This window comes from Enterobacter cloacae complex sp. IR53041 (assembly GCF_049238285.1).
Taxonomy (GTDB): domain Bacteria; phylum Pseudomonadota; class Gammaproteobacteria; order Enterobacterales; family Enterobacteriaceae; genus Enterobacter; species Enterobacter roggenkampii.
This window is the reverse complement of the sequence record NZ_JBMKHB010000028.1, coordinates 1-57,671: the sequence shown is the minus strand read 5'-3', so window position 1 is coordinate 57,671 and position 57,671 is coordinate 1. Positions and strand designations below refer to the sequence as shown.

Annotated in this window: 45 protein-coding genes (1 of these 45 running past the window's edge); 12 read left to right on the top strand and 33 right to left on the bottom strand. The window is 56.0% G+C overall.

The features are described 5' to 3' along the window. The 4 genes in view from mukB to cmoM are tightly spaced (at most 3 nt apart) and all read right to left on the bottom strand, a layout consistent with a single transcriptional unit that may run on beyond the window. Positions 1-2,622: the 5' portion of a chromosome partition protein MukB gene (mukB, locus tag ACOTXF_RS18290; protein WP_421635290.1), read on the bottom strand. Its footprint begins 1,830 nt before the window's first position; the window shows 2,622 of its 4,452 coding nt (coding positions 1-2,622); its start codon is at positions 2,620-2,622; its stop codon lies beyond the left edge, outside the window. Next, positions 2,622-3,326: a chromosome partition protein MukE gene (gene mukE / locus ACOTXF_RS18285; protein WP_021240871.1), complete on the bottom strand. Its 705-nt coding sequence runs from the start codon at positions 3,324-3,326 to the stop codon at positions 2,622-2,624. Before mukE ends, mukB begins: the two co-directional genes overlap by 1 nt. Further along, entirely contained in the window at positions 3,307-4,629 is a 1,323-nt protein-coding gene (gene mukF, locus ACOTXF_RS18280) for a chromosome partition protein MukF (RefSeq protein WP_008499955.1), read from the bottom strand. Before mukF ends, mukE begins: the two co-directional genes overlap by 20 nt. Positions 4,630-4,632: 3 nt before the next feature. Continuing rightward, on the bottom strand, positions 4,633-5,412 hold the full coding sequence (gene cmoM / locus ACOTXF_RS18275) for a tRNA uridine 5-oxyacetic acid(34) methyltransferase CmoM (protein WP_023292877.1): 780 nt from the start codon (positions 5,410-5,412) through the stop codon (positions 4,633-4,635). A 124-nt stretch (positions 5,413-5,536) separates the two neighbouring features. Here cmoM and elyC point away from each other — a divergent pair, with 124 nt between their 5' ends. After that, entirely contained in the window at positions 5,537-6,316 is a 780-nt protein-coding gene (gene elyC / locus ACOTXF_RS18270; RefSeq protein ID WP_023292878.1) for an envelope biogenesis factor ElyC, read from the top strand. On the opposite strand, the gene ACOTXF_RS18265 is transcribed toward elyC, so the two are convergent. From ACOTXF_RS18265 to ACOTXF_RS18205, 13 genes are all read right to left on the bottom strand, one after another. Next, positions 6,293-7,186, bottom strand: coding sequence for a YcbJ family phosphotransferase (locus ACOTXF_RS18265; RefSeq protein ID WP_008499958.1), 894 nt, complete (start codon positions 7,184-7,186; stop codon positions 6,293-6,295). The genes elyC and ACOTXF_RS18265 overlap by 24 nt on opposite strands. A gap of 142 nt (positions 7,187-7,328) precedes the next feature. Then, complete coding sequence (gene kdsB, locus ACOTXF_RS18260) at positions 7,329-8,075, bottom strand: 3-deoxy-manno-octulosonate cytidylyltransferase (RefSeq protein ID WP_232926482.1); 747 nt, start codon at positions 8,073-8,075, stop codon at positions 7,329-7,331. After that, positions 8,072-8,254, bottom strand: a complete 183-nt coding sequence (ycaR, locus tag ACOTXF_RS18255; protein ID WP_006174474.1) for a protein YcaR — start codon at positions 8,252-8,254, stop codon at positions 8,072-8,074. Before ycaR ends, kdsB begins: the two co-directional genes overlap by 4 nt. 45 nt (positions 8,255-8,299) lie before the next feature. Further along, positions 8,300-9,529, bottom strand: coding sequence for a winged helix-turn-helix domain-containing protein (locus ACOTXF_RS18250; RefSeq protein WP_232926480.1), 1,230 nt, complete (start codon positions 9,527-9,529; stop codon positions 8,300-8,302). Positions 9,530-9,573: 44 nt separating this feature from the next. Continuing rightward, positions 9,574-10,551: a tetraacyldisaccharide 4'-kinase gene (lpxK, locus tag ACOTXF_RS18245; protein ID WP_008499962.1), complete on the bottom strand. Its 978-nt coding sequence runs from the start codon at positions 10,549-10,551 to the stop codon at positions 9,574-9,576. Further along, a complete protein-coding gene (gene msbA / locus ACOTXF_RS18240; RefSeq protein WP_008499963.1) occupies positions 10,548-12,296 on the bottom strand; it encodes a lipid A ABC transporter ATP-binding protein/permease MsbA in 1,749 nt (582 codons plus the stop codon). The genes lpxK and msbA overlap by 4 nt, the downstream gene beginning before the upstream one ends. 35 nt (positions 12,297-12,331) lie before the next feature. Next, entirely contained in the window at positions 12,332-14,596 is a 2,265-nt protein-coding gene (locus ACOTXF_RS18235) for a ComEC family protein (protein WP_232926478.1), read from the bottom strand. A 213-nt stretch (positions 14,597-14,809) separates the two neighbouring features. After that, complete coding sequence (ihfB, locus tag ACOTXF_RS18230) at positions 14,810-15,097, bottom strand: integration host factor subunit beta (RefSeq protein WP_008499965.1); 288 nt, start codon at positions 15,095-15,097, stop codon at positions 14,810-14,812. Between the two features lie 170 nt (positions 15,098-15,267). After that, a complete protein-coding gene (gene rpsA / locus ACOTXF_RS18225) occupies positions 15,268-16,941 on the bottom strand; it encodes a 30S ribosomal protein S1 (RefSeq protein WP_008499966.1) in 1,674 nt (557 codons plus the stop codon). Between the two features lie 111 nt (positions 16,942-17,052). Continuing rightward, a complete protein-coding gene (gene cmk, locus ACOTXF_RS18220; protein WP_008499967.1) occupies positions 17,053-17,736 on the bottom strand; it encodes a (d)CMP kinase in 684 nt (227 codons plus the stop codon). A gap of 184 nt (positions 17,737-17,920) precedes the next feature. Beyond that, on the bottom strand, positions 17,921-19,204 hold the full coding sequence (gene aroA, locus ACOTXF_RS18215; RefSeq protein WP_046091830.1) for a 3-phosphoshikimate 1-carboxyvinyltransferase: 1,284 nt from the start codon (positions 19,202-19,204) through the stop codon (positions 17,921-17,923). 69 nt (positions 19,205-19,273) lie between these two features. Further along, on the bottom strand, positions 19,274-20,362 hold the full coding sequence (gene serC, locus ACOTXF_RS18210; protein ID WP_021240877.1) for a 3-phosphoserine/phosphohydroxythreonine transaminase: 1,089 nt from the start codon (positions 20,360-20,362) through the stop codon (positions 19,274-19,276). A gap of 162 nt (positions 20,363-20,524) precedes the next feature. Beyond that, positions 20,525-21,217, bottom strand: coding sequence for a DUF421 domain-containing protein (locus ACOTXF_RS18205; RefSeq protein ID WP_039025198.1), 693 nt, complete (start codon positions 21,215-21,217; stop codon positions 20,525-20,527). Between the two features lie 127 nt (positions 21,218-21,344). Between ACOTXF_RS18205 and ycaO the strand changes: the two genes are divergently transcribed. From ycaO to pflA, 4 genes are all read left to right on the top strand, one after another. Further along, positions 21,345-23,105, top strand: coding sequence for a 30S ribosomal protein S12 methylthiotransferase accessory factor YcaO (ycaO, locus tag ACOTXF_RS18200; protein WP_232926476.1), 1,761 nt, complete (start codon positions 21,345-21,347; stop codon positions 23,103-23,105). A gap of 407 nt (positions 23,106-23,512) precedes the next feature. Beyond that, positions 23,513-24,370, top strand: a complete 858-nt coding sequence (focA, locus tag ACOTXF_RS18195) for a formate transporter FocA (protein WP_232926475.1) — start codon at positions 23,513-23,515, stop codon at positions 24,368-24,370. Positions 24,371-24,421: 51 nt separating this feature from the next. Beyond that, on the top strand, positions 24,422-26,704 hold the full coding sequence (gene pflB, locus ACOTXF_RS18190; RefSeq protein WP_008499975.1) for a formate C-acetyltransferase: 2,283 nt from the start codon (positions 24,422-24,424) through the stop codon (positions 26,702-26,704). 203 nt (positions 26,705-26,907) lie between these two features. Beyond that, on the top strand, positions 26,908-27,648 hold the full coding sequence (pflA, locus tag ACOTXF_RS18185; RefSeq protein WP_008499976.1) for a pyruvate formate lyase 1-activating protein: 741 nt from the start codon (positions 26,908-26,910) through the stop codon (positions 27,646-27,648). Between the two features lie 35 nt (positions 27,649-27,683). Here the strand turns inward: pflA and ACOTXF_RS18180 are convergent, their stop codons facing one another. The 10 genes from ACOTXF_RS18180 to lrp all read right to left on the bottom strand — a co-directional run bounded on the left by ACOTXF_RS18180 (position 27,684) and on the right by lrp (position 41,687). Next, complete coding sequence (locus tag ACOTXF_RS18180; protein ID WP_024907800.1) at positions 27,684-28,214, bottom strand: anti-virulence regulator CigR family protein; 531 nt, start codon at positions 28,212-28,214, stop codon at positions 27,684-27,686. Between the two features lie 123 nt (positions 28,215-28,337). Then, positions 28,338-29,486 (bottom strand): MFS transporter, encoded by a 1,149-nt coding sequence (locus tag ACOTXF_RS18175; protein ID WP_048961911.1) that lies wholly within the window; start codon positions 29,484-29,486, stop codon positions 28,338-28,340. 275 nt (positions 29,487-29,761) lie between these two features. Further along, entirely contained in the window at positions 29,762-30,625 is an 864-nt protein-coding gene (locus tag ACOTXF_RS18170; RefSeq protein ID WP_021240881.1) for a dimethyl sulfoxide reductase anchor subunit family protein, read from the bottom strand. 1 nt (position 30,626) lies between these two features. Next, complete coding sequence (locus ACOTXF_RS18165) at positions 30,627-31,244, bottom strand: DMSO/selenate family reductase complex B subunit (protein ID WP_021240882.1); 618 nt, start codon at positions 31,242-31,244, stop codon at positions 30,627-30,629. Positions 31,245-31,254: 10 nt separating this feature from the next. Beyond that, positions 31,255-33,699 carry a dimethylsulfoxide reductase subunit A gene (gene dmsA, locus ACOTXF_RS18160; protein ID WP_316937072.1) on the bottom strand — a complete coding sequence of 815 codons (2,445 nt, stop codon included), beginning with the start codon at positions 33,697-33,699 and terminating at the stop codon, positions 31,255-31,257. A gap of 211 nt (positions 33,700-33,910) precedes the next feature. Next, positions 33,911-35,203 (bottom strand): serine--tRNA ligase, encoded by a 1,293-nt coding sequence (gene serS / locus ACOTXF_RS18155; protein ID WP_008499983.1) that lies wholly within the window; start codon positions 35,201-35,203, stop codon positions 33,911-33,913. A gap of 92 nt (positions 35,204-35,295) precedes the next feature. Next, positions 35,296-36,639 (bottom strand): replication-associated recombination protein RarA, encoded by a 1,344-nt coding sequence (rarA, locus tag ACOTXF_RS18150; protein WP_008499984.1) that lies wholly within the window; start codon positions 36,637-36,639, stop codon positions 35,296-35,298. 9 nt (positions 36,640-36,648) lie between these two features. After that, the gene (lolA, locus tag ACOTXF_RS18145) at positions 36,649-37,263 is read right to left on the bottom strand and encodes an outer membrane lipoprotein chaperone LolA (RefSeq protein ID WP_021240884.1); all 615 of its coding nucleotides are present in this window, start codon (positions 37,261-37,263) and stop codon (positions 36,649-36,651) included. Between the two features lie 128 nt (positions 37,264-37,391). Then, positions 37,392-41,057 (bottom strand): DNA translocase FtsK 4TM domain-containing protein, encoded by a 3,666-nt coding sequence (locus tag ACOTXF_RS18140; protein WP_047747106.1) that lies wholly within the window; start codon positions 41,055-41,057, stop codon positions 37,392-37,394. Between the two features lie 135 nt (positions 41,058-41,192). Continuing rightward, positions 41,193-41,687, bottom strand: coding sequence for a leucine-responsive transcriptional regulator Lrp (gene lrp, locus ACOTXF_RS18135; protein ID WP_000228469.1), 495 nt, complete (start codon positions 41,685-41,687; stop codon positions 41,193-41,195). 544 nt (positions 41,688-42,231) lie between these two features. Between lrp and trxB the strand changes: the two genes are divergently transcribed. The 5 genes from trxB (at position 42,232) to infA (ending at position 48,055) form a co-directional block, all read left to right on the top strand. Next, positions 42,232-43,200: a thioredoxin-disulfide reductase gene (gene trxB, locus ACOTXF_RS18130; protein ID WP_021240886.1), complete on the top strand. Its 969-nt coding sequence runs from the start codon at positions 42,232-42,234 to the stop codon at positions 43,198-43,200. Between the two features lie 114 nt (positions 43,201-43,314). Then, positions 43,315-45,081 (top strand): heme ABC transporter permease/ATP-binding protein CydD, encoded by a 1,767-nt coding sequence (gene cydD, locus ACOTXF_RS18125; RefSeq protein WP_047747108.1) that lies wholly within the window; start codon positions 43,315-43,317, stop codon positions 45,079-45,081. Further along, positions 45,081-46,802 (top strand): heme ABC transporter ATP-binding protein/permease CydC, encoded by a 1,722-nt coding sequence (gene cydC, locus ACOTXF_RS18120; protein ID WP_048961912.1) that lies wholly within the window; start codon positions 45,081-45,083, stop codon positions 46,800-46,802. Before cydD ends, cydC begins: the two co-directional genes overlap by 1 nt. Positions 46,803-46,847: 45 nt before the next feature. Beyond that, positions 46,848-47,552: a leucyl/phenylalanyl-tRNA--protein transferase gene (aat, locus tag ACOTXF_RS18115; protein WP_008499991.1), complete on the top strand. Its 705-nt coding sequence runs from the start codon at positions 46,848-46,850 to the stop codon at positions 47,550-47,552. 284 nt (positions 47,553-47,836) lie between these two features. Next, entirely contained in the window at positions 47,837-48,055 is a 219-nt protein-coding gene (gene infA, locus ACOTXF_RS18110; RefSeq protein ID WP_002211347.1) for a translation initiation factor IF-1, read from the top strand. A 207-nt stretch (positions 48,056-48,262) separates the two neighbouring features. Here the strand turns inward: infA and clpA are convergent, their stop codons facing one another. Then, positions 48,263-50,542, bottom strand: coding sequence for an ATP-dependent Clp protease ATP-binding subunit ClpA (clpA, locus tag ACOTXF_RS18105; RefSeq protein ID WP_014831269.1), 2,280 nt, complete (start codon positions 50,540-50,542; stop codon positions 48,263-48,265). A 27-nt stretch (positions 50,543-50,569) separates the two neighbouring features. After that, positions 50,570-50,890, bottom strand: coding sequence for an ATP-dependent Clp protease adapter ClpS (gene clpS, locus ACOTXF_RS18100; protein WP_006174393.1), 321 nt, complete (start codon positions 50,888-50,890; stop codon positions 50,570-50,572). A gap of 267 nt (positions 50,891-51,157) precedes the next feature. Between clpS and cspD the strand changes: the two genes are divergently transcribed. Next, complete coding sequence (cspD, locus tag ACOTXF_RS18095) at positions 51,158-51,379, top strand: cold shock-like protein CspD (protein ID WP_008499993.1); 222 nt, start codon at positions 51,158-51,160, stop codon at positions 51,377-51,379. A 70-nt stretch (positions 51,380-51,449) separates the two neighbouring features. Here cspD and macB read toward each other — a convergent pair whose 3' ends face one another. Both macB and macA read right to left on the bottom strand, forming a co-directional pair. Then, positions 51,450-53,390 carry a macrolide ABC transporter ATP-binding protein/permease MacB gene (gene macB, locus ACOTXF_RS18090; protein WP_008499994.1) on the bottom strand — a complete coding sequence of 647 codons (1,941 nt, stop codon included), beginning with the start codon at positions 53,388-53,390 and terminating at the stop codon, positions 51,450-51,452. Then, entirely contained in the window at positions 53,387-54,502 is a 1,116-nt protein-coding gene (gene macA, locus ACOTXF_RS18085; RefSeq protein WP_023292895.1) for a macrolide transporter subunit MacA, read from the bottom strand. The genes macB and macA overlap by 4 nt, the downstream gene beginning before the upstream one ends. Positions 54,503-54,661: 159 nt before the next feature. Here macA and ACOTXF_RS18080 point away from each other — a divergent pair, with 159 nt between their 5' ends. Continuing rightward, positions 54,662-55,618 (top strand): VirK/YbjX family protein, encoded by a 957-nt coding sequence (locus tag ACOTXF_RS18080; RefSeq protein ID WP_048961914.1) that lies wholly within the window; start codon positions 54,662-54,664, stop codon positions 55,616-55,618. On the opposite strand, the gene ACOTXF_RS18075 is transcribed toward ACOTXF_RS18080, so the two are convergent. Then, positions 55,615-57,273 (bottom strand): ATP-dependent endonuclease, encoded by a 1,659-nt coding sequence (locus ACOTXF_RS18075; protein ID WP_232926473.1) that lies wholly within the window; start codon positions 57,271-57,273, stop codon positions 55,615-55,617. The genes ACOTXF_RS18080 and ACOTXF_RS18075 overlap by 4 nt on opposite strands. Positions 57,274-57,595: 322 nt before the next feature. After that, positions 57,596-57,671 (bottom strand): IS1 family transposase (locus ACOTXF_RS18070; protein WP_033802282.1); only part of this gene is annotated, 76 nt, incomplete at its 5' end.

Genomic DNA, 57,671 nt, shown 5'->3' with positions numbered 1-57,671 from the left:
CGCAACGCCCTCTTTCGCCTGCTCGAACTGGACGCGACTCTGCTGGTTGTCGCTTTCATGACTGGCAATCGCCCGTTCCAGTTCGCCACGGCGGGTATTGAGTTTGCGAATTTCCGCTTCCGGGTCGGCTTCGAAGGCCACGGCCAGATGGCTGCCGATAAAGCGGCTAAACGCATGATGCAGACGCTGGGTTTTCTGCACGTCAAACGACAGCGTCGCAAAGCGTTCAGACAGCGTTTCACGCTCGGCGTGCAGGCTTTCGATGCGGCTTTCGCGCGCGGCGCGGCCAAACAGCGGCAGTTCCGGGAAGCGGGAGTAGCGCCACTGACGGTCGGCGATTTTGACCACCACCGCTTTTTCCAGCTCGTCGACGCTGAATACGCTGTCATCGAACGACTGCGGATCCCCTTCGATCAGGTAGAGATCTTCCGGGCAATCTTCCAGACCGGCAAGCTGCTCCGAAATCAGCGACAGATCCGGCACCACGATCGCGTTACGCGACGGGCCATACAGTGCCGAGAAGTATGGCGCATCGTCCAGGCCGACATCGTCGTAAATCTCAGACAGCAGTACGCCGCCAAAACGCTCTGCCAGGGCATTGAGGCGCGGGTCTTCCGCACCGCCCGGCTGGCTTAAGCGCTCAATTTCTTCGTCGACGTCACGCTTGCGCGCGCCCACTTCATCACGCTCAACAATCGCCTCGCGCTCGCGCTCCAGCAGCTGCTGCAGGTATTCGGTCACTTCCTGGCTGGATTCGAACTGCTCGCCGCACTGCTCACTGAGCTGGTTAAGGTTGCTCTGGGCCGCCAGCCAGACCGGGGCACGCTGCAGAAGCGCTTGCGAACGGGACTGAAGCTGTTCCAGCTCCTGACGCAGGGTCATACGCTGTTCGCTGGCGCTGGAGACCGTGTCTGAAAGCGCAGCGATACGCGCCTCGAGTTCCTGATGCAGGGCCTCAAGCTCGTCAAAATCGTAATGTTTGCCCTGACGCTTGCAGAATTCGGCCAGCAGACGCTCGGCCTCCTGCTGCTCGCGCAGGCGCTGTTCCAGCTCGTTCAGACGCATACGCAGCGGCTGAACCTGCTCAGCCAGATGGCGCTGGTTCACGCCGTCACGCAGCAGCTCGCGGGCAACGTCCCAGGCTTCGTTACGTGCCAGCGGGCCGTTAATCGCCACAACCAGCTGATAGGCCTGCTCAAACTGGCTGTGCGCCGTTTGGGCGACGCTCATTTTCTGTTCGAGGGAGAGCAGTTTCTCAGTGGCTTCCTGCTCTTTGGCCTGGAAGGTATCCAGCCACTCGTCGGCGCTTTCCGGCGTCAGGTCTGGCAGATGGCACAGCTCTTTCGCGCGCTGTAAGGCCTGCAGTGCCTGGGTGTACTGGATCGCGCGCGTCTGCTGCACGTCCAGCGCCTGCTGATAATCGGCAAGCTGGCTTTTCAGCTCATCCACTTCCAGCTCGGCCGCTTCGGCGCGGGCTTCGTTCTCTTCCTGCATCTCGGCGGCTTCGGCCACCACTTCATTTTGCTCTTCAAGACGAATTTGCAGCTCGTCGAGGTCCGCTTCATAGCGCTCGATTTTCTCCTGCTGACGAAGCGCGGTCTGCACCAGGTTCAGGTGATCGCTGGCGGCCTGGTAATCGGCTTCCAGGTCACCTTCAGCACCGTTGTGCTCACCGAGCTCGCGCGCCATTTCGACGTGCTTGTACTGCTCGGCCACCAGCTGTTTGCGGGAGGTAAACAGCTCGCGGCGGTATTCTAATGCCTGATCGAGGTGGACGCGGCGCTCGTTGGCGTGGCGCATGTAGTCCGCCGCCACGTAGTTAGTGGCTTCGCTGATCAGGTGTTTAAACAGATCGCGGTCAGACTGGGTCACGCGAATCGCTTCCAGCGTCATGCGGTTTTCACGCAGCGCCGCCTCCATGTCCTGGAAGGCCTTACGCACGCCGCTGTTTTCCGGCAGCAGGTAGTCGCGCAGGGAGCGGGTAATGGCGCTGGAGATACCGCCGTACAGGGACGCTTCGATCAGGCGGTAGTATTTGCTACGGTCTGATGCGGTACGCAGACGACGCGCCACCACGCCGAGATCGAACATCAGCGAGTGGTAGTCTGTAATCGAGTTGAACTGTTTGAACTGCACGCCTTCGATCGCTTCGAGCTTATCTTTCAGCTCCTGCAGCGTCAGCACGCGCGCCTGGCGCTCGTTCAGGGTTTCCGTCAGCAGCGCCGTCGGCTGCACAGACGTTGGCAGCCCCTGGATGGCGAACGGTTTAATGTCGACTTTACGGTCGCGACCGGCAACCTGCTGCAGGCGCACGCCCACCACCACGCGCTGATGGCGGGAGTTAATGACGTCCAGAACCGAATAACAGACGCCCGCTTTCAACTTACCGTGCAGACCTTTATCACGGGAACCGCTTGTGGCCCCCGCTTCGGTGGTGTTACGGAAGTGAAGCAGCGTCAGATCAGGGATCAGCGCTGTGACAAACGCCGCCATGGTGGTGGATTTACCCGCCCCGTTACCGCCGGAGAGCGTCGTCACCAGCTCATCCAGATCGAACGTTCGGGCAAAGAAGCCGTTCCAGTTAATCAGCGTCAGTGAGCGAAATTTACCGCGTTCAATCATTACTCTTCCTCCCCGCTATCCGGCAGATTCTCTTCATGCTCATCATTGAGCTGCAAATGGTTTTCCACCGGCATCGCTTCACCGTCGCGGATCATGCGAAGCTGCGCTTCACGCGCGTCATCGCCCGCACGCACGTCGGCGCCGAAGCGGAAGACAGATTCCGTAATGCGGAATTTGCTGCTGTCGTGACCCATAAACCAGACCATCCCCAGACGACGCAGACGGTTCAGGGAAGAGCGGACTTTTTCCTGTAGTTTCTGACGGTCGAGATCCGACCCCGTGGAGCGGTTGTTCACCAGCTTAAGCAGCTTGCCCTCATCTGCCAGCGTCAACAGCTCGTCGTAAAGTTCCTGCTGGGTGAAGATCCCTTCATTCGCCAGACGTTCCGGGCTGAGGTAGAGGTAGCAGAGAATTTTGCCGACCATCATGTCCAGCTCGGAGAGCACGGAACGCGGAATCAGCGTCGTGGAGCGCGGGCGCAGGTAGAAAAACCCTTCCGGCGCGCGGATAAGCTCCACGTTGTAGCGGGCGTAAAACTCTTCCAGGTACTCCTGGAAGTCCATCAAAAAGGCGTGATTATCCAGCTCGTCTAAGCCAATGTGACGACCGGCACGTAGCTGGCTGTCCAGCGCCGGAAATAACGGATTCGCCAGCGCCTGTGCCAGCTTAACCGGCATCACTTGTTCAATATTTGTCAATGACATGCGCCTGTACCTTGGCTCCGTAATCGTTAATTGGCTGCCACTTCGGCGGCAGTCCGGTGAAATCGGCTTGCGCGATACCCAGGCGAACAGCCTGGTCTACCACAATGCGGGCAACGTCGAAGTGGCGCGCGCGAGGATATTGCGCCAGATAGTCGCGCACCACGAGCCCCAGATCCAGCGGAGCTTGTCTGGTTTTGTAGACCGCGAGCTGTTCTTCGATCATCGCCGCAAGCTGCTCGCGAATTTCGTTAAATTCTTCGTATTCCAGATCCGGCGGCAGTTCACCGGTTACCTCTTCATCACGCAATGCCATCTCTTCGTCGCGCATATCCAGCAGACGATCGGCATTGGCGTAGGTCAGCGCCCACGGCGCATCGAAATAGGTCTGCACCGACTGGCGCAGACGCTGGGCAAAGACGCGGTTTTTATCCATATCGATCGCGGTACGGATAAATTTATGCACGTGTCGGTCGTAGCCGATCCACAGGTCGATCGACTGCTGGCCCCAGCTGATGATGCGGTCCAGTTTGCTCTGCAGGTCGAACACTAAACGATCGATAAAGTGCAGATCGTCGTGCGCCAGCGTCGCGTCCTGGATGCGCAGCAGGTTCGCCTGCAGCTTATCCCCTGCGGCTTCCAGCGTATCCTGCAGCTCACGCAGCGTACCGGAGGTTTCTGACAGCAGAAGTTCACAGCTGGAGATGGCTGCACGCCAGTCTTTATTCAGCAGCTGTGCGATATCGTCTTTGACCTGCTGCTGCTGTTCGTCCATCAGGCGCTGGGTCAGATCGATACTGTCGAAGATTTCCGCCACCGAGTATTTCAGCGGTGCATAGACGTTTCGGTGCCAGTGGAATTCGTCACCGTCTTCATCTGCCGCATCGGCGGCGCGCTTAAGCTCACCGGCCACGATCGACAGCTGCATGGACAGACGCAGCGTGGAAAATTCGCGCTGGCGTATGTAGTAATCGGTGATGCCGATGCCCAGTGGCGTCAGGCGATAGATGGCGTTTCCTTCCGCCTGCTCGCTGGTAAAGCGGTTCAGCAGACGTTGACGCACCATATCGTTAATTGCGTTGTTGGCACGCACGCTAATGGTTTCGCTGGTTTGCTCAAACGCATCACTGACATGGCGGAACGCATCCACCAGTTCACCCTCGCTCATTTCCCCATCCAGCCGCTCGCCGTTCAGCGTGGCGACCGCCAGCAGGAAAGAGAGTCTGTCTACCGGCAGCGAGATGGAGAAATCGTTTTTCCTGGCCCAGGCAACCAGTTCGGGGACTGTCTGGGAAAATTCACTCATAGGTTATCCTTGCATCTGCGGCTTGTGCGCGGTGACGTGAATATAGCGGCCAAGGCTGACAAAAGGCTCCTGACGGCAATACCGCGTTTCCAATTCTGTTAAGGTGTCAAAACAGTCACGCTGTTTGTGTTTTTCACGCAGATAATCATGAAACACCCTGACGCCCGTCTTCCCGACAATCTGCCAGCCAATCGCCTCCAGCCAGCCATAGACCTGCTGTGGATCGCGCGGATAGTCCGGGGAAAGCGTGCGCTTTTTCTTTTTGGGCATCCCGACCTGAACATAGTCGAAGTTTCCCGCAACCATGTTGTGCATCAGGAAGCCGTTAGCATTGTAGAACATCAGCGACAGCGTGCCGCCCGGGCGCAACATCGACCACAGGCTTTGTAACACGCTTAGCGGATCGGCAACCCACTCCAGCACCGCATGAAACAATATCAGATCAACCTGGGTTTCCAAATGCTGTGCGATGTCCTGAGCGGCGCATTGTATAAAATGCATGTTGTCGCTCACACCTTTCTCTTCTGCCGCACGCGTCGCGCGGGCGACCATTTCAGCAGAAAGATCGCAAAGCGTGACGTGATGACCGCGTTCCGCCATTTTTATGGCCGTCTGCCCTTCACCGCCTCCGGCATCCAGCACGCGCAACGTTTGACCACCAAAGGTAGCCAGAATGGTGTCCAGATCCTGCCAGAGGATCGTCTGACGGAGCTGCCCTTTCGTGGTGCCATAAATGTTGCGCGAAAACTTTTCCGCGATGTCATCAAAATTGCGATCCCGCATTGGGAGAGTTCCACTCGCTAACTGCAAAACCGCTATTTTGTCACACCCGCGCGGAGAATGAACCTCTCTGGTGTAATATCACCGTCAATCACCTGCTATATGGTCAAAAAAGGAACCAAAAAGGATGCTTTTTACCCTTAAGAAATACATTGGAGGGATGATGCTTCCCCTTCCGCTGCTGCTCATCATCATCGCGCTGGGGCTGGCGCTGGTGTGGTTCAGTCGCTTTCAGAAGAGTGGCAAAACGCTGATCACGTTCGGCTGGTTGATCCTGCTGCTGCTGAGCCTGCAGCCGGTGGCTGATGGTCTGTTACGCCCCATCGAAAACAGGTACCCGACATGGCAGGGAAATCAGAAAGCGGCGTACATCGTGGTGCTGGGCGGCGGATATACCTGGGATCCTGACTGGGCCCCCAGCTCAAACCTGATCAACAACAGCCTGCCGCGGCTAAACGAAGGCATTCGCCTCTGGCTGGCGAATCCGGGATCAAAAATGATCTTCACCGGCGCGGCGGCCAAAACGAACCCGGTGAGTACGGCGGAAGCGGGCGCCCGGGTCGCGGAATCACTCGGCGTACCGCGCTCCTCAATCATCACGCTGGACAGCCCGAAAGATACTGAAGAAGAAGCTGCCGCAGTGAAGCAGGCGATTGGCGATGCCCCGTTCTTACTGGTGACCTCCGCCTCGCACCTGCCGCGCGCGATGATTTTCTTTGAAAAACAGGGCCTGCACCCGCTTCCCGCACCGGCTAACCAGATGGCCATCGACGCGCCGCTTAATCCGTGGGAGCGGGTAATCCCGTCCCCTATGTGGCTGATGCATAGCGATCGCGTCGGTTATGAGACGCTCGGACGCCTCTGGCAGTGGCTGAAAGGTTCCTCAGGCGAGCCAGGGCAAGAGTGATTTAGTCGCCAGATCGAAGTTTGCGCGATTAAAGCGTCCGGTGTTAACCAGCTGCGCAACTTCGTCCCAGAGCAGGTAGAGCCAGCGCCGCCAGAGAAACGCTTCCGCAACGGGGGCGCGTTGAAGGTAATGCCACAGCAAACCTTCCGCCGCCCCGCTGTCGCTGAGCCTGAACAGCTCATATTCACGCGGAGCCCAGAGCATGATCCCCGGCCCCACCATCGCCAGGAGCTGATCGCTGCGGGGGTCTTTCAGCATACTGCGCAGGGTGAAGTTACCGTGGATCAGCACGCAGTTATCGTTAAAACCTTCGAACAGCGCCGGTAAACACTCCCGGGTGCGAAAGAGAATACGTTTGTCCTGCATGGTTAAACCGGTATTGTTGAACTGGTTAAGCGTTCCCCACAGCACTTCAACCCGCTGGCGATACCACAGCGGCCAGAGATTTTCCTGAGTGCTGTCGACCGGCCCGACAAGTCCGCGGCTATCCTGACGGTGCCACGCCAGCAGCGCCTCGACAATCTGGTCTTTTAGCTGTTCCCAGCGTTCCGGCGTTCGCGCGGGCGCTTCAACGGGTACACCACGTAAACGTTCAATCAGCAGTACGTCCGGGCCGGGGTGTTCCTCATGGGTCATCACGCCGTACACCGTTGGCATACGCACGGTTCCCTCCCGCGCCAGCATCGACATTTTCCATGCAAGCTGCCTGGCAACGCCGGGTGACGTGAAACTCCGTGCCATCAGCGGCATTGGGTTACCCTCACTGTCGTACAACGACCAGAGCGCGGTATCGGCTTTTTCACTCACGCATTCGACCCGGCTTAACTTTTCACCCAGCAGATGGCTAAGTTCGGCACGCAGCTGTTCCATATGAGATTACCCCCATTAAGACTACTGCTTTTATAATGAGCGTCCTTAATGAAGATGTCACCCGGAAGAGATCAATCAGGAAAAAGAAAGTGAAAAATAAACCGGAGAGTGCATCTCTCCCAACGGAGAGATGCCGGTAAGATTAACGCAATTCAGCGCGAACGCGCTCAAGATCTTCAGGGGTGTCTACGCCCGTGCCGGGGACTTCCTCAGCAACGGCAACGTGAATTTTCCCGCCGTACCAGAGCACGCGGAGCTGCTCCAGCATTTCGATATGCTCCAGCGGACTCGGGGCCCAGGCCACATAGCGGCGAATAAAGCCGGCGCGATAGCCGTAGATCCCAATATGACGCAGGAAGGTATCACCGATGGTCTCTTTAGAAAGCGCAAAGCGATCGCGATCCCACGGGATCGTGGCGCGGGAGAAATAGAGCGCATAGCCTTCCGCATCCATGACGACCTTCACCGCATTCGGGTTGAAAGCTTCTTCTGCATGATGAATGGGTACCGCCAGCGTGGCCATTCCGACCTGACGCTGCGCCAGGTTTTCGGCCACCTGACGGATAATGACAGCGGGGATCATCGGCTCGTCACCCTGCACGTTTACGATAACCGTATCATCACTGAAACCGCATTTCTCAACCACTTCCGCCAGACGCTCGGTGCCGGACTGGTGATCGGCGCGGGTCATGCATACCTCACCGCCTGCCGCCTCAACCGCACGAGCGACATCCGGATGATCGGTGGCAACAATCACGCGGTCAGCACCGGATTCACGCGCACGCTCAAGGACATGCACAATCATCGGCTTGCCGTTGATATCCACCAGCGGCTTACCCGGCAGACGCGTTGAGGCATAACGCGCAGGAATTATGACAACAAAACTCATGGTTTGCTCTCTTCTGCCACCAGGGAACGGGCTTCGTTTTCCAGCAATACAGGAATACCGTCGCGCAGCGGGAAAGCCAGGCTGTCCAGCTTGCAAATGAGCTCTTGTTTGTCCTGGCTGTAGTAGAGTTTGCCGTTGCATACCGGGCAGGCAATAATTTCAAGTAAACGGTGATCCATAGTTCCTCCGTATGGGTAATCGCTAAAGCTTAACACATTCCTTTTTCAGGGCGTGCCTGTTTCCCAGCCACTTCGACAGGATGTAAACAATCCGTCAGGTACCCGGCCCAGCGTCACGTCGTCGGCCCCCTGCCAGCGCGCGAATTCGCTAATGGCGGACGTTAACCCTTTTTCCAGGCTGGCCGTCACCCTGACGCCCTCTTGCAAATAAAGCGCCATGATTTCAAGCGTGCCGGTCTTGCGGTGCATTTTGGCATCCATGCGCCCGACCAGTTGCCCCTTATGCAGGAGCGGTAAAACAAAGTAGCCATACTGGCGCTTTGGGGCCGGTGTATAACATTCCAGCCGGTAGCTGAAATCAAAGAGCTGCTCGGCGCGTTTTCTGTCCCAGACGACCGGGTCGAAAGGCGACAATACCGCGCTGTGGGTCGCCTGCAGTTTCCCCTCCAGGGCCTGAGGCAATAGCGGGAGGAGATCCGCATGTAGCCACATTTCGCCCAGCGTTTCCACGGTAACGGGAATGACGCGCTGTTCGCGTTGCCACATGTCCAGCAGCGGTTTCAGCGCGGGCTGGCGCAGGCGATAATAATCTGCCAGCCATTGCGAGCGAAAAATCCCCAGACTACGGGCGCTGTTTTCTAACATAATGGCCTCGGCCGCCTCCTGGGTAAGCAGGTCGCGCTCGTCGTCCCAGTGGGGCATCACGCGATGCGTGAGGTCGTAGACGCGCTGAAAATTACGCCGCTCAATCACCATGACTTTGCCTGAGGTAAACAGGCCTTCGAGATGACGCTTGTGCGGCTTCCACTCCCACCAGCCGCTTGTACCTTTGCGCGGGTGTTCAAAATCGGCGGAGCGTACAGGACCGTTTTCCTGAATATGCGCGATGAGCTGCTCTATTTCAGCCGCATGTTCCTGCATCCACGCCTGCCGGTATTTCCAGCCCATCTTTTCCGGCGCAAGCATACGGTTACGCACAAGGGCAAAATCGCTGCGGGGAAGGAAGCAGGCTTCGTGCGCCCAGTACTCCATCAACTCCCTCTTGCTGAGCGCCTCATCCAGCCACTGAGAAGGATAGCTCCCCAGGCGGCTGAACAGCACCAGGTAAGGGCTACGTGCCACAATATTAATGGTGTCGATCTGGAGTAGCGACATGCGCTGTACGGTAGAGAGAATATCGGCAGGCTGCGCGCGACGGCGGGGCTTTTTGAGCAGCCCCTGCGCGGCAAGGTGGAGATTACGTGCGGCTGAGAGCGAGAGTTGCGGTAAAGACATGCGTTTTCCTGTCAGTCAAAGCGCCACCAGAACCGCGTAAGCCTTTAGTGCACCAACGCAATCAGTTCCTTGAGCAAATGTTCCGGCTGCTCACCGCTGAGTTCGGCGTCAACCGGCAGATACCACCAGTTATCTTTCGCAAAGGCACGGCATTTCACCGCATCTTTTTCGGTCATGATCAGCGACTGCCCGGGTACGGTCAGGGCAGCGACCTGCCCTTCCACCAGCGCCTGATGGTCGGCCAGCGGAACGCGTTTTTCCAGCCGGGCACCACACTGTTCCAGCGTCGCGAAGAAGCGCGGCGGATGACCAATGCCCGCCATCGCTACCAGTGAAGGAAGCTCTGAAACCGACCGGCGTTCACCCGTCACCAGGTTGATTGCCAGACCCGGCTGCAGGTGCATCGGGATTTCACCCGTTTTCGCCTCACCACCGTTCACGATCACCGCATCAACGGACGTCAGACGCGAAGCGCGTTCGCGCATGGGTCCGGCAGGTAACCACCAGCCGTTCCCAAAACGGCGAACCCCGTCGATGACCACAATCTCTTTATCTCGCGCCAGGGCATAATGCTGCAGACCATCGTCAGTGATAATGATCTGTACCGCATGTTCGGCAAGCAGGGCCCGGACGGCATCGCTGCGCACCGGGGAGACCGCAACAGGGGCGCCAGTACGCTGGAAAATCAATACCGGTTCATCACCCGCTTCAGCCGTCGTGGTTTCCGCCGTCAGCAACAGCGGGTAATGCGCCGCTTTACCACCATATCCCCGCGATACCACGCCCGGGCGTATACCGCGCTTTTGCAACTGCTCCACCAGCCAGATCACCACCGGCGTTTTGCCGTTGCCGCCCGCCGTAAGATTACCGACAACCACAACGGGCACCGGCGCGCGCCAGGCCCGCTTCACCCCAAGACGATAAAGCAGACGGATAATGCCGCTCACCAGGCCGTAGAGCCAGGAGAGCGGCAAAAGCAGCAGCCACAGCGGGGATTCACCGGACCAGATGCGTGCAATCATTCGCCGAACTGCATCTTATGAAGCTGAGCGTAAACGCCGCGGTGTTCCAGCAGATCAGCATGGCTTCCGCGTTCAACAATGACCCCATCCTCAACCACGACGATTTCATCAGCCTGCTCGATAGTCGACAGACGGTGCGCAATCACCAGCGAGGTGCGGTTCTTTTGCAGCTCATCCAGCGCCGACTGAATCGCGCGTTCAGATTCCGTATCCAGCGCAGAGGTTGCTTCGTCCAGGATCAGTATCGGGCTGTCGCGCAGCAGCGCTCGGGCAATGGCGATACGCTGACGCTGCCCACCGGAGAGCAGTACACCGTTCTCGCCGATGATGGTATCCAGACCGTTATCCATCTTGTTGATAAAGTCCATCGCGTAGGCCATACGTGCGGCGTTCTCAATCTGCTCGCGGCTGTACTCTTCAGTGCGTGCATAAGCAATATTGTTTGCCACGGTATCGTTGAACAGGTGCACGTTCTGGGAGACCAGCGCCACCTGGTTACGGAGCGACTGCAGGGTATACTCCCGCAGATCGTGACCGTCTAACAGAATTTCACCTTCGTCAATGTCGTAGAAACGGGTGATCAGGCTGGCAATGGTCGATTTACCCGAGCCGGAACGGCCTACCAGCGCAACGGTTTTCCCCGCCGGAATGGTCAGGTTGATATTGCGCAGAGCCGGTGTTTCGCGGCCAGGATAGGTAAAGGTCACATTGCGGAACTCAACGTCGCCGTTCGCGCGCTCAATGACGCGTTTGCCTTCATCTTTTTCCTGCTCGGAATCCAGAATGCTGAACAGGGTCTGACAGGCCGCCATCCCACGCTGGAACTGGGCGTTGACGTTTGTCAGTGATTTCAGCGGACGCATCAGGGCGATCATTGAGGAGAAGACCACGGTGATGGTACCCGCCGTCAGCGTCTCCATGACGCTCGGGAAGCTTGCCGCATACAGAACGAACGCCAGCGCCAGTGAGGCAATCAGCTGAATAATCGGGTCGGAGATAGAAGAGGCCGAGACCATTTTCATCCCCTGCAGACGCATTTTGTTGCTCACTTTATCAAAGCGTTTGGTTTCAACGTCCTGACCACCAAAAATCAGCACTTCTTTATGCCCTTTCAGCATCTGCTCTGCGCTGGTAGTCACCTGCCCCATCGTATTCTGCATATTCTTGCTGATATTACGGAAGCGTTTTGAGACGACGCGGATAGCAATAGAAACCACCGGTGCCAGAACGATAAGGATGAGCGACAGCTGCCAGCTGTAGTAGAACATCATCACGAACAGGCCGATAATCGACGCGCCCTCGCGCACAACGGTAATCAGCGCGCTGGAAGAGGAAGAGGCAACCTGCTCTGAGTCGTAGGTGATCCGCGACAGCAGCGTCCCGGTTGACTGCTTGTCAAAGAACGCAACCGGCATGCCCATCATGTGACTGAACAGGCGACGGCGCATGGTCATCACCACTTTCCCGGATACCCAGGAAATGCAGTAGCTGGAGATATAGCTGGTGATACCGCGTAAGATCATCAGTCCGATAACCACCAGAGGCATCCATAGCAACACTGAGCGATCCGTTTTACCAAAACCGTCGTCCAGTAACGGTTTGAGAAGCGATAGCATAAAGGTATCGCTGGCTGCGTTGAGGATTAACGCTACACCCGCCACGATCAAGCCTGCTTTAAAAGGGGCAATCATCGGCCAGAGTCGGCGGAACGTTTGCCACGTGGAGAGATCTTTGTCGTTATGCATTCAAAAAACCAGCATTGTTGAAATAGCCGCATATTCTACCCGTTATCGACGGGCGCGCCAAACCACTGATGATACCAACGTGGTAAAATTTGCTCTCGCAAGCGCCGGATTTGCCAGTGATGTTGCGAGAATGTCACCGATATTTGTCCTGAATGAGGGGTATCGTGCCAGATATATCCCTCTTTTCGATAACGTCGAACGACTTTTGCCGACGGGAAGTGCCATGCGTTATAGCGGGCCGCAGAATCCAGGGCGATCTGTCCTTCCACCCGCTGTACCAGCGGCAATGAAGACGAGGTATTGCTGCCATGATGGGGGACCTGTATGAGCGTGGCCCTCAGATGACGCCAGTAATGGCTAAGCATAGCCTGTTCCGCCTGCACTTCAATGTCCCCTGTTAGCAGAACGCTTTGCTCCCCGTCGTCCACCTTTACCACACAGGAATGGTTATTCCCCTGGGCCGGGTAATTTTCAGGAGGCCAGTGGACGGTGAAGGTTAATCCCTGCCATTCCCATTTCTGCCCACGAAAACAAGGGCGGTGCCCCGTCCTGCGTAACGGGCTTCTTACCCATATATCCGGCCATGCTTTTTGCAACGACGCGAGGCCTCCTGCATGGTCGAGGTGTTCATGACTGAGAATCACTCCTTCTGGCCGTAGGTGATGCCAGCGAAGCCAGGGAATAATTAACCGCTGTGCGCTATCCCCGCCCGGCCAGGCGAGCCCGGTATCAAAGAGAATGGCTTTCCCCTGCCTTTCAATGACCATGGACAGCCCCTGCCCCACGTCCAGCATATGCAGCGTCCAGCTCTCGCTTTTTTCCGCTCGCCAGAGGGGAAATGTCAGTAAGACGCTGCCTGCAAGACAAACGGCAGGAACGGTTTTCCAGGCACGAAAACGCCAGGCAATAATACTCAACCACGGCAGTAATGCCATGATTTGCCAGCGCTGATCGACATTCTGCCAGCCATCTGGCAGGCGCATCAGTAGCCAGAAGAGTCCCACAAGCGACTTATCGGCGGCAAACCAGATGGCACTTTCTACCGCAGCCAGCGGCAGCAGATGGAGTAGCATACCGAGCAGGATCAGCGGGACGGAGACAAACGTTACCAGGGGCACGGCAAAGAGATTCGCGACCAGGGAGGAGAAGCTGAAACCATGGAAAATCAGAACCTGTAACGGCATGAGCAGCAGCAACATCCCGACCTGCAGATAAATCAGGTTCAGTAGCGACCGCATCCGTCGTGTCCAATTCCAGTCGGGAAGAGGCAGCCACTGAAACCAGAAAATCAGCGCGGCGACGGCAAAGGCTGACAGAGCCAGACTCTGCGAAAGTACGGCCAGGGGATCGTTAATCAGTATCGCCGCGATGCAGCAGCTCCAAACCTGCCAGGGAGACCACTGACGGCCAGTAATCCGCAACAGAGCAAGCACCGCAAGGGCGATGATCGTCCTCAGCGCAGGCGGTTGCAGGCCCGTAAGCCAGGCGTAGAAAGCAGCAAAGAACAACCCGGCAAGGAGAGGCATTTGCCAGTGGACGCGGTGGCTGGGTAATAAGAACTGGAGTCCACGTGCAAGTAACCAGACGAGAGAGGCTGCCAGCGCGATATGCAGACCCGAAATCGCCATCAGATGCAGCGTGCCGGTTTCCCGCATCAGGTCTTTTATTTCCCGGGGCACATCCAGACGTTCACCCATTCCCAGTCCCAGGATAACCGCCCCCCAGCGGTAAGCCGACAGTCGGTTTTGCAGCGACATCAGATATTGCGCTCGCAGGCTGCAGCGCCCGTCGACGCTCTCCGCACGGGTGAAGCGCCCACTCTGCGTTTGATGTCGGGCAAAAGCGCTGCGCTGAGAATCATAACCGCCGTCGTTGAGTTCGCCGTGTGCAGGCCTGAGCCTGAGCGTCACGCTCCAGCGCTGCCCTGCACACGCCTTTTGCGGCAGATAATTGCCATACAGCGTTACGCCGGTAGAGGCCCACCAGCGCTTGCCATTGACGCTTAGAATGCTTCCCTGATGTTGAGTGGCGCCGTCGGTCGCGGTGAGCTCTATCTCAGCCTGCACGGCCCCCGTTGTTAAATGCTGCATCGGCCAGACGCTCTCCTGCGCGGCCAAAATGCCCCAGGCACAAAATAACAGCGTCATACCCGCATACTTCAGTCGACTGTTTTGCCATGCAGCAAGCGCTAGCCCGCCAGCCATCATTACCCAAACGGTGTTGGGGGAAGGCAGTTCAGGTAACCAGAGTAACGGAACTATCGCCAGAATGGCGCAGATGCTAAGCGCGGGAATTCCCATTGCTACCTCCCTGTTTCAGGGTGGCAGTATGCAAGCAGGCTGAGGGGTCGTCAGGCGTGAAGAATACGATTTACGGCAAGCGCAGCAAGGTATTTAACGGGTTGCAGAAAACGAAACGGAAAATGCGGGGCACCTTCAGAAAGAAAGCGACAGCGACAAAAAAAGCACCCGCAGGTGCTTTCTTTCGAACCCAGTTTAACCGGCTGGCTAAACTCAGTTGCCGTAAATATTGGCGCGATCGCGCAGTTCTTTACCCGGCTTAAAGTGTGGAACGTACTTACCTTCCAGCTCGACTTTATCGCCAGTTTTCGGGTTACGCCCGGTACGTGGAGCACGATAGTGCAGAGAAAAACTACCGAAACCGCGGATTTCAATGCGCTCGCCCTGGGCAAGAGTGGAGGCCATATGCTCCAGCATCTCTTTTACGGCATCTTCCACTGCCTTGGCAGGGATATGCGGTTGCTGACTGGCAAGTCTTTCAATCAATTCTGACTTGGTCATGATTCCTCCGGTTCCTTTCAAACCAATTAGCTGAACAGCTCATTAAACAAGGGCGGCCGTAGCCGCCCTTTGTTATTGATTACAGGACGAATCCTGTAATCTGTCAAGTTTGCTCCTCATCCTTCGCGCTGTAAATGCGTTACAGCGCAAATGATGCTGAGAACCTGATATTACTCGCCTTTAGCTGCTTTGAAAGCTTCAGCCATTGCGTTGTTAGAGAAGTTTGCATCTTCCTGTTTGTTAACAGTTGCGATTGCATCTTTCTCATCAGCTTCGTCTTTAGCACGAACAGACAGGCTGATTGCACGGTTCTTACGGTCAACACCGGTGAACTTAGCTTCAACGTCGTCGCCTACGTTCAGAACCAGAGTGGCATCTTCAACGCGGTCACGGGAAGCTTCAGAAGCGCGCAGGTAACCTTCAACGCCGTCAGCCAGTTCTACGGTTGCGCCTTTCGCGTCAACTGCAGTGACTTTACCGTTTACGATTGCGCCTTTCTTGTTCAGTGCAACCCAGTTGTTGAACGGATCTTCTGCGAGTTGTTTAACGCCCAGGGAGATACGCTCACGCTCTGCGTCAACCTGCAGAACAACTGCAGCGATTTCGTCGCCTTTTTTGTATTCACGAACTGCTTCTTCGCCTGCAACGTTCCAGGAGATGTCAGACAGGTGAACCAGGCCATCGATGCCGCCGTCCAGGCCGATGAAGATACCGAAGTCAGTGATAGACTTGATTTTACCTTCAACACGGTCGCCCTTGTTGTGGGTTTCCGCGAACTGCTGCCATGGGTTGTTTTTGCACTGCTTCAGGCCCAGGGAGATACGACGACGTTCTTCGTCGATATCCAGAACCATCACTTCCACTACATCACCAACGTTAACAACTTTGGATGGGTGGATGTTTTTGTTGGTCCAGTCCATTTCGGAAACGTGCACCAGACCTTCAACGCCTTCTTCGATTTCAACGAAGCAGCCGTAGTCAGTCAGGTTGGTTACGCGACCAGTCAGTTTAGTCCCTTCTGGGTAACGCTTAGCGATAGCTACCCATGGATCTTCGCCCAGCTGTTTCAGGCCGAGGGATACACGAGTACGCTCGCGGTCGAACTTCAGCACTTTAACAGTGATTTCGTCGCCCACGTTCACGATTTCGCTTGGGTGCTTAACGCGTTTCCACGCCATGTCGGTGATGTGCAGCAGGCCATCAACGCCGCCCAGGTCAACGAATGCGCCGTAGTCAGTGAGGTTCTTAACGATACCTTTGACTTCCATGCCTTCCTGCAGGTTTTCCAGCAGCTGATCGCGTTCTGCGCTGTTTTCGGATTCGATAACGGCACGACGGGAAACAACAACGTTGTTACGCTTCTGGTCCAGCTTGATTACTTTGAACTCAAGCTCTTTGCCTTCCAGGTGCAGGGTGTCACGAACTGGACGAACGTCTACCAGAGAACCTGGCAGGAACGCACGAATACCATTCAGCTCAACAGTGAAGCCACCTTTAACTTTGCCGTTGATAACACCGACCACAGTTTCAGCTTCTTCGTAAGCTTTTTCCAGCGTGATCCATGCTTCGTGACGTTTCGCTTTCTCACGAGAAAGCAGGGTTTCACCGAAGCCGTCTTCTACTGCGTCCAGAGCAACGTCAACTTCGTCGCCAACCTGGATTTCCAGCTCGCCCTGGGCGTTTTTGAACTGCTCTGCCGGAATGGCGGACTCAGATTTCAGACCGGCGTCAACCAGTACTACGTCTTTGTCGATAGCAACAACAACACCGCGAACGATGGAACCCGGGCGGGTTTCGATTTCTTTTAAGGATTCTTCAAACAGTTGAGCAAAAGATTCAGTCATGTTTAATCTTCAGGTTAATATTAACGTCCACCTGGCTCCGTGCCGGATGGGGTTGTTTCACATACCCGCCGTCAATCCATTGCAGCGGGGGTACTGCTAAATCGGTCGCGATTACGCGAGTGCCAGTTTTTGGCGCGCATATTGTAGCGCTTTTTCAATCACTTGCTCAATAGTTAAACTGGTTGAATCCAGAACTAATGCATCTTCTGCTGGAACAAGTGGGGCGACGGCGCGGTTACGATCGCGGTCATCGCGCTCTTTTATCTCGGATAAAAGGCGATCAAAGTTAACACTAAACCCCTTTTCCTGCAACTGAAGCATGCGGCGTTGAGCGCGTTCTTCCGAAGAGGCGTCAAGGAAAATTTTCACAGGTGCATCAGGGAATACCACGGTTCCCATATCGCGTCCGTCCGCGATCAAACCCGGTGCTTCACGGAACGCGCGCTGACGACGTAACAGCGCCTCACGAACGCGCGGGAAGGCCGCTACCTGAGAGGCCGCATTCGCCACTTCCTGAGTACGGATTTCCCCGCTCACGTCTTCCCCTTCAAGGATGACTTCCAGGTTGCCATTGGTCGACACGAAACGCACATCAAGATGCGCAGCCAGCGGAACCAGCGCTTCTTCTGACGCCACGTCCACATGGTGATGCAGCGCAGCCAGAGCCAGCACGCGATAGATTGCTCCCGAATCTAAAAGATGCCATTGCAATGCTTCCGCCATCGCTTTGCACAGAGTCCCTTTCCCTGCGCCACTCGGCCCATCAATGGTGATTACCGGGGCAATTGCCGTCATCTTTTTCTCCTTAAATAAGGCATACCGTTTACATGAACGCCGCGCATTATACGCGTCAACGTGCGCAACTGTTACCTTTGCGTGCAAATTACGGATTGATTGAAGCAGAGTGTAGAAGAAATGAACGGAAGTGTTCGTCAGGAAGCGTAAGGAAATGCCGCATCAGGTGATGCGGCAAGCGTCATCAGGCCAGCGTGCTAATGCGTGCCAGCTGTTCAAAGTAGTCCGGGAACGTTTTCGCCGTACATTTCGGATCGAGAATGGTCACAGGCGTGTCGGACAGTGCCACCAGCGAGAAGCACATCGCCATACGGTGATCGTTGTAGGTGCCGATCTCGGCAACCTGCAGTTTTGCAGGAGGCGTGACGCGAATGTAGTCTTCGCCCTCTTCCACCTCAGCACCGACCTTACGCAGTTCGGTCGCCATCGCAAACAGACGGTCAGTCTCTTTTACGCGCCAGTTGTAGATGTTACGCAGCGTGGTGGTGCCTTTTGCAAACAGCGCCGCCGTGGCAATGGTCATCGCCGCATCCGGAATATGGTTCATGTCCATGTCGATGGCCTTCAGCTCGCCGTGGGTACAGGAGATGAAGTCATCACCCCAGGTCACAATCGCGCCCATTTTTTCCAGCACGTCCGCAAAACGAATGTCACCCTGCACGCTGTTGCGACCAATACCGGTCACCTTCACGGTACCGCCTTTGATCGCGCCTGCAGCCAGGAAGTAAGATGCCGACGAGGCGTCGCCTTCAACAAGATAGCTGCCCGGAGACTGGTACTGCTGCGCCCCACGCACGACAAAACGCTGATAAGACTGGTTTTCCACCTCAACGCCGAAGGTTTTCATCAGGTGCAGCGTGATATCAATATACGGTTTGGAGACCAGCTCACCTTTAATCGTGATAACCGTATCCTGCGGCGCCAGCGGCGCGGTCATCAGCAGTGCGGTCAGGAACTGGCTGGAGACGCTGCCGTCAACCTCAACGTGACCGCCGGTAAAGCCCCCGCGCAGACGCAGTGGCGGATAATTTTCCTGCTCCAGATACTCGACCTGCGCGCCGCCCTGACGCAGGGCATCCACCAGATGGCCAATCGGACGCTCTTTCATGCGCGGCTCGCCGGTCAGCACAATGTTGTTGCGCCCCAGACACAGGGCCGCCGCCAGCGGACGCATCGCGGTACCCGCGTTGCCCAGAAACAGCTCAAGCTCTTCACCCGTCTGCAGCGCGCCGCCGTTGCCGGTCACTTCGCAGCGGGTACGATCGTCGGAGAGAGTGTAATGAACGCCCAACGCTTTCAGCGCATTGAGCATATGGCGCACGTCATCGCTGTCCAGCAGGTTTGTAAGGACGGTGGTGCCGTTTGCCAGTGCTGCCAGCAGCAGAGCGCGGTTCGAGACACTTTTTGAACCAGGCAGATTAATGGTGCCATCTACCCGCGCGATAGGTTGTAACGTCAGGGATTCCATGAAAACTTAACTCTCAACTCAACATAATAAAAACCCCGCAGCAGGGCTACGGGGGTGAAAACAGCGCAATTAACCGTGGCGACGTTCGAAGTCGATCATGAAATCGGTCAGCGCTTTAACGCCTTCCAGCGGCATCGCGTTATAGATGGAGGCACGCATGCCGCCCACGACACGGTGACCTTTCAGCGCGTGCAGGCCGGCCGCGAAGGACTCTTCCAGGAACACTTTATCCAGGTTGCTGTCCGCCAGCTGGAACGGCACGTTCATGCGGGAACGGTTAGCTTTCGCCACGTCGTTGCGGTAGAAATCGCTCTTGTCGATCACGCCATACAGCAGTTCGGCTTTCTGTTGATTCACTTTGTCCATCTGCGCCACGCCGCCGTTTTGCTTCAGCCATTTGAAGACCAGGCCGGAGAGGTACCAGGCAAACGTCGGTGGGGTGTTGAACATAGAATCGTTGTCGTTCAGCACGGTGTAATCAAGAATCGACGGGCACGATGTATGCGCTTTACCCAGCAGGTCTTCACGCACGATAACAATCGTCAGGCCTGCAGGGCCGATATTTTTCTGCGCGCCCGCGTAGATTACGCCATAACGGCTGACGTCAATTGGTGCAGAAAGAATGGTGGAGGAGAAGTCAGCGGCAACCACGACGTCTTTACCAAAGTTCGGCGTCTCGTCGATGGCAATCCCGTCAATGGTTTCGTTCGGGCAGTAGTGCAAATACGCTGCGTTATCAGAAAGCTGCCATTCGCTCATTGGCTTCACGGCGCGCAGGCCGTCAACGGTCACTTTGGCGTCAATCACATTCGGCGTGCAGTATTTGTGCGCTTCTTTCACCGCACTGGCCGCCCAGTAGCCTGCGTCAACGTAGTCTGCCGTCGTTTTATCGCCCAGGATGTTTAGCGGTACGCCTGCAAACTGGCCGCGCCCGCCGCCGTGACAGAACAATACTTTGTAGTTCGAGGGAATATTCAGCAGATCGCGAAAATCCTTTTCTGCCTCTTCCGCCACCTGAATAAACTCTTTACCCCGGTGGCTGATTTCCATCACCGACGTTCCCAGACCGTTCCAGTCACAAAGTTCCTGTTGAGCCTGTTTAAGCACGTCTGCCGGTAACATTGCCGGACCTGAACTGAAATTAAAGACTTGAGCCATTTCCCCTCACCACGCTAAAAGCCATAAGTTATAACTGTGGATATCGGTTTTATCATTCAGTGACACGCGCCGCAATGTCTAAAACTTATGACCCGTGAAATGTGCCCCGCGTCACACAAAACAATCTGCCGCCTCGCCAGGACAAAACCGACAAAATGGCTGTCAGGTGATGCGTTTAGCCCGGCTAACCTTCGTCCATTCCGGATTTGCACAGCGGGGGCATAATCGACGATCCCCCGGCTGCATCGCGACGACATGGCTACATCTCACGCAGGCATACTCGCCTGACTCAGGTACGGTTCTGAAACGCTCGATCAGCATATCCGGCAGGATGCACAGTCCCGGCCTCACCTCATCGTCAGAATAGTAATAGACGCTGATCTGCCCGTTGGTCTCCATGATCGCCAGACGCACCTGCCCGAGCTGTTCCACGCTGTTGAGGCGAAGCTCCATAAAGAACTCAAACTCGGTCATATTGGCGCTCTGAACGTTTTCCCAGGCCAGCTGACCGTCCTCGACGATAACGACCGGCTTCCCTTCAAGCAGATCTTCCAGCTTTTCACTTTTCGACATCAGCCACATGACAAGGCGGTAAAGCAGCGCCAGTGTGACAAAAACGATAAATACCGGCACCATCGGCACATCATCATAGAAGGCGACATCCCCCGCCGCGGAACCCAGCGTCAGGATGATCAACACTTCAAAAAGCGACATCTGCCGCACGCCGCGACGACCGGTGATTTTAAGAAACAGGAAGACCAGAACGAAGGTATACAGACTACGCAGCGCCACTTCGCCTAAAAATTCAGGAGGGACTTTATCAAACGCCATCCGCTGGAGATCGAATGCTTTCATTTTTCTATGCCTTAACAGTGAGTTACTGACAATAAGCATAGCCCAGTCTTTTATTTTCGCCGGAGATAGCACCCGTCACGCAAAACCCGTATCATTGCGCGCTTTACGTACGATAAAAGTGAACGCCATGACTCAAACGTTTATCCCCGGCAAAGACGCCGCTCTGGAAGATTCCATCGCTCGCTTCCAGCAGAAACTGACCGACCTGGGTTTTCACATCGAAGAAGCCTCCTGGCTCAATCCGGTGCCTCATGTCTGGTCTGTGCATATTCGCGATAAAGACTGTGCCCTGTGCTTTACCAACGGTAAAGGCGCGACAAAAAAAGCGGCACTGGCCTCCGCGCTGGGTGAGTATTTTGAGCGTCTGTCCACCAACTATTTCTTCGCTGACTTCTGGCTGGGCGAAACCATCGCCAACGCCCCGTTCGTTCACTATCCGAACGAAAAATGGTTCCCGCTGACCGAAGACGATGAACTGCCGGAAGGAATTCTCGACGCGCGCCTGCGTGCCTTCTACGATCCGGAAAACGAACTGACCGCCAGCATGCTGATCGATCTGCAGTCCGGCAACGACGATCGCGGTATTTGCGCCCTGCCGTTTACCCGTCAATCTGACGAGCAGACCGTCTATATTCCGATGAACATTGTCGGCAACCTGTATGTGTCTAACGGCATGTCCGCCGGTAACACCCGCAATGAAGCGCGCGTGCAGGGGCTGTCTGAAGTCTTCGAGCGTCATATCAAAAACCGCATTATTGCCGAATCCATCAGCCTGCCTGAAATTCCGGCAGAGGTGCTGGCACGCTACCCGGGCGTGGTGGAATCCATCGCCAAGCTGGAAGCAGAAGGTTTCCCAATCTTTGCGTATGACGGCTCGCTGGGCGGCAAGTATCCAGTGATCTGCGTCGTGCTGTTTAACCCGACCAACGGCACCTGCTTCGCCTCCTTCGGCGCGCACCCGGACTTCGGCGTGGCGCTGGAGCGTACCGTTACCGAGCTGCTTCAGGGCCGTAGCCTGAAAGATCTCGACGTGTTTACGCCGCCAACGTTTGACGATGAAGAAGTGGCCGAGCATACCAACCTCGAAACCCACTTCATCGATTCCAGCGGCTTAATTTCCTGGGATATGTTCAAGCAGGACGCGGACTATCCGTTCGTGGACTGGAGCTTTGCCGGTACCACGGAAGAAGAGTTCGCGACGCTGATGGCGATCTTCAACGCGGAAGACCAGGAAGTGTACATTGCCGATTACGAGCACTTGGGCGTTTACGCGTGCCGCATCATCGTGCCTGGCATGTCTGATATCTATCCGGCGGAAGATCTGTGGCTGGCGAACAACAGCATGGGCGCGAATCTGCGTGAAACGCTGCTGGCTCTGCCGGGCAGCGAATGGGAGAAAGAAGATTATCTGAACCTGATCGCCCAGCTGGACGAAGAAGGCCACGATGATTTCACCCGCGTACGCGAACTCCTGGGCCTGGCGACCGGTAAAGACAACGGCTGGTACACCCTGCGCATCGGTGAGTTGAAAGCGATGCTGGCCCTGGCGGGCGGCGATCTGGATCAGGCCCTGGCCTGGACCGAGTGGACCATGGAGTTCAACCAGTCGGTCTTCTCTGCCGAGCGCACCAACTATTACCGCTGCCTGCAAACCCTGCTGCTGCTTGCACAGGAAGAGGATCGCGAACCGCTGCAATATCTGAATGCTTTCGTGCGAATGTACGGCGCTGAGGCCGTTGAAGCAGCCAGCGCAGCCCTGAGCGGCGAAGCGCCGTTCTATGGCCTGCAGGCTGTTGATAGCGATCTGAAAGCCTTCCCGGCGCATCAGTCACTGCTGAAGGCCTACGAAAAGCTGCAGAAAGCAAAAGCCGCTTACTGGTCAAAATAAGCGCACATAACATTACCAGCAGTAGGCGTATTCAATCGTCTGGGCTATATTACGGGGCAATTTCATTGCCCCGTTTTTTATTTTCTTCGGCAATGATTGTTGATTGTAATAATAAAGTTAAACACGGGTAAATATAATAATATTGATCTGGGCTTTACTGTTACTTTTTATGGTTAATACTCCATATTAATTAACTGATAAAGAGGTGGCTGAACGAAAAAAATTCAACTCTTTTCATAACTTTTAAAATTTATTTTTATACGGATAATCAAATACTTACTCCGCATTTGCTGTAAATCCATACACACTGCGGGCCTATAAGCCAGGCGAGATATGATCTATATCAATTTCTCTTCTATAATGCTTTGTTAGTATCTCGTCGCCGACTTAATAAAGAGAGAGTTAGTGTGAAAGCTGACAACCCTTTTGATCTTTTACTCCCTGCTGCGATGGCCAAAGTTGCCGAAGAAGCAGGTGTCTATAAAGCAACGAAACACCCGATGAAGACGTTCTATCTGGCGATCACGGCTGGTGTGTTCATCTCTATCGCTTTCGTATTCTACATCACCGCCACCACCGGTACTGCCGGAATACCTTTCGGCATGGCCAAACTGATTGGCGGCATTTGTTTCTCACTGGGTCTGATTCTTTGCGTTATTTGCGGCGCCGACCTCTTCACCTCAACGGTGCTGATTGTCGTGGCAAAGGCGAGCGGAAGAATTACCTGGGGTCAGCTGGCACGTAACTGGCTTAATGTTTACGTGGGTAACCTGGTTGGCTGTCTGCTCTTTGTTTTGTTGATGTGGCTTTCTGGCGAGTACATGACCGCCAACGGTGGCTGGGGCCTTAACGTCCTGCAAACTGCCGACCACAAAATGCACCATACATTTATCGAAGCCGTTGCTCTCGGCATCCTCGCGAACCTGATGGTCTGCCTGGCTGTATGGATGAGCTACTCGGGTCGTAGCCTGATGGACAAAGCCTTAATTATGGTTCTGCCGGTTGCGATGTTCGTTGCCAGCGGCTTTGAGCACAGTATCGCGAATATGTTCATGATCCCAATGGGCATTGTTATCCGCGACTTTGCGAGCCCGGAGTTCTGGACCGCAGTTGGTTCATCCCCGGAAAGTTTCTCTCACCTGACTATTATGAATTTCATTACTGATAACCTGATCCCTGTCACTATCGGGAACATTATCGGTGGGGGTCTGTTAGTTGGGTTGACATACTGGGTCATTTACCTGCGTGGCGACGATCATCATTGATGGTTTTCTCAGGCAGTAAATAAAAAATCCACTTAAGAAGGTAGGTGTTACATGTCCGAGCTTAATGAAAAGTTAGCCACAGCCTGGGAAGGTTTTGCGAAAGGTGACTGGCAGAATGAAGTAAACGTACGTGACTTCATTCAGAAAAACTATACCCCGTATGAAGGTGACGAATCCTTCCTGGCTGGCGCAACTGACGCGACCACCAAGCTGTGGGACAGCGTAATGGAAGGCGTTAAACTGGAAAACCGCACTCACGCGCCAGTTGATTTTGACACCTCCGTTGCTTCCACCATCACTTCTCACGATGCTGGCTATATCAACAAAGCCCTTGAGAAAATCGTTGGTCTGCAGACTGAAGCACCACTGAAACGCGCAATCATCCCGTTCGGTGGTATTAAAATGGTTGAAGGTTCCTGCAAAGCGTATAACCGCGAGCTGGACCCAATGCTGAAAAAAATCTTCACCGAATACCGCAAAACCCACAACCAGGGCGTATTCGATGTTTACACTAAAGACATTCTGAACTGCCGTAAATCTGGCGTTCTGACTGGTCTGCCAGATGCATATGGCCGTGGTCGTATCATCGGTGACTACCGTCGCGTTGCGCTGTACGGTATCGACTTCCTGATGAAAGACAAGTACGCGCAGTTTGTTTCCCTGCAGTCCGATCTGGAAAACGGCGTAAACCTGGAAGCGACTATCCGTCTGCGTGAAGAAATCGCTGAACAGCACCGCGCGCTGGGTCAGATCAAAGAGATGGCTGCTAAATACGGCTGCGATATCTCTGGTCCTGCTACCAACGCTCAGGAAGCTATCCAGTGGACCTACTTCGGCTACCTGGCCGCAGTTAAATCTCAGAACGGCGCAGCAATGTCCTTCGGTCGTGTATCCACCTTCCTGGATGCCTATATCGAACGTGACCTGAAAGCAGGCAAAATCACCGAGCAAGACGCTCAGGAAATGATTGACCACCTGGTCATGAAACTGCGTATGGTTCGCTTCCTGCGTACCCCTGAATACGATGAGCTGTTCTCCGGTGACCCAATCTGGGCAACTGAATCCATCGGCGGTATGGGCGTTGACGGCCGTACTCTGGTGACCAAAAACAGCTTCCGCTTCCTGAACACCCTGTACACCATGGGTCCTTCTCCGGAGCCGAACATCACCGTTCTGTGGTCTGAAAAACTGCCTCTGAACTTCAAGAAATTCGCCGCTAAAGTGTCCATCGACACCTCTTCTCTGCAGTACGAGAACGATGACCTGATGCGTCCGGACTTCAACAACGACGATTACGCTATCGCTTGCTGCGTAAGCCCAATGGTTGTTGGTAAGCAAATGCAGTTCTTCGGTGCGCGTGCAAACCTGGCGAAAACCATGCTGTACGCAATCAACGGCGGCGTTGATGAAAAACTGAAAATGCAGGTTGGTCCTAAGTCTGAGCCTATCAAAGGCGATGTGCTGAACTATGACGAAGTCATGGAACGCATGGACCACTTCATGGACTGGCTGGCGAAACAGTACGTCACTGCGCTGAACGTTATCCACTACATGCACGACAAGTACAGCTACGAAGCCTCTCTGATGGCGCTGCACGACCGTGACGTTATCCGCACCATGGCGTGTGGTATCGCAGGTCTGTCCGTTGCTGCTGACTCCCTGTCTGCAATCAAATATGCGAAAGTTAAACCAATTCGTGACGAAGACGGTCTGGCTATCGACTTCGAAATCGAAGGCGAATATCCGCAGTTTGGTAACAACGATTCTCGCGTTGATGACATGGCGGTTGACCTGGTAGAACGTTTCATGAAGAAAATTCAGAAACTGACTACCTACCGTAACGCTATCCCGACTCAGTCTGTTCTGACCATCACCTCTAACGTTGTGTATGGTAAGAAAACCGGTAACACCCCAGACGGTCGTCGTGCTGGCGCGCCATTCGGCCCAGGTGCAAACCCAATGCACGGTCGTGACCAGAAAGGTGCGGTTGCCTCTCTGACTTCTGTCGCGAAACTGCCGTTTGCTTACGCGAAAGATGGTATCTCTTACACCTTCTCTATCGTGCCAAATGCGCTGGGTAAAGACGACGAAGTGCGTAAAACTAACCTCGCGGGTCTGATGGATGGTTACTTCCACCACGAAGCGTCCATCGAAGGTGGTCAGCACCTGAACGTGAACGTCATGAACCGTGAAATGCTGCTCGACGCGATGGAACATCCTGAGAAATATCCTCAGCTGACCATCCGCGTATCTGGCTACGCAGTACGTTTTAACTCCCTGACGAAAGAACAACAGCAGGACGTTATCACCCGTACTTTCACTCAGTCCATGTAAGTGGAATTGACTGAAATCACGCGTTAACAAGCGTACAATAAAGGCTCCACGTCAGTGGGGCCTTTTTAGCACCCTCTCCACCTCAGTCTCTTTTGTCCGCTATCTATACTGAATGGATAACAGCCAAAACAGACTTAACACAGCCGGCTTTGAGCTGTGCATACACAGGCCCCGGACGGGCCGATGATGGAGATATCACCGCAATGTCAACTATTGGTCGTATTCACTCCTTTGAATCCTGTGGCACCGTCGATGGCCCGGGTATCCGCTTTATCACCTTTTTCCAGGGCTGCCTGATGCGCTGCCTGTACTGCCATAACCGCGACACCTGGGACACGCACGGCGGTAAAGAAGTCACCGTCGACGATCTGATGAAAGAGGTGGTGACCTATCGCCACTTTATGAACGCCTCCGGCGGCGGTGTGACCGCGTCCGGCGGTGAAGCCATTCTTCAGGCTGAGTTTGTCCGCGACTGGTTCCGCGCCTGCCATAAAGAAGGCATTCATACCTGCCTCGACACCAACGGCTTTGTACGTCGCTACGATCCGGTGATTGATGAACTGCTCGAAGTGACCGATCTGGTGATGCTCGATCTCAAACAGATGAATGATGAGATCCACCAGAATCTGGTGGGCGTCTCCAACCACCGCACGCTGGAGTTTGCCAAATACATTGCCGACAAGGGCATCAAAACCTGGATCCGCTACGTGGTTGTTCCTGGCTGGTCAGATGACGACGACTCCGCGCACCGCCTGGGAGAATTTACCCGCGACATGGGCAACGTCGAGAAAATCGAGCTTCTGCCCTATCACGAGCTAGGTAAACATAAATGGGTGGCCATGGGTGAAGAGTACAAGCTTGATGGCGTGAAGCCGCCGAAAAAAGAGACGATGGAACGCGTCAAAGGTATTCTTGAACAGTACGGTCACAAAGTGATGTATTAAAGAAAAGGCCCGGTGAGAACCGGGCCTTTTTTATTCTATTTAAAGACGCCGTTAATAACGGAAGTCACAATCGCAGTACTCAGCGCAATTAAGACCAGGTCGTCACCCACTACGCGCCATTCGTAGCCGGGATAGGAAGGAAGCTGGTCCAGCATTGAGGCCGGAACGGCCTTCTTCGCAATACCCGGAGGCAGTGGTTTACCGCGCGCCAGGTTTTTTGCGATCCCCGGGGGCAGTGACTTATAACCCGTTAAGCCGTAATTCACGGCCAGATGGCGGGCATGATCGAAGCTCACGCGAGCATCAACGTCATTACCGACATCTTTGCTGTTTTTAACGCCCTTATCCGATTTACCAGGGTTATCCTGACCGTTATTTTGTTTATTACCATGGTTACCGGCGTTACCAGAATTCCCGTTACCATGATTGCCGCTGTTACCCTGTCCGCCTCCGTTTCCGTGACCATTGCCATTCCCGTTGCCAGGATTAGCCATGACCGGAGCCGTTGCAAACGTTAAAGACAACACTACGGCCAGTGCGGTAGTGGAAAAACGACGAATAGACATGATTGCTGCCTTTTAGTGGTAGAACTCATTTGAATTATCGCCAGGCGGGAAAAACAAACAATACGTAAAGGTCTTATATGTGACAGGGACAAAAAAGCCTGTCGATGACAGGCTTTTAATTCATCAGGCATGTGCCACAGGCGTTGGATGTTCGCCCGCTTTACGCAGCAGCATTAAGAGATAAATAAACGACACGCTGGCGATCATGATAAACAGTAAATTGTCGGAATAATTTTGCATCAGCATCGCGGTAAACGTCGGCCCTAATAAGCTGCCGATGGTATAGCTCAGTAACAGCGCCTGGTTCATTGCCACGAGCTGGTGATGTTCAACTTTCTCACAGGCCCACGCCATCGCGACCGGATAAAGCGTGAAACCTGCCGCCCCAAGAATAAACAGCGCTGGCGCCATCGCGGCATTGCTGAGCATGGCAAGGCAACCCATGATCACCACGAAGACCTGAACGCGCAATACCAGCAGACGGCCAAAGCGATCAGCCAGACGGCCAATTGGCCATTGTCCAACAATACCCGCACTCACCATCACCGCCATCCAGAAGCCAATTCCGGAGTCGCTGACGCCCTGATGGTTCAGATAAAGCGGCATCAGGCCATAGAGCGAGCCCAGTACAATCCCCGAGATAATGCAGCCGTTAACGCCCAGACGCGCCTGACGCAGCCTCAGCATGGGCCAGACATGGGTTGCTTCCTGGTGTTCACTGTTCTGGCTCACAATGCGGGTAAAGAGCAGCGGCAGTATTGCGGCCAGCACCATGCCCGTTACCCACGGCAGAACGCTCATCAGGTCGGTTGGCAGCTTGCTCACCATCAGTTGTCCCAGCACGGTGCCGACATAGTAAACCATCATGTAGGCCGCCAGCAGGCGTCCGCGGTTGCGGGAGGTGCCGCTGCACATCAGCGCACTTTCAACGACCACCCAAATCATCGCGCAGCCAACACCGGCGATAAAGCGCCATGCCATCCAGCTCCAGAAGCCGACCATCAGGCCCAGCCCCGCACATCCGGCGGCGAAAATCAGCGAGGCCAGATAATAGCTGCGGTTAAAGCCAAAGCGCTTGATCAGGCTCCCGGTCACCAGCGTACCCAGCAGGTTCCCGGTAAAAAAGGACGAGCTGACCATACCCACCTGCCAGGTCGGTAAGTTTTCATGGGCGAGCCACAGCGGGACGAGCGTATTTAACACTGCGATCGCCAGGGTCAACAAAAGCAGGCCACAGAGCAACAGCAGCACTGGCCGGGTATAGGTGGTCATGGATTAAAAACCGCGAGGAAGTTCAGATTTCGTGCGCATCATGCCACTGGCAAAAACAAAGTCAATCCACTGATTTAGCCGCCTCGCACAATATGTTCCCTGTCGATTTAAAAAACTTATCCTGCTAATGCCACGCCTGCTATTGATATTAATTATGTCTCTGTTTTCATTTATTAATGGGCAAAATTAAAACAAAACGACAGTCGAAAAATTTCATGATCGAAAAAAGAAAAAGCCGGGCACTCTGGCCCGGCTTGATATAACCAAATGCAACGTTAACTGGCGACAGCCATACCAACGGTCATATGCAACCCGTAGAACACGCCGCGACCAATCAGTTCACCCGCCAGTACCAGCACAAAAGCCAGTGACAGCAGCGGCAGCGCCGGCTGATATCCTTTGAGCTGAGGGGCAATCCAGAATACCAGCGCGGCAACCAGCAGAACGATACGCCAGGCCATCAGCGCACCGTAGTCCGGCACCAGGGCAGAGGCCTGCTGAATAGAGCTGTGAATGGTTGCCAGTTCAGAACCCTGCATCAGGGCGACTATCGCACTCACTACCAGCGCCAGCAGCGAAACAGCGGGCAGCAGACGCATTGCCCATCCGTCGACACCCGCCACGCGCAGCAGCAGGTAGCCCAGCAGCGGCCCGCCAATAAACATCGTCAGGAAGAAGCTCATTGGCGTCCAGACGCTGTACCAGGTGGGGACGGTATCGATGGTGTTATAGACACGTATCATCATCCACACGAACACCACGCCCAGCACCATGGTCACAATCAGCCACAGGCTGCGCAGACCCGCAGGCAACTTCTTCATAGCGGCCAGCAGCCAGCCCAGCCCACCGACGGCAAAGAAAATTGCGCCACTGGCAATCTCGTTACTGAGGGATGAGGCCCCCACGCGGTTCAGAGAGTTAAACGCGCGCATCGGCGAGCCCAGGTGCAGCGTTGAGGCGATAAAGCCGATCCCCATCAGCACCCACAGGCCAAACATACTCAACACCAGGCGCTGCTGCTGTTCAGCATTGAGACGACCTTTCAACAACGCCAGCGCGAGCACAATGAAGCCGCCCGCTACGCACTGACCAAAGACCGTGAAGATCATCAGCGGCCATTCATGCCATCCACTTCCCATCTCACACCTCCTTCGGGTTTGCCAGGTAGCCGGTGGTGTCACCTGTAGGACGGCTGTTGGCGTTAGGTTTAATCACAATACTCGGCTTCGTGAAGTGCGCAGACGGCAGCGGTGCCACGGCGGCAAGCTGACCGTGTTTTTGACGCAGCTCTTCAATCGGGCCGAAGTCCAGCGCGCGCAGCGGACAGGATTCGACGCAGATTGGCTTTTTGCCATCCGCTACGCGGGTGTGGCAGCCGTCGCATTTGGTCATGTGGCCTTTAGCGGCGTTGTACTGCGGCGCGCCGTACGGACAGGCCATATGGCAGTAGCGACAGCCAATGCAGACATCTTCATCCACCACCACAAAACCGTCTTCGCGCTTGTGCATCGCCCCGCTCGGGCAGACTTTTGTACAAGCGGGATCTTCACAGTGGTTACAGGCAATCGACAGGTAATAAGCAAAGACATTCTGATGCCAGACGCCGTTATCTTCCTGCCAGTCGCCCCCGGCGTATTCATAGATGCGACGGAAGCTGACGTCCGGCGTCAGGTCTTTGTAGTCTTTACAGGCCAGCTCGCAGGTTTTGCACCCGGTGCAACGGCTGGAATCAATAAAAAATCCATACTGGGTTGTCATCGGCTACTCCTTAAACCTTTTCAACCTGGACAAGGTTTGTGTGGGATGGGTTGCCCTTCGCCAGCGGCGACGGACGCTGTGTGGTCAGTACGTTAATACTGCCTGCCTGGTCGATGCGGTTGGCATCCGGGCTGTACCAGGCCCCTTCCCCTAACGCCACCACGCCGGGCATCATGCGCGGGGTGACTTTGGCTTCAATATGCACCTCGCCGCGACCGTTGAAGATGCGCACGCGATCGCCATTGCTGATGCCGCGCGCTTTCGCGTCCATCGGGTTAATCCACATCTCCTGGCGGCAGGCGGCCTTCAGCACGTCGACGTTACCGTAGGTAGAGTGAACACGCGCTTTATAGTGGAAGCCGGTCAGCTGCAGCGGGAATTTCGCCGTCAGCGGATCGTTATAGTTTTCAAAGCCCGACGTGTAGATCGGCAGCGGATCGATAACATCCCCTTCCGGCAGCTCCCAGGTGGAGGCGATTTTTGCCAGCGCTTCGGAATAGATTTCGATTTTGCCCGACGGCGTGGTCAGCGGGTTCGCCTGCGGATCTTCACGGAACGCTTTGTACGCCACGTGGTGTCCTTCCGGATCGCGCTGTTTGTACATCCCCTGCTTGCGGAAGGTATCAAAGTCAGGGAGGTCAGGAATCGCCTTACGGGAGAGTTCATGCAGATGGCGCATCCACCCTTCCTGAGTACGCCCCTCGGTGAACTGCTGCTCAACGCCAAGACGTTTCGCCAGCTCAGAGGTCATCTCATAAATGGTTTTGCACTCGAAGCGCGGTTTAATCGCCTGGTCGGTAAAGATCACGTAGGACATGTTGCCGCAGGAGGCGTCCAGCGCGAAATCCATCTGCTCAGAGGCGGTGCAGTCCGGCAGCAGGATATCGGCATATTTTGCCGAGGAGGTCATGTGACAATCGATCACCACAATCATCTCGCACTTCTTGTCGTCCTGCAGGATTTCATGGGTGCGGTTGATTTCAGAGTGCTGGTTGATGAGACAGTTGCCGGCGTAGTTCCAGATCATCTTGATCGGCACGTCCAGCTTGTCCTTACCGCGCACGCCGTCGCGCAGGGCGGTCATTTCCGGGCCACGTTCAATCGCATCGGTCCACATAAACATGGAGATGCTGGTCTGAACCGGGTTATCCAGCGTTGGCATACGTTCAAACGGCACTTCATATGAGCCTTCACGCGCGCCGGTGTTACCGCCGTGAATACCGACGTTGCCGGTCAGAATGGAGAGCATGGAAATGGCACGGGTCGCAATTTCACCGTTCGCATGACGCTGCGGACCCCAGCCCTGGCTAATGTAGGCTGGTTTGGCTGAGCCAATCTCACGCGCCAGCTGAACGATACGCTCTGCCGGGATGCCGGTGATGGTGGACGCCCACTCCGGCGTTTTTGCCACGCCATCGCTACCCTGACCGAGAATGTAGGCTTTGTAATGTCCGTTTGCCGGTGCGCTGGCTGGCAGGGTTTTCTCGTCATAGCCGACGCAGTATTTATCCAGGAAAGGCTGATCGACGAGGTTCTCGGTGATCATCACCCACGCCAGCGCTGAGACCAGGGCCGCATCGGTACCCGGACGTATTGGGATCCACTCGTCTTCACGTCCGGCACCGGTGTCGGTATAGCGCGGATCGATGATGATCATGCGGGCATTGGATTTGGCGCGCGCCTGTTCGAGGTAGTAGGTTACCCCGCCACCGCTCATGCGGGTTTCCCCCGGGTTGTTACCAAACAGCACGACCAGCTTGCTGTTTTCGATATCTGACGGGCTGTTGCCGTCCGCCCAGCCGCCGTAGGTGTAGTTCAGTCCCGCTGCGATCTGCGCCGAGGAGTAGTCGCCATAGTGATTGAGATAACCGCCGCAGCAGTTCATCAGGCGCGCCACCAGCGTTTTTCCCGGCGGCCAGGAACGGGTCAGCGTGCCGCCGAGCGTCCCGGTACCGTAGTTCAGGTAGATGGATTCGTTGCCGTACTCTTTAATAAGGCGCTGCATATTGGTGGCGATGATGTCGTAGGCCTCATCCCAGCTAATCCGCTCGAACTTCCCTTCCCCACGCTTACCGACACGCTTCATCGGATATTTCAGGCGGTCCGGATTATAGACGCGGCGACGCATGGAGCGACCACGCAAACACGCACGAACCTGATGTAACCCTTCGTAGTTATCGTCCCCGGTATTGTCGGTTTCGACATATTTAATTTCGCCATCCACCACATGCATACGCAGCGGACAACGGCTACCGCAGTTAACGGTACAGGCACTCCACACCACTTTTTCCGGCGAAGTGGCCGGAGACAGAGCATCTGCCGCCGACGCCAGTCGGGTAAAAGGGAGCGTGAAGGCACTACTGGCTACGGCCAGGCCGCCTATTGCCGTGGTTTTCATCAACCCACGGCGAGTGACCTCGGCAGCCATTAATGCTTCAGGCGCGTTGATTTTCATAGAGACTCACTTTGGTTGCTCACAAAGAAAAGAGAGGCGGCGCAAACCGCTATGTAGTTTTATATATAACGAATATTATCGTTATCAGCTTTTTATGCTGGCTTTCATTCGAAGGAGTATTACTACTTTAGAGGGAGAGGTTATTGCGTCGTATCAAACCAAAGGCATAAAAAAAGCGCCCTGAGGCGCTTTTTTGTTTTAAGACAAATTATTAGCCGATGTACTGCTGGCCTTTCATGTATGGACGCAGCACTTCAGGGATCTCGATACGACCGTCTGCCTGCTGATAGTTTTCCAGCACGGCAACCAGGGTACGGCCCACAGCCAGGCCAGAACCGTTCAGGGTATGCACCAGACGGGTTTTCTTATCAGATTTGCTGCGGCAACGTGCCTGCATGCGGCGCGCCTGGAAATCCCAGACGTTAGAGCAGGAGGAGATCTCACGGTAGGTGTTCTGCGCAGGTACCCACACTTCCAGATCGAAGGTTTTGCAGGCACCAAAGCCCATATCACCGGTGCACAGCGCCATACGACGGTATGGCAGACCCAGCAGCTCCAGCACTTTCTCCGCGTGGCCGGTCATCTCTTCCAGCGCGTCCATGGATTCTTCAGGACGGACGATCTGCACCATCTCAACTTTGTCGAACTGGTGCATGCGGATCAGACCGCGCGTGTCGCGACCGTAAGATCCTGCTTCAGAGCGGAAGCACGGAGAGTGCGCCGTCAGTTTGATTGGCAGGTCGTCTTCGTCGATGATCTCATCACGCACGAGGTTAGTCAGCGGCACTTCCGCGGTTGGGATCAGCGCGTAGTTGCTGCTGTCTGCTTCCTCGTCCAGCGGACGGGTATGGAACAGGTCGCCGGCAAATTTCGGCAGCTGGCCCGTACCGTACAGCGTATCGTGGTTGACCAGATACGGCACATAGGTTTCGCTGTAGCCATGCTGCTCGGTGTGCAGATCCAGCATGAACTGCGCCAGCGCACGGTGCAGATGGGCAATCTGGCCTTTCATCACCACGAAGCGAGAGCCGGTCAGCTTAACCGCTGCCGCAAAATCCAGGCCCGCGTGCATTTCGCCCAGCGTCACGTGGTCGCGCACCTCGAAGTCAAACTCACGAGGCGTACCCCAGCGTTTCACTTCAACGTTGTCGTTTTCATCTTTGCCGACAGGCACGCTGTCGTCAGGAATATTCGGGATAGCCAGGGCAATATCACGAATTTCGGCCTGAAGAACATCCAGTTCAGCTTTCGCCTGATCCAGTTCTTCACCCAGCTTGTTCACTTCCAGGCGTAATGGCTCAATATCTTCCCCGCGCGCTTTCGCCTGGCCGATGGATTTCGATCGAGAGTTACGCTCTGCCTGCAGATTTTCAGTTTGTACCTGCAGTACTTTACGACGCTCTTCAAGAGCGCGCAGCTTATCTACATCCAGCTTAAAGCCCCGGCGTGCCAGTTTTTCAGCGACTGCGTCTGGCTCATTACGCAGCAGATTGGGATCGAGCATGCTTATCCTGTGCTTATCGAATTAAAATAGGAAATGTGACCACAGCCTGCGGTCACAAGGATACAATTGCCAACATTACCGCAACGATTGAACTAACGGTAGCGTTTTATAGGGCTATTTTGATCCTGTCCGGCGAGCCAGGTGAGCTTTTCACCAATCTTGCCTTCAAGACCTCTGTTTGTGGGGTGATAATAGCGCGTTTGTGCCATCTCCTGCGGGAAATATTCCTCCCCGGCAGCGTAGGCATTGGGTTCATCATGAGCGTAGCGGTATTCCTGCCCATACCCCATCTCTTTCATCAGTTTGGTCGGCGCGTTACGCAGGTGAACCGGCACATCGTAGTCCGGACGCTCACGCGCATCAGACATCGCTGCCTTGAAGGCGGTATAAACCGCATTGCTTTTCGGCGCACAGGCCAGATAGACAATCGCCTGCGCAATGGCGCGCTCACCTTCTGCGGGTCCAACCCGGGTGAAACAGTCCCAGGCCGACAGCGCGACCTGCATGGCGCGAGGATCGGCATTGCCGACATCTTCTGAGGCAATCGCCAGACAGCGGCGCGCGACGTATAGCGGATCGCCACCCGCAGTAATAATACGCGCATACCAGTACAGCGCCGCATCCGGCGCGCTGCCGCGCACGGACTTATGCAGCGCCGAAATTAAATCGTAAAAACGGTCACCTTTATTATCGAAACGCGCGCTGCGTTCCCCGGCAATTTCGGTGAGCAGTTCCGGTTTTAGCACCCGCTTGCCGGCATCGTCGACCTCGGCCATGTCGGCCATCATTTCCAGCGTGTTCAGCGCCCGACGCGCATCGCCGTTAACCAGCTCGGCAATCGCACGACGCGTCTCGTCAGGCAGAACGATATCCTGTCCGCCGTAGCCGCGCGATTTGTCGTCCATCGCCTGAGTGAGAACCTTTTCGATATCCTCGGTCGTCAGCGATTTGAGCAGATAAACGCGCGCACGGGAAAGCAGCGCCGAGTTCAGCTCAAACGACGGGTTTTCGGTGGTCGCCCCAATGAAGAAGATCGTGCCGTCTTCAATATGCGGCAGGAAGGCATCCTGCTGGCTCTTGTTGAAGCGATGGACTTCGTCGACAAAAAGAATGGTGCGGCGTCCGGCGTTGCGGTTCTGACGCGCACGCTCGATAGCCTCACGAATCTCCTTCACGCCGGACGTCACCGCTGAGATACGCTCAACGTCCGCGTTGGCATAACGAGCAATCACTTCTGCAAGCGTAGTCTTGCCGGTGCCTGGGGGACCCCAGAGGATCATGGAGTGCAAATGCCCCGCCTCAATGGCGCGCGGCAAGGGCTTCCCGGCAGCCAGCAGGTGCTGCTGACCGATGTACTGCGCTAAATTTTCTGGCCGCATACGGGCGGCCAGAGGTTGAAACGCGTTATCTGAAAAATCGAGCGACAGATTGCCCACTCACGCCTCTTACTTATTGCGTTGGTCGTCCACCGTTACGCCCTTCGGCGGGGTAAAGGTGAACTTCGATGCATCAACGGCGCCGTTCTGCTGAGATTTGAGCTGATAGCTGCTGCGCTGATCGTCCTGCTCAACCGCGCCGAACTGATTAATGGTACCGTTGGTGCTGACATTGATGGTGAACTGCTTCAGGTTGCCGTTGCTGCCTTTCGGCGTCAGGACAAACTCGTCACCCGTCTGTTTAATATTGTACTGCTGCCAGTCGCTGGCCTGGTTACGGGCAATCAGCATAAATGGCGTATTGCTGGTGGCATCTTTCAGCCAGGTCGCAGTAGCCTGCTCAACGAACGGGTTGTAGAACCATAAGGTTTTACCGTCAGACACCAGGATGCTTTCATCCGGCTGGGTCATGTGCCAGTTAAACAGATTTGGGCGTTTTACCCACAAGTCCCCCTGACCTTCCTGCACCGCGTTGCCGCTGCCGTCCGTCACTTTCTGCGTGAAGCTGGCGTGGAAGCTGCTTACTTTATCCAGTCGGCTTTTAAGGTCGCTGGCTGCATCAGCCCAGACGCTGCTGGCGACAAAACTGGTGAGTAATGCACAGGCGATGGCGATTTTTTTCATTGTTATTCCTTAAAATACGTCTTCCCGAAATGGGGTTTCCGTCTTCTATTCTGGACCTGCCCGAAGGCAGGCGACAGAAGAAAATGCTTAATTTTGGCTGATTTACCCTTCTTTGCAATCTCGGAAGGTTAATCAAACGGTGGCGGAGCCAGCACCTCGCGGTTACCGTTATGCCCCTGCTCGCTCACAATGCCCTGCGCTTCCATCTGCTCGATAATGCGCGCAGCGCGGTTATAGCCGATGCGGAACTGACGCTGTACACCGGAGATAGACGCTTTACGTTTTTCGGTAACGAAATTCACCGCCTGATCGAATAACGGATCCAGCTCTTCACCGCCGTCAAAGCCACCGCCGCCGCCTTCGCTTTCCGTATCGCTGGTGATGCCATCGACGTATTGCGGACGACCGCGCGCTTTCCAGTCCTGCACGACCGCGTGCACTTCCTGGTCGCGCACGAACGCGCCGTGAACACGCACCGGAGAGGTGGAGTTCGGCCCGGAATAGAGCATGTCACCCATCCCCAGCAGCGACTCTGCGCCGCCCTGGTCAAGAATGGTACGGGAGTCAATTTTACTTGATACGGTGAAGGCGATACGCGTCGGAATGTTCGCTTTAATCAGACCGGTGATAACGTCCACGGAAGGACGCTGGGTCGCCAGCACAAGGTGAATACCGGCCGCACGCGCTTTCTGCGCCAGACGGGCAATCAGCTCTTCCACTTTCTTACCGACGGTCATCATCAGGTCAGCGAATTCGTCGACCAGCACCACGATATAAGGCAGTTTTTCCAGCACCGGATGCTGGGCATCCATGCTGTCACCCGGCTTCCAGTACGGATCCGGAATCGGACGGCCCATGCGCGCCGCTTCGGCGATTTTCTCGTTATAGCCGGCCAGGTTACGCACGCCCAGCGCAGACATCAGCTTGTAGCGGCGTTCCATCTCATTCACGCTCCAGCGCAGGGCGTTGGCGGCGTCTTTCATGTCGGTGACCACTTCAGTCAGCAGATGTGGAATACCTTCATAGACCGACAGTTCGAGCATTTTCGGGTCGATCATGATGAAACGCACATCTTCCGGCTGCGCTTTATAGAGCATGCTGAGGATCATGGCGTTCACACCGACGGACTTACCGGAACCGGTGGTACCCGCGACCAGCAGGTGAGGCATTTTTGCGAGGTCTGCCACCACCGGATCGCCAGCGATATCTTTACCCAGCACCACGGTCAGTGGAGATGGGTTATCACGGAACTTGGTGTTATCCAGCACTTCACGCAGGTAGACGGTCTGACGTTTCTTGTTCGGCAGCTCAAGACCAACGTACGGTTTGCCCGGTATCACTTCCACCACGCGCACCGCCACGGTTGACAGAGAACGCGCCAGGTCGCGGGACAGGTTGGAAATACGCGCGGCTTTTACGCCCGGCGCCAGGTTCAGTTCAAAACGGGTGATCACCGGACCCGGCGAGTAGTTCACCACGTCCGCCTTGATACGGAAGTCAGCCAGACGGGCTTCAACCAGACGCGCCATCTGCTCCAGCGCGAAGGTATCGACCGGCTCCACTTCTGACGGCGGAGGCGTTAACAGATCCAGCGACGGCAGCGGCGTGCTTGGACGCTGCAGCGGACGGCTGTCACCGTTACGCATCAGCAGCGGGTGAATCAGACTTTCCTGCGGCTGAGGCGCAGGCTGCTGGAACTGCGGCTGCTGTGGTTGCACATACGGCTGTTGAACAGGTTGCTGTGCGTAGGTCGATGGTGTCTGCTGGCGCACAGGCTCCGCTTCCGGCATCACGCTCGGGGTAAATAAAGGCTCGCTTGGGCCATCATCCACCAGATCTTTCATCGGCGAGAATTCAAAGTCCGACAGTGAGAACGGATTTGCCCCTGCCGGCTGTTCACCGGAGTAACGCTGCTGCTGCGTTGCCGCAAACTGGCGCGCTAATTCGGCTTCTGCCGCATCATCGTCGTCTTCCAGCGCAGGTTCGTCGTGCTGATAGTCTTGACCGTAGCGCTGATTTTGCTGCGCAGCGAACTGGCGGGCCAGCTCGTCCTGCTGCATTTCATCAGCATCATCGTCGTACTCAGACTCGCGCGCTTTTTCTTCAGCCATGCGCTGGGAAGGCAGCTTGATGCCATAAGAAGCAAGCTCGCGGCGGGTTGGCACGCGGACGCGGTTAGGACGAGGCAGTTGCGGACCAATCCCCTCTTTCACCTGAGGACGCGGTGCGCCCCCTGTTGCCAGGCTAAAGACCGGTGCCGCCGCTGCTGCGGCCGCAGTAGCCTGCTTAACGCCTTCCGTTACGGGTGCTACAGCAGGCGTCGGGTCGACCGGCGGAACAGAAACAGAAGGCGCCTTCGTAACCGGCTCCTGCACCGGTTCAGGCACAGGCTGATACCAGGCGGCCAGCTGTTCGCGTTCACGCGCACGACGCTCTTCGACTTCTTCGAAATAGTACAGCGGCGGACGCGCAGGCTTCACCTCTTCCACGATTTCAGGCTCAGGTTCAGGCTGAGGTGCAACGTAAGGCTGCACAGGTTCAACGGGTTCAGGCACGTACTCCTGATACGGCTGGGACACTGGCTGCTGATATTGCTGCGGTGCATACTCAGGCTGCGGCGGCTGATAAGGCTGCTGCCACTGTTCCTGCTGCACGGGGATGTAGCTTTCAGGTTCAGGCGCAATAACGGGCTCCGGCGTATGAACACCCGGCGCAGTCTGCCAGTCAACCTGAGGTTGCTGAATAACGGATTCCGGCGGCGGGACCGGCGCGGATGGCATCACGGCGTCGACAGGCGCGGCATACGCCTGCGCAGCGGTCGTCGCGGCGGCGGCAGCCGCAACCGGCTCGGTAACCGAGTGGCCGTTCAACAGTGGATCGTATTCGTCGAAGTCACCCGGCGTGGCACGGCTACCGGAAAAAAGCACATCATCAGGATCGACGGCGGTACCTGCTGCACGGTACTCAACCTGCTCGTCTTCATCCATGCGTTTACCGGAGAAGAGCGCCGCATCGGTTTTACGGCCCAGCGGGTTGGCAAATTTCTCAGCAACACGCTGGCGACGCGCCAGCGCACCGCGCAGAATTCTGGCACGACGAGACTCGCGACGCTGCACAGGCGCGTCGTCTTCCTCTTCATCTTCGTATTCGTCTTCATCCACCCACGTATCGTCACGACGGGTACGGTTACTGGCGAAGGTCAGAATGGTGAGGATAAAGCTGCCAATTTTCTCGGCAATGCTCACCCAGGACCAGCCGGTAAACAGCGTCAGCCCGGCGGCCCAGATGCACAGCAGCGCCAGCGTGCCGCCGCTGCTGTGCAGCATCGGCTGAAGCGCGGAACTTAATAAGCTGCCGATTACCCCGCCAGAGGCGAAGTACCAGATATCATCCGCATTGATCGCTGCCAGCCCGCAGGAGGTAAGGATCAGCGCCAGCGCGCCAATGAGGCGCAGCGAGACGGCGAAATAGTCGATGTAATCATCGTTCTGACGATGACGCCACGCAAACCAGCATCCGCCAATGATAATGACGGGAAGGGTGTAGGCCATCACACCGAAAATGAAAAACAGCGTGTCCGCAAGCCAGGCACCGGGGACACCGCCTAAATTATGGATAGGCTCATGCCATGCAGTTTGTGACCAGCTGGGATCAGAGGGGTTGAAACTGAGTAAGGCTGCCATCAGCCAGACGGCAAAAAGGGCAATAACAATCAGCAAAGCCTCGAGGAGACGACGTCCGCTGCTTAGCTTCGATAGTGTGACTTCTTTGTCTTCAGTGTATTCCTGGCTCAAGAAAGGCTCTCCAGGTATCAGGCATATCCTGCCTGTTTGCTAAAACGGACAACAGCGCCGGGACTCCCCGGCACTGTTGCTGTATGGATTAACAGGAGTGTAATCAAACTACGCTGATTTTGCACCTGTTCCGTGTTAGCGCGTCTTAATAACCAGACGATTGCTCTGTTTGACCTCTTCCATTACCACATAAGTACGGGTGTCGTTCACGCCCGGCAGACGCAACAGGGTTTCCCCCAGCAGCTTACGGTAGGCGGACATATCAGGCACACGGGTTTTCAACAGGTAGTCGAAATCACCGGACACCAGATGACACTCTTGAATTTCTTCAAGTTTTTGTACAGCGGCGTTAAATTGCTCAAACACATCCGGCGCACCACGATTCAGAGTAATCTCAACAAATACCAGAAGTGAGGCATCCAGATAATGCGGGTTCAGCAGAGCCGTATAGCCCTGAATAAAACCCTGTCTTTCCAGTCGGCGCACACGCTCAAGGCACGGCGTCGGGGAAAGTCCCACACGTTTTGAAAGCTCGACGTTGGAAATACGCCCATCCTTTTGCAATTCATTCAGAATGTTACGATCGATACGGTCGAGATCTTTGCCAGGGCGCTTCTTGCTATCTACCATTATTATTGTCTCTCTGTATTCCTTCCCTACTCCTGCCTGGACCCTGTGCACATCACTGTTCAGAGCCTGTACCCGTTAGTCATCACATCGCCTGGTTTTGTATTAGACGCGATGCGGATTCGGGTTCTGTTGGTAAGAAGACCGTTGCCCGAAGGCTGTCACCGACATCACGTATGGCGTCTGTCCACGCCATGCGTAGATTTCACTGACCCGGTAAAAATGGCATTTACGTGCATGCCTATGCGGCATACGGTTAACGCGGTTTTTTTTCTTCCTTGAATGTTTTCGCAAAAGCGCAGGGGATTGTCAAAGCAAAACATCGTTTTTTAGTACAACATGCCGGATATTCATTACGACAGGGTATTAATCCTCATTTTATTGCCTTATAAACGACCGGTTTTCTTAAGAAAGCGTGATGTTATCGCGCGCGATTCATCGTCCACGGCTATTACACAGATTGATATCAAAATTGCTGCGCTCTTTTTTTACGACAACAAATTCCCTACAATCCAGCCAAATGTCTGCCAACAACAATGGGGATCTCATGGGCACGGCCAAACACAGTAAGCTGCTAATCCTTGGTTCTGGACCTGCGGGATATACCGCGGCGGTCTATGCTGCACGCGCTAACCTGCACCCGGTACTCATCACCGGCATGGAAAAAGGCGGTCAGCTGACCACCACCACCGAAGTGGAAAACTGGCCAGGGGACCCGAACGACCTGACCGGGCCGCTGCTGATGGAGCGCATGCACGAGCATGCCGCTAAATTCGAAACCGAAATTCTGTTCGATCACATCAACAAGGTCGACCTGCAGAACCGTCCGTTCCGCCTGACGGGTGACAGCGGTGAATACACTTGTGACGCGCTGATCATCGCTACCGGCGCCTCTGCCCGTTATCTCGGTCTGCCATCCGAAGAAGCGTTTAAAGGCCGCGGGGTTTCTGCCTGCGCCACCTGCGACGGTTTCTTCTATCGCAACCAGAAAGTCGCGGTTATCGGCGGCGGTAACACCGCGGTGGAAGAAGCGCTTTATCTGGCCAACATTGCCTCTGAAGTGCACCTGATCCACCGTCGCGAGACCTTCCGCGCGGAGAAGATCCTGATCAAACGTCTGATGGATAAGGTGGCAAGCGGCAACATCGTGCTGCACACCAACCGCACCCTGGAAGAGGTGACGGGCGACCAGATGGGCGTTGCCGGTCTGCGTATCCGTGATACCCAGAACACCGATAACGTCGAAACGCTGGAAGTGGCGGGTCTGTTCGTGGCTATCGGCCACAGCCCGAACACCGCGATCTTCGAAGGCCAGCTGGAGCTGGAAAACGGCTACATCAAAGTGCAGTCCGGCATTCACGGTAATGCGACTCAAACCAGCATCCCGGGCGTATTCGCGGCCGGCGACGTAATGGACCACATTTACCGTCAGGCGATCACCTCTGCGGGCACCGGCTGTATGGCCGCGCTGGACGCTGAACGCTACCTCGATGGACTGGCTGAACAAGGTAAATAATCTTTACAAGTCAGTAACAAACGTAAATAAAGGCGGCGATAAGTCGCCTTTATTGTCTCCCCGTTGTAACATTGCGCTGCCCAACTTCTAATAACGTCACCTGCAAAGTACGCAATGGAAAAAACCCGTCAACAAGAGTTAACACGCTGGCTGAAACAGCAAAGCGTTCTTTCCCGCCGCTGGCTTACGATTTCCCGTATTTTGGGTTTCATCAGCGGTCTGTTGATTGTTGCCCAGGCATGGCTGCTGGCCCGCATTCTTAATCACATGATCATGGAGAACATTCCCCGCGAAGCGCTCCTGCTGCCCTTTATTGTCCTGATCCTGATTTTTATCCTGCGCGCCTGGGTGGTGTGGCTGCGTGAGCGCGTCGGTTTTCACGCCGGACAGCACATCCGCTACGAGATCCGCCGTCAGGTGCTCGACAGGCTTCAGGAAGCCGGGCCCGCGTGGATCCAGGGTAAACCGGCCGGTAGCTGGGCGACGTTGATCCTTGAGCAGATTGACGATATGCATGACTACTACGCGCGCTATCTGCCGCAGATGGCCCTTGCCGTCTTCGTTCCGCTGCTGATCGTGATCGCCATTTTCCCGGTGAACTGGATGGCAGCGCTGATTCTTATGGGCACCGCCCCGCTGATCCCGCTTTTTATGGCGCTGGTCGGGATGGGGGCAGCGGATGCCAACCGCAGAAACTTCCTGGCTCTGGGTCGACTGAGCGGTCATTTCCTCGATCGCCTTCGCGGCATGGAGACGTTGCGCATTTTTGGCCGCGGTGAAGCGGAAACCGAAAATATTCGCCTGGCGTCGCAGGACTTTCGTCAGCGCACCATGGAAGTGTTACGCCTCGCCTTCCTGTCCTCCGGCGTACTGGAATTCTTCACCTCGCTGTCGATTGCCCTCGTGGCGGTCTACTTCGGCTTCTCCTACCTCGGCGCGCTGGATTTCGGCCATTACGGCACGGCGGTGACCCTTTCCGCCGGGTTTCTGGCGCTGATCCTGGCGCCGGAGTTTTTCCAGCCGCTTCGCGATCTGGGGACCTTCTATCACGCCAAAGCCCAGGCGGTTGGCGCCGCCGATAGCCTGAAAACGTTCCTGGAAACGCCGCTGGCCCACCCGGAGCGCGGTGATGTAACGCTGAATGCAAAAGACCCCGTGACCATTGAAGCGCAGGACTTTTCCATTCTGTCGCCCGAAGGCAAAGTGCTCGCCGGTCCGCTGAACTTTACCTTACCTGCCGGACAACGCGTGGTGCTTGTCGGCATCAGCGGTTCCGGGAAAAGTTCTCTGCTGAACGCGCTATCCGGTTTTATGGCCTACACGGGTTCACTGCGAATCAACAAAACCGAACTGCGCAACCTCGATCCTGACGCCTGGCGTAAACAGCTCAGCTGGGTAGGCCAAAACCCGCAGCTTCCCGCCCCGACGCTGCGCGAAAACGTGCTTCTGGCGCGCCCGGACGCGCGTGAAGATGAGCTGCAATCGGTTCTCGACCGCGCCTGGGTCAGCGAATTTCTGCCGCTGCTGCCGCAAGGGGTGGATACCATAGTCGGCGACCAGTCCGCCGGGCTGTCGGTCGGGCAGGCGCAGCGTGTGGCCGTTGCCCGCGCGCTGCTCAACCCATGCCAGCTCATGCTGCTGGACGAGCCCGCAGCCAGCCTTGACGCACACAGCGAGCAGCGCGTAATGGAAGCGCTTAACGCCGCCTCCCTGCAGCAAACCACCTTGATGGTCACCCACCAGCTGGAAGGGATTGCCGACTGGGACCAGATCTGGGTCATGGAAAACGGCCGTATTGTTGAGCAAGGCGACTACGCCTCTCTCGTTGCCGCCCAGGGGCCATTTGCGACCCTGCTGGCAAACCGTCAGGAGGATATCTGATGCGCGCTCTGCTGCCTTATCTTGCGCTCTATAAACGCCACAAATGGATGCTGACGCTGGGGATTGTGCTGGCGATTGTCACGCTGCTCGCCAGCATCGGCCTGCTCACGCTTTCCGGCTGGTTCCTGTCGGCCTCGGCCGTCGCGGGGTTCGCCGGATTATACAGCTTCAACTATATGCTTCCGGCTGCCGGGGTTCGCGGTACCGCTATCACCCGTACTGCCGGACGCTATTTCGAACGGCTGGTCAGCCACGACGCCACTTTCCGCGTGCTGCAGCACCTGCGTATCTATACCTTCAGCAAACTGCTGCCCCTCTCCCCTGCCGGGCTGGCGCGTTTTCGTCAGGGTGAATTGCTTAACCGCGTGGTGGCGGACGTTGACACGCTGGATCACCTTTACCTGCGGGTGATTTCCCCGATCGTGGGCGCGTTTGTGGTGATTGTGGTGGTCACGCTGGGGCTGTCTGTTCTGGATGTTCCCGTTGCGCTGACGCTGGGCGGGATCATGCTGCTGACGCTTATCGTTCTGCCGCCGCTGTTTTACCGCGCCGGGAAATCCACCGGGGAAAACCTGACGCGCCTGCGCGGGGACTACCGCCAGCAGCTGACCGCCTGGCTTCAGGGGCAGGCAGAGCTGACCATTTTTGGTGCCAGCAAGCGCTACCGCGCGCGGATGGAAAGTACGGAGCTGAACTGGCATGAGGCCCAGCACCGTCAGTCGGAACTGACGGCCTTCTCTCAGGCGCTGATGATGCTGATCGGCGGCGTGGCGGTGATTGCCATGCTGTGGCTGGCTTCCGGCGATATTGGGGGAAACACACAGCCAGGTCCGCTTATTGCCCTTTTCGTTTTCTGTGCGCTGGCCGCGTTTGAAGCGCTGGCTCCGGTGACGGGCGCCTTCCAGCATCTGGGACAGGTCATCGCCTCTGCCCTGCGCATCACCCAGATTGCCGAGCAGGAGCCTGAAGTCACGTTCAGTGCCGTGCAGACCGCTGTCCCTGAGCAGGTTGCGCTGACGCTTGAAGATGTTACCTTCAGCTATGACAAACAGGCGCAGAACGCGCTGGACGGTATCACCCTTTCTGTGAATGCCGGTCAGCGGATTGCGATCCTCGGCCGTACCGGCTGCGGTAAATCGACGCTGCTGCAGCTGTTGACCCGCGCCTGGGACCCGCAGCGCGGTCAGATTCGTTTTAATAATACGTTGCTGACCGATTTCAGCGAGCAGGCCCTGCGCAAAACCGTCAGCGTCGTTCCGCAGCGGGTGCATCTGTTTAGCGCCACCCTGCGCGATAACCTGCTGCTGGCTGCGCCAGAGGCCTCTGATGATGCGCTTCGCGCCGTGCTGGAACAGGCCGGTCTGCATAAGCTGCTTGAGGGCGATGGACTGAACAGCTGGCTCGGTGAAGGCGGTCGTCAGCTTTCCGGCGGAGAGCTGCGCCGTCTGGCGATTGCGCGCGCGCTGCTGCACGATGCGCCGCTGATGCTGCTTGACGAACCCACTGAAGGACTGGATGCCACGACCGAGAGCCAAATCCTTGATTTGCTGGCCAATGTCATGACCGGTAAAACCGTCCTGATGGTCACGCACCGCCTGCGCGGACTGGCGAGTTTTGATCGGATAATTGTGATGGACAACGGACACATTATTGAGCAAGGTAGTCACGCAGAGCTGTTGGCGAAACAGGGTCGCTACTTCCAGTTTAAACAGCGTCTGTAGACTATATTTGTAGCGTCCTCACTCGCGTACTGGAGTTTTGCTGTCATGCGCCTGGTCCAGCTTTCTCGTCATAACATCGCGTTCCCTTCTCCGGAAGGGGCGCTGCGTGAGCCCAATGGGCTGCTGGCCCTTGGCGGTGACCTCAGCCCTGCGCGGCTGTTGATGGCGTACCAGCGCGGCATCTTCCCTTGGTTTTCTCCCGGCGACCCGATTTTATGGTGGTCTCCCGATCCGCGTGCCGTGCTGTGGCCAGAGCAGTTTCACCTGAGCCGCAGCATGAAGCGTTTCCATGCAAAATCACCGTACCGCGTCACCCTGAACCACGCCTTTGGTCAGGTCATTGAAGGCTGTGCCGAAGACCGGTTTGAGGGAACATGGATAACCCGCGATATCATTACCGCCTACCACCAGCTTCACGAGCTTGGCTACGCGCACTCCATTGAGGTGTGGGACGGCGGAGCACTGGTCGGCGGCATGTATGGCGTGGCGCAGGGAACGCTGTTTTGTGGTGAGTCGATGTTCTCCCGCGCGGTTAACGCCTCGAAAACAGCGCTGCTGGTCTTCTGCCAGGCATTTGCCCAGCGCGGCGGACGCCTGATCGATTGTCAGGTGCTCAATGAGCACACGGCTTCCCTCGGCGCCGTTGAGATACCGCGACGCCAGTACATCGAGCATCTGGATGCCAGCCGTCAGGAAAAGCTCCCGCGCGACTTCTGGATACCGAGAACGCTCTTTATGCCCAATGCCTAAATGTTTTCCGCATATTTTTTGTGAGGGTGTTATAATTACGCCGCAGAGTAGCTTCTGCCTGTTGCCCCGCCGCCGTTTGGGACCTTCGCTTCAGATAACGTCCTGACGTTTATCCTGTTGTATCCCCTTTACGAATGCGCTTTCCGTTCGGTTGTACCGTGACGCTTGGGCAATGCGCCGAAACTGTTTTGCTGCGTTTCAAACGCGCAATTCTTTACTTAATTGATGAATTTCGGCATTATCTTGCCGGTTCAAAACTTGGTAGTGATACCCCAGAGGATTAGATGGCCAAAGAAGACAATATTGAAATGCAGGGTACCGTACTTGATACGTTACCTAATACCATGTTTCGCGTAGAGCTGGAAAACGGTCACGTGGTAACTGCGCACATCTCCGGTAAAATGCGCAAAAACTACATCCGCATTTTGACGGGCGACAAAGTGACTGTTGAACTGACCCCGTACGACCTGAGCAAAGGCCGCATTGTCTTCCGTAGTCGCTAATTATTTTCGCCTGTAATGGCAGATGAATATTTAAAAGGTCGGGTTAAACCCGGCCTTTTTTATTTGTGGCTTTAATTTGGCTATGCCGGGGGATGTATTTTTTGGCAACCTGGTGGCCTCATCCCAGCCCTCTTCCACAGGGAGAGGGCGAAAGGCAGGCATAAAAAAACCGGGCTATTGCCCGGTTTTTAAGACCTACGTAAGAAATCAGTGAGCCGCTTCCGGCTTGTGCTTCGCTGCACTCTGGAAATCGTACGTCAGTTCGTTCTTCGCCTGATCCAGCGCCACGGTCACCTGGCCGCCATCCACCAGCGAGCCAAACAGCAGCTCGTTCGCGAGCGGTTTCTTCAGATTGTCCTGAATCACACGCGCCATCGGACGGGCCCCCATCGCACGGTCGTAGCCTTTCTCGGCCAGCCAGTTGCGGGCCTCCTGACTTACTTCCAGCGACACGCCTTTCTGATCCAGCTGAACCTGCAGCTCGACGATGAACTTGTCCACGACCTGATGGATCACCTCGGTAGAGAGGTGATCGAACCAGATAATGTTGTCCAGACGGTTACGGAACTCCGGCGTGAAGATCTTCTTGATCTCCTCCATCGCATCGGTGCTGTTGTCCTGGTGGATCAGGCCGATGGATTTACGCTCGGTTTCACGTACCCCGGCGTTGGTGGTCATCACCAGCACCACGTTACGGAAGTCCGCTTTGCGCCCGTTGTTGTCGGTCAGCGTCCCGTTGTCCATCACCTGCAGCAGGATGTTGAACACGTCCGGGTGCGCTTTCTCGATTTCATCGAGCAGCAGTACCGCGTGCGGATGCTTGATCACCGCGTCGGTGAGCAGGCCGCCCTGGTCAAAGCCCACGTATCCCGGAGGCGCACCAATCAAACGGCTGACGGTGTGACGCTCCATATACTCGGACATATCAAAGCGCAGCAGCTCAATGCCCAGTGCTTTAGAGAGCTGAACCGTTACCTCGGTTTTCCCCACGCCGGTCGGGCCGGCAAACAGGAAGGAACCGACAGGCTTGTGCTCATGCCCCAGTCCTGCGCGTGCCATCTTGATCGCTTCGGTTAAGGCCTCAATGGCTTTATCCTGACCAAAGACCAGCATTTTCAGGCGGTTGCCGAGGGTGCGCAGCGTGTCGCGGTCGCTCTGAGAGACGCTCTTCTCAGGGATACGCGCGATGCGGGCCACCACGGACTCAATATCCGCCACGTTAACGGTTTTCTTACGCTTGCTGGCCGGCATCAGGCGCGCACGCGCCCCTGCCTCATCAATCACGTCAATCGCCTTATCCGGCAGATGACGGTCGTTGATGTATTTCACCGCCAGCTCCACCGCCGCACGCACCGCTTTCGCGGTGTAACGCACGTCGTGGTGCGCTTCATACTTCGGCTTCAGGCCGTTGATGATCTGCACCGTTTCCTCGACGGACGGTTCGGTCACGTCGATTTTCTGGAAGCGGCGCGCCAGCGCGCGGTCTTTCTCAAAGATGTTGCTGAACTCCTGGTAGGTGGTGGAGCCAATCACGCGGATCTTGCCGCTGGAGAGCAGCGGTTTGATCAGGTTAGCCGCATCCACCTGGCCACCGGAGGCCGCCCCTGCGCCGATGATGGTGTGGATTTCATCGATAAACAGGATGCTGTTGGTGTCCTGCTCCAGCTGTTTTAACAGCGCCTTGAAGCGTTTTTCAAAATCACCACGGTATTTGGTGCCCGCCAGCAGCGAGCCAATGTCCAGCGAGTAGATGGTGCAGTCGGCAATCACTTCCGGTACGTCGCCCTGCACAATGCGCCAGGCAAGGCCTTCGGCAATCGCGGTTTTACCCACGCCAGATTCCCCCACCAGCAGCGGGTTGTTCTTGCGGCGACGGCACAGCACCTGGATCGCGCGCTCCAGCTCTTTATCGCGACCAATCAGCGGGTCGATACCGCCAACGCGAGCAAGCTGGTTAAGGTTGGTGGTGAAGTTTTCCATACGATCCTCCCCGCCTGCTTGCTCTTCATTGTTATTGACCTGATTGCTGGAATCCGATGCCTGGTTAGGCTCGTCTTTGCGCGTTCCGTGAGAGATAAAGTTAACCACGTCGAGGCGGCTGACTTCGTGTTTGCGCAGCAGATAGGCAGCCTGTGACTCCTGCTCGCTGAAGATGGCGACTAAGACGTTTGCGCCAGTCACTTCACTACGTCCGGAAGACTGGACGTGGAATACCGCGCGCTGCAACACGCGCTGGAAGCTGAGCGTCGGCTGCGTGTCGCGCTCTTCTTCACTGGCCGGCAGCACCGGTGTGGTTTGTTCGATGAAGGCTTCGAGTTCCTGACGTAGCGCCACCAGATCCACGGAGCAGGCTTCCAGCGCTTCGCGGGCAGATGGGTTGCTAAGCAGTGCGAGCAGTAAATGCTCGACGGTCATAAACTCATGTCGGTGCTCACGCGCTCTGGCGAAAGCCATGTTTAAACTGAGTTCCAGTTCTTGATTGAGCATAGGCACCTCCCCCAATTTTATGCCTTATCAGGCCTTTTCCAGCGTACACAGCAACGGATGCTCGTTCTCCCTCGCATAGTCGTTCACCATCGCCACTTTGGTTTCCGCCACTTCGGCTGTGAAGATGCCGCAGATAGCTTTGCCACGATAATGAACGGTAAGCATCAGTTGCGTTGCACGTTCTACATCATAAGAAAAGAACTTTTGTAGCACGTCAATAACAAATTCCATCGGCGTGTAATCATCGTTCATTAACATAACTTTATACATAGATGGCGGTTTTAGCGCGTCACGCACTTTGTCTTCCGCCAGCTGGTCAAAATCCAGCCAGTCGTTGGTCTTACCCATTTTGCATAACCACTTTGAATCTACCTCAGATGTTAGATAACAATCATCTATTACTGTCATCCGCGATGTCTGTCACAAACTGTTGCAATAGCGTTAACTGCTTCAAACTTTGGTTGATTATTGTCCCATCTCCAGCGCCAAACGCTTGACGACGTCTTTCGTTTCTCTAAATTGTACAAGCGTGAGATGGCGAGGTTTTGAACAGCCCCCACTCCACCACCGGTTCATTCCATCTTAACTTATAAGATTTACGAAGGATGTCGAAGCATGGAAATGGGTACTGTTAAGTGGTTCAACAACGCCAAAGGGTTTGGCTTCATCTGCCCCGAAGGCGGCGGCGAGGATATCTTCGCTCACTATTCCACCATTCAGATGGATGGTTACAGAACGCTCAAAGCCGGGCAGTCCGTCCGGTTCGATGTCCACCAGGGACCAAAAGGCAATCATGCAAGCCTTATCGTCCCCATTGAAGCAGAGACGGTTGCATAGCTCTCTGTTTTATTGTGTACATCCCGCAGTCAAAATGCCAGCCCGATCGGCTGGCATTTTTATTTTCGGGTTATTCCCGAGCCAGCGCATCCACCGGATCCAGTCGCGCCGCGTTGCGGGCGGGCAACCAGCCAAACAAAATGCCGGTAAAGGTTGAACACAAGAATGCGGTAATAATGGCCACCGGCGAGAAGCCAATCTCCCAGCCGGGTAAAAAGAGCTGGAGCGCGAAGGCGATCATCATCGAGAGCGCAATCCCCATCGCACCGCCGACCAGACACACCAGCACGGCTTCAATCAAAAACTGCTGCAGCACGTCGCTGGCTCTGGCCCCGACCGCCATGCGGATGCCAATCTCCCGGGTACGCTCGGTTACCGACACCAGCATGATGTTCATCACCCCGATACCGCCGACGACCAGCGAAATCACCGCCACCAGCGTGAGGAACAGCTGAAGAGTACGTGTGGTCTTTTCTGCCGTTTTCAAGAGGCCGTCCATATTCCAGGTGAAGAAATCTTTCTTCCCGTGGCGCAGGGTGAGCAGCCGCTCAAGCTGCTGCTCGGCCATGGCGCTGTCGTAGCCCTCCTTCACGCGCACGGTGATGGAGTTGAGCCAGGACTGGCCCATAATCCGCCCGGAGATGGTGGTGTACGGCAGCCAGACGCGCAGGATCTTGCTGCTGCCAAACATCGACTGCTTCTCTTCCGCCACGCCGATGACCGTGGCAGGCATGTTGCCGACCAGGATCACTTCGCCCACCACGTTGGCTTTATTGGGGAAGAGCTGCCTGCGCGAGTTCGCGTCCAGCACCACCACCTGCGCCCTGCCCGCCAGCTGTTCGGCGTTAAAGGTGGCGCCTTCGCTGAAGGTCATACCGTAGACGTTGAAATAATCCCCGCTGACGCCGTTCGCGCTGGCCGCCACGTCAACATTGCCCACGCGCAGGCGCAGGTTTTGCGACACCGCAGGCGTGGCGGAGTTGACCCACGGCTGCTTCTGAATGGCCGCCAGATCGTCGTATTTCAGCGCCTGCTGATACTGAGGCTCGTCGTCACCAAAGTCTTTGCCGGGATAGACGTCAATGGTGTTGGTCCCGATTGCGCGGATATCGGCCAGCACCAGCTGCTTGGCCGCATCGCCCACCACCACAATCGACACCACCGAGGCGATACCGATGATAATGCCGAGCATGGTCAGCAGGGTACGCATTTTATTGGCCGCCATCGCCAGCCAGGCCATGGTCAATGCTTCACGAAAGCCGCTGGAAAATTGCCCCCATCCGGTTGATGCCGGAAGCACTTCTTTCGGCGCCGCAGCCCTGGACTCACGCGGCGGCGGGTTGCTGACCAGCTCGCCGTCGTGGATCTCAATGATTCGCTCCGCCTGCGCCGCCACCTGCGGATCGTGGGTTACGATAATGACCGTATGCCCCTGATCGCGAAGCTGGTGCAGGATCGCCATCACCTCTTCGCCGGAATGGCTGTCGAGCGCGCCGGTTGGCTCATCCGCGAGGATCACCTGCCCACCGTTCATCAGGGCACGGGCAATACTCACGCGCTGCTGCTGGCCGCCGGACAGCTGCGAGGGCTGATACTCCACCCGCTCCGCCAGCCCCAGGCGCGTCAGCAGCATCTGCGCGCGCTCGAGGCGTTTTTTCCGCTCGACGCCCGCATAGACCGCCGGAACTTCCACGTTCTGCGCGGCATTGAGGTGAGAAAGCAGATGGTAACGCTGGAAGATAAAGCCGAAGTGCTCCCGACGCAGCTTCGCCAGCGCGTCGCCGTCCAGCGTTGAGACGTCCGTCCCGGCCACGCGGTACGTGCCGCTGGTGGGTTTATCCAGGCAGCCGAGAATGTTCATCAGCGTCGATTTACCGGAGCCCGATGCCCCGACAATCGCCACCATCTCGCCCGCCTCCACCCGAAGGGAGATGCCTTTTAGCACCTCCACCGGGCCATCGCCCGACGGATAGCTGCGGCGAATGTCTTTCAGCTCAAGCAATGCCGTCATTTCGCGGCTCCGGGCAGGCTTTCGCTGATGATAACCTCCTCACCCTCTTCCAGCCCTTTCACCACCACCACGTCGGTGTCGTTGCGCGCGCCAATCACCACTTCGCGCTCGCGCGTTTCGCCGTTGCGCAGCACTTTCACTTTATAGCGGCTATCACCGGCGGACTCACCCAGCGCGGAGAGGGGAATGGTCAGCACGTTCTTCACGCCGGTCAGCTGGATATGCACCTGTGCGGTCATGTCGAGACGCAGCACGCCCTGCGGGTTCGGCACTTCAAAACGGGCATAGTAGAAGATGGCGTCGTTAACCTTTTCCGGCGTCGGGAGAATGTCTTTCAGCACGCCTTCGTAGCGCGTCTGCGGATCGCCCAGCACCGTAAACCAGGCATTCTGCCCCGGCCTGAGATGGATAACGTCCGCCTCCGAGACCTGAGCTTTGACCAGCATGGTGCTCATGTCCGCCAGCGTCAGAATGTTGGGCGCCTGCTGCGCGGCAATCACCGTCTGCCCCTGCAGCGTGGTAATTTGCGTCACTTCCCCGGCCATCGGCGCAACGATTTTGGTGTAGTCGAGGTTGGTTTTCGCCGTATCCAGCGAGGCCTGGTTGCGTTTGATTTGCGCGTCAATCGTGCCAATCTGCGCCTGCTTCACCGCCAGTTCCGTGGTGGCCGTATCTAAATCCTGCTTCGAGATCGCCTGGGTTTTGGCCAGCGCCTGCTGACGGGTCAGCGTCACCTGGGCCAGGTTACGCTCTGCCTGCGCCTGCGCACGCTGCGCGCGCAGCTCCATCAGCGTGGCTTCCACCTCGCGGATCTGGTTCTCGGCCTGTTCAGGATCGATCACGCCGAGCAGCTGGCCTTTTTTTACCTTATCGCCAATCTCAACCGACAGCGTTTTCAGCTGACCGCTGACCTGTGCGCCAACGTCAACCTTGCGCAGGGCATCAAGCTTGCCCGTCGCGAGGACGTTTTGTTGCAGTTCGCCCGGACGAACAATCAGCGTCTGATACTGCGGCACCGGCGCATTCAGCACCTGCCATAGCCAGTACCCACCGGCTAACACCACGACCGCCAGCAGCAGAAACAGCGTTCTGCGTTTTCCCTTGAGGTTCATAAATATTCCAAATAAATGTTCTGGCAATGATAAATGCTGATTCTATCTAAACGACTCCTCAACGAAACCCCTGTTCTCCGAAATCGTCACAATTTGTTTACGAGACGTTGAACGTTCGCCTGCTGAAATGGAAATCTTCATCAAGAAGCAGGATCTAACATGTCTTCCATCGTCGATACACCTTTTTCAAACCTGCCACAGCCTGCATCGGGTTGGCAGCTCTTCAGTCATCTGGCTTCCGGTAAGCTCACGCCAGGGCTGGCGTGGCAAAACCCCGCCTATCGACGTAAATTCATGCTCCGTTCGCTGGCGACGCCTGTAAGTACCGCTCGCCTGTTGACGAGCCTTGCAAAACAGCCGAGCCTGATGCAAATGCTGCAGGTACAGCCAGGACTGCCGTGCCGTCTGCATCGCCCCTGGCTGACGGTGAATATGCATCGCCAGCAGGCCCTCGAGTCCCTTAACTGGCACTATCAAACGATGAGCCACCATATGCCGGCATCGCTGCTCTCGGGCTATCTGTCGAAAAAAGGCTTCACGCTGCTCACCTTAACCGGTAAAGATGAAGAGCAATTTACCGTCCGCCTGTGTGCCGATGCGTTTCTGGATAAAGAAGGGGAAGCCACCCTCGCCTTCTGCGACCATCAGAATACGGTGCTGGCCGAGATGACCTTCACCCTGTGCCAGCTTGAGGGAAAATCGACGCTGTTTATCGGCGGCCTGCAGGGCGCAAAAGCCCACGTTCCCCATGAGCTGATCCAGGGCGCGACGAAGGCCTGCCATGGTCTGTTCCCGAAACGTCTGCTGGTCGAAGCCGCCATGACCCTCGGCACCGCCTTCCCGGTAGAACAGATTGTCGCCGTCAGTAACGACACCCATATTTATCGCAGCTGGCGCTACCGCAAGAAAAAAGAGGGGAAACTGTTGGCCGATTACGACAGTTTCTGGATCTCCATCGGCGGTGAAAAGCAGGATAGCGGCAACTTTATGCTGCCCCTCGTCATGCCGCGCAAACCGATGGAAGAGATCGCGAGTAAAAAGCGTTCCGAATATCGCCGCCGCTACGCGCTGCTGGATAGCCTGATTCAGCAGGTGAACCAGGCGACTCAACGTTAATCCGCTCTCCCGCGTGCCAGCCACAGCACGCGGGAAAACATCTTCCGCAGCAGGGTCGGCACCGCCTCCACGCCCCGTCTCCCCGCTTCCGTCGCCACTTCAATGGCTAAATCCGGTTTTGAAGAACGATGAATAGCTTTGGCGATCACGCGCCGCATGTTCATCGGGACATCGACCGGCACCATGGCAATTCGGTGGAATACGTCGTCGAACCCCTGACGATACATAAAGTGTTCCATGTCCATCGCGGGCAGCATGGTTAAATGGTCGCGCTCTTCCTCGCGCTCGTTATTCAGCAGGCTACGCACGGTCGAGGCATATTTTTTGCCCGCCTCATCACCGTCGACCAGAACGTGCCACTCGATCCCCATCCGGCGGGCAAATTTTATCAGCGGCTTGAGTCCCGACTGGGCAAATTCAATCACCTTGATGCCTTCCGCATCAAAATGGTGGCCGCACTGGCGCGCCAGTTCGTTGATGACCCAGGTTTCCGTCTCTCCTTCCACCAGCAGCCAGCAGCGGGCAAAGAGCGACGACGCGCGGTTAAAGCGAATATGAAACGCGATGCGCCGCCCGTCTTCCGCGTTCAATCCACCCGGACCTAACCGGTAGGCGGAGACGCGGGAAGATTCACGCACCAGACGACAGACGTGCTCGACCGGCGTCAGCGATAATAATTCGCCGGAATTGGTGGTCGTAACGCGCTGGAGCGGCAGCAGATTCAGCAGATGCCATGCCACGGAGAGCATGATGGGATGCAGGCGCGTTTCCGGGTCTTCCACCAGCAGCAGCGGCCGGGCGTCCCGGTCAAGACGCACGGTGCCTTTGGCCTGCAGAAGCGTTGAAAACAGCCCCAGCAAAATCACCCGATGGGTACGACCGCCGGGCCGGTCGATCATCCGGTTAATGATATCGAGGTAGCGCCAGCTGCGCTGTTCGTCATGAGAGCGGCGGCGCATCAGGCGATGGCACGACTCCGACGTTCCCTGCTCGGAAAAATAGTGCTCCAGCAGCTGTACCATTGCGGACAACCCCTGACGAATTTGACCGTCGGTCAGATTCTGCGGACGCGACACCAGCTCTCTTGCCAGAAAATCCAGCTCGCGGGCGGTGACTTCCACTTCCGGCATATTCGGTACGGTACCGTTACGGATGCGCCGCATAAAACGCGCGTCGCGCAGGCGCAGCACCGGCGTCAGGCGGATCAGGTGGCGGGCAAGATCGTCGATATTGTCCAGCGGGATCGGGCTGGCCTTCTCATCAAGAAAATCACGCAGGGTCAACACGCCCTCGTTTTCCGCCATCTCCCCTTCCAGCCGGTAGAATATCCGGTGGAAACCGTCATCGCACGGCACCCAGCAGGGTGACAGCGGGCGGAAGCGACGCACCCGATGGCGCCCGGGTTCGGATTCGCGGAACGTCAGGATGATATGCAGGTGCTTCTCGCGCCCCGTCACGTCGCCGGGCGGGAACCAGAAATCGTCGCGAACGAAGTGATACAGATCGTCTTCGGGCGAAAGCAGTAACGTCAGCGCATCCAGCAGGCTGGACTTACCCCAGGCGTTCTCGCCGATCAGGACGTTGTTCTGTTCCAGCTGCAGCGACAGGCGGTTAATACCGCGAAACCCGACAATTTCCACACGTTCGAGAAGCATAAATCCCCCGCGCAATGTTCACTTTTTCCTTTAAGTTATCAGCAGTATAGCGGGAGGCGCCCTGTCACGACAGCACAACATTCACCCTTACGAGAATTGGTCTATGCTCTATTTACCGCTGATTTGAACAAGGATTGACATCACATTGCCTTAAATCAAATTAATCGAATTTATTTAAGTGGCGAAGGGGTGTTATTGGTTTCTAAAATACGGACTCTTTGAGTCGTCATCCCTTTATGGCGATATATCCCGTGCGCGGGAAAGCGTGCGGAAAATTATTTGAGGTGGTTATGTTTAGAAAATTGGCGGTAATGACTCCAACTTACTGATAGTGTTTTATGTTCAGATAATGCCCGATGACTTTGTCATGCAGCTCCACCGATTTTGAGAACGACAGT

Coding starts and splice junctions, on each gene's coding strand:
- mukE (WP_021240871.1), bottom strand. CDS start 3,326: ATGTCATTGACAAATATTGAACAAGTGATGCCGGTTAAGCTGGCACAG.
- mukF (WP_008499955.1), bottom strand. CDS start 4,629: ATGAGTGAATTTTCCCAGACAGTCCCCGAACTGGTTGCCTGGGCCAGG.
- cmoM (WP_023292877.1), bottom strand. CDS start 5,412: ATGCGGGATCGCAATTTTGATGACATCGCGGAAAAGTTTTCGCGCAAC.
- elyC (WP_023292878.1), top strand. CDS start 5,537: ATGCTTTTTACCCTTAAGAAATACATTGGAGGGATGATGCTTCCCCTT.
- ACOTXF_RS18265 (WP_008499958.1), bottom strand. CDS start 7,186: ATGGAACAGCTGCGTGCCGAACTTAGCCATCTGCTGGGTGAAAAGTTA.
- kdsB (WP_232926482.1), bottom strand. CDS start 8,075: ATGAGTTTTGTTGTCATAATTCCTGCGCGTTATGCCTCAACGCGTCTG.
- ycaR (WP_006174474.1), bottom strand. CDS start 8,254: ATGGATCACCGTTTACTTGAAATTATTGCCTGCCCGGTATGCAACGGC.
- ACOTXF_RS18250 (WP_232926480.1), bottom strand. CDS start 9,529: ATGTCTTTACCGCAACTCTCGCTCTCAGCCGCACGTAATCTCCACCTT.
- lpxK (WP_008499962.1), bottom strand. CDS start 10,551: ATGATTGCACGCATCTGGTCCGGTGAATCCCCGCTGTGGCTGCTGCTT.
- msbA (WP_008499963.1), bottom strand. CDS start 12,296: ATGCATAACGACAAAGATCTCTCCACGTGGCAAACGTTCCGCCGACTC.
- ACOTXF_RS18235 (WP_232926478.1), bottom strand. CDS start 14,596: ATGGGAATTCCCGCGCTTAGCATCTGCGCCATTCTGGCGATAGTTCCG.
- ihfB (WP_008499965.1), bottom strand. CDS start 15,097: ATGACCAAGTCAGAATTGATTGAAAGACTTGCCAGTCAGCAACCGCAT.
- rpsA (WP_008499966.1), bottom strand. CDS start 16,941: ATGACTGAATCTTTTGCTCAACTGTTTGAAGAATCCTTAAAAGAAATC.
- cmk (WP_008499967.1), bottom strand. CDS start 17,736: ATGACGGCAATTGCCCCGGTAATCACCATTGATGGGCCGAGTGGCGCA.
- aroA (WP_046091830.1), bottom strand. CDS start 19,204: ATGGAATCCCTGACGTTACAACCTATCGCGCGGGTAGATGGCACCATT.
- serC (WP_021240877.1), bottom strand. CDS start 20,362: ATGGCTCAAGTCTTTAATTTCAGTTCAGGTCCGGCAATGTTACCGGCA.
- ACOTXF_RS18205 (WP_039025198.1), bottom strand. CDS start 21,217: ATGAAAGCATTCGATCTCCAGCGGATGGCGTTTGATAAAGTCCCTCCT.
- ycaO (WP_232926476.1), top strand. CDS start 21,345: ATGACTCAAACGTTTATCCCCGGCAAAGACGCCGCTCTGGAAGATTCC.
- pflB (WP_008499975.1), top strand. CDS start 24,422: ATGTCCGAGCTTAATGAAAAGTTAGCCACAGCCTGGGAAGGTTTTGCG.
- pflA (WP_008499976.1), top strand. CDS start 26,908: ATGTCAACTATTGGTCGTATTCACTCCTTTGAATCCTGTGGCACCGTC.
- ACOTXF_RS18180 (WP_024907800.1), bottom strand. CDS start 28,214: ATGTCTATTCGTCGTTTTTCCACTACCGCACTGGCCGTAGTGTTGTCT.
- ACOTXF_RS18175 (WP_048961911.1), bottom strand. CDS start 29,486: ATGACCACCTATACCCGGCCAGTGCTGCTGTTGCTCTGTGGCCTGCTT.
- ACOTXF_RS18170 (WP_021240881.1), bottom strand. CDS start 30,625: ATGGGAAGTGGATGGCATGAATGGCCGCTGATGATCTTCACGGTCTTT.
- ACOTXF_RS18165 (WP_021240882.1), bottom strand. CDS start 31,244: ATGACAACCCAGTATGGATTTTTTATTGATTCCAGCCGTTGCACCGGG.
- dmsA (WP_316937072.1), bottom strand. CDS start 33,699: ATGAAAATCAACGCGCCTGAAGCATTAATGGCTGCCGAGGTCACTCGC.
- serS (WP_008499983.1), bottom strand. CDS start 35,203: ATGCTCGATCCCAATCTGCTGCGTAATGAGCCAGACGCAGTCGCTGAA.
- lolA (WP_021240884.1), bottom strand. CDS start 37,263: ATGAAAAAAATCGCCATCGCCTGTGCATTACTCACCAGTTTTGTCGCC.
- lrp (WP_000228469.1), bottom strand. CDS start 41,687: ATGGTAGATAGCAAGAAGCGCCCTGGCAAAGATCTCGACCGTATCGAT.
- trxB (WP_021240886.1), top strand. CDS start 42,232: ATGGGCACGGCCAAACACAGTAAGCTGCTAATCCTTGGTTCTGGACCT.
- cydD (WP_047747108.1), top strand. CDS start 43,315: ATGGAAAAAACCCGTCAACAAGAGTTAACACGCTGGCTGAAACAGCAA.
- cydC (WP_048961912.1), top strand. CDS start 45,081: ATGCGCGCTCTGCTGCCTTATCTTGCGCTCTATAAACGCCACAAATGG.
- aat (WP_008499991.1), top strand. CDS start 46,848: ATGCGCCTGGTCCAGCTTTCTCGTCATAACATCGCGTTCCCTTCTCCG.
- infA (WP_002211347.1), top strand. CDS start 47,837: ATGGCCAAAGAAGACAATATTGAAATGCAGGGTACCGTACTTGATACG.
- clpA (WP_014831269.1), bottom strand. CDS start 50,542: ATGCTCAATCAAGAACTGGAACTCAGTTTAAACATGGCTTTCGCCAGA.
- clpS (WP_006174393.1), bottom strand. CDS start 50,890: ATGGGTAAGACCAACGACTGGCTGGATTTTGACCAGCTGGCGGAAGAC.
- cspD (WP_008499993.1), top strand. CDS start 51,158: ATGGAAATGGGTACTGTTAAGTGGTTCAACAACGCCAAAGGGTTTGGC.
- macB (WP_008499994.1), bottom strand. CDS start 53,390: ATGACGGCATTGCTTGAGCTGAAAGACATTCGCCGCAGCTATCCGTCG.
- macA (WP_023292895.1), bottom strand. CDS start 54,502: ATGAACCTCAAGGGAAAACGCAGAACGCTGTTTCTGCTGCTGGCGGTC.
- ACOTXF_RS18080 (WP_048961914.1), top strand. CDS start 54,662: ATGTCTTCCATCGTCGATACACCTTTTTCAAACCTGCCACAGCCTGCA.
- ACOTXF_RS18075 (WP_232926473.1), bottom strand. CDS start 57,273: ATGCTTCTCGAACGTGTGGAAATTGTCGGGTTTCGCGGTATTAACCGC.